The sequence below is a fragment of the Kitasatospora sp. NBC_00315 genome, from assembly GCF_041435095.1.
Classification (GTDB): Bacteria; Actinomycetota; Actinomycetes; order Streptomycetales; family Streptomycetaceae; genus Kitasatospora.
On sequence record NZ_CP108026.1, the window covers coordinates 1 to 54,669 of the forward strand.

The window sequence follows — 54,669 nt, forward strand, 5'->3', positions numbered from 1 at the left end:
GTCCCTACGGGCCTTCGGCCCTCCGTTCGCCACCGCCCTTCGGGCGGTGGGCGGACCTGCTCCGCGTGTCCGTGGCCTGACCTTCGGTCAGGCCGGCCCGGCTTCGCTCGGGCCTGTCGGTCACTCCGCTTCGCTCCATTCCCTCCGGTGGCTGGGGCTCGTTCAAGTCATTGAACTGGGTTTTTGGTTGATTTCACGACGGGCTGACTGGGAGTGGGGGCCTGTTCGGGGGCGCGTGCGGGTCGGCTTCACTCCTGTCAGATTGGTCTAGTCCATGGTCTAGACCACGATTTTCACTCCCCGAGCGACCACGGTGCGCTACCGTGGGAGGGTGAGCAACGAGACCGAGTGTATCAAATTTGCACCGTCAGCAGATCCCGCCGTAGTGAGCCTGCGGACCCCACTTCTGGCAGATTCCCGCGAAATCCGGACGCCCGACTGATAGCCTGCCGGATAGCTGTCGTGAAGTGACTTGTGCTTCCAGTTCGACCCTTTCCGGTCGCGACTGGTGAATGTATCAGGATCGCACTGCCAGAGAATCCCGCGAGAGGCCGTGTGCGGGGTCGGGAATTCGGATGAGGGGAGAGAGTTCCGTGGGTGTCGTAAAGCCGGGTCTGCTGGCCGTGGAAGCCACCAAGGGGGTCACGCTGCGGGGGCACCAGGAGGAGGCCCTGGCGGCCGTCGTGCGGGGTCTGACGCTGCGCCCGGGGCAGGTGGCGCCGAACGGTCTGCGGGTGACGGTGCAGATGGCCACCGGCACCGGCAAGAGCTACGTGGGGGCGGTGGCCGGGCAGCGCCTGGCTCCACGGGGCGTGGTCCTGGTCGTGGTGCCCACCCTGAACCTGCTGCTTCAGATGATCGGTTCCTGGCGGGAGGCCGGCCGGGCCGGGGAGATGCACGCGGTGTGCTCCCTGATGCAGAAGGAGCTCCCGGCCGGGGTGCTGGCCTCCACCAGCGGGCTGATCGTCGGGGACTGGATCGCGCGGGCGGCCAGGGGCCGGCGCCCGCTCACGCTGTTCGCCACCTACGCCTCGGTCGGAGCGGTGCGCGACGCCTACGCCTACTGGGCGAGGGAGAAGCAGGAGCTGCTGCCCGAGCTGGACCTGATGGTCTGCGACGAGGCGCACCGGTCCTCCGGCAGTGTCGAGAAGTCGTGGACGGTGGTGCACGACCAGGCGTCCATCCCGGCGGCCCGCAGGTGCTACATGACCGCCACCCCGCGTATCTGGGCGCCGCCCACCCGGATGCTCAAGGCCCGCGAAGGAGCCCACCAGCCGCTGCCGGAGGAGCTGGCGGTGTCCATGGACGACGTGCGCGTCTACGGGCCCCACGTGTTCTCCCTGGGCCTGGCCGAGTCGATCGAAAAATCCCTGCTGGCGCCGTTCGAGGTGGTGGTGCTGGAGCTGCGTGACCCGCTCGCCGACCGCGACGCCGCCGACAAGCAGCCAGTGCCCTGGGGCGCCGGGGTCGGCGAGGCGCAGGACGGGAGCGCGGACGAGGTGCCGGCCGAGCACCTGGCCGCGATGCAGGCCGGCCTGCTCAAGGTGGCCGCCGAGCGCGGCCTCAAGCGCACCATCACCTTCCACAACCGCACCCTGGAGGCACGGTATTTCAGCGAGACGCTGAACCAGACGGTGGAGCGGCTGCACCAGACGAACCCGGAGAAATATCCCGAGGAAATCTGGGCCCAGTGGCTGTCCGGCGAACACTCCGTGGATTTCCGCGAGGAGGTCATCGGCGAGTTCGGACAAGACGAGGAAGACGACGGCCTCAGCTACCGGGTGATCTCCCAGTGCAAGATCATGGGCGAGGGAGTCGATATCCCGAATGCGGATTCGATCCTCCTCATGGGCCGTGGCAGCATGGTCGATATCGTCCAGGCCGTCGGCCGGGCCCTGCGGATGAAGCCCGGTGAGGGCAAGATGGCGAGCCTTATCGTGCCGGTCTTCCTCAAGCCCGGGGAGAAGCCCGGGGACATTCTGGAGTCGGACAGCTATGGTGGGCTCGTTAAAATTTTGACCGCTTTGAGGTCACATGACACCCGCATGGTGGAGGCCCTGGCGGTGCCTCAGAAGTCCGGGAAGCGGACCACCGGGCGCAGCGCCGAGGCGGCCTTCGCACCTGGTGAGGGCAGTGGTGGGGGTGCTGGCGGGGCGGGGGCGTTCACGCTGCCGGTGCGGTTCGAGAGCGACCCCGGCGATGACGTCCTGGCGCTGTTCATCGCCTCACGGGTACTGACGAGCGAGACGCAGTTGTGGCGTGAGGCGATCGGCCACGTACGGAACTGGTTCAAAGAAACCGGCGGTCTCGACGTGCCCTATTCGGCATTGGTCGGAGAAAACCAGAACTTCCCCTTGGGTAAATGGCTGTCAGATCGCAGGGTGGAGAATGCGGCCGGTGAGCTGGCGTCATGGCGGGTGACGCAGCTGGACGGGTTCGGGATGATCTGGTCCGTCTCCGACGCCCGGTTCGAGGCCGGCCTGGACTGGGCGCGGGTCTGGGCGAAGGACCACGGCGGCTCCCTGGCGGCGCCCGCGCGGGCCTCGGTGGGCGGGTACGCGATCGGCACGTGGCTGTCTGAGTTGAGGGCGGCGGCGCAGGTTCCGACCGGGGAGCAGGGGGCTCTGGACCCGGAGCGGCGGCGGCAGTTGGAGGAGATCGACCCGTGGTGGTGCCCCACCTGGCCGATCGCCTGGCAGCGCGCCTACAGCGTGGCTCGGCAGTGGTGGCTGGAGTCCGACGGCCAGGTCGACTGGACCGCCCTGCCCTTGGAGACCGTGTTCGAGGGTGAGCAGCTCGGCCGGTGGGTGCTGGCGCAGCGTGCCGGCTTTCCCGGTCTGGAGGAGGACCAGCGGGACCTGCTGGCGGCGATCGGCATCGAGGAGGACTCCGAGCTGGTGGCCGCGAGGGAGGCCGCCGAGGCGAAGCCGAAGGTGTCCCGCACCGACCGGTTCGCCCAGGGCCTGGCCGCGCTGGCCCGGTTCGTGGAGCGGGAAGGCCATGCCCGGGTGCCCAGGGCGCACAAGGAGGTGCTGGAGGCCGTGGAGCGGCCGGACGGGAGCGGGGAGGTGGAGGCCGGGGTGGTCGTGGCATTGGGCGCCTGGACCAACAACATGAAGGCCCGCCGGGCGAAGCTGACGCCGGGGCAGCTCGCCCAGCTCGCCGAGCACGGGGTGCAGTGGGCGTAGCGATGTAGCCCTGCCCGAGGGCGTTGTCGGCCGATTCCGCGAGTTCGCGGGGTCGGCCGGCTGCGTTCTCGGGCCTCTTGCTGTCTACCGGGCTCTGCGGACTGCGAAGGGGCGACAGGGCTGACCGCCGGCGGTGGGCGCGCTGCTCGCCGAGGTGGTCCGAGGGCGGCGGTGCGGGGCCTGCCGGGAGGCTTCGTCCTAGACGTCGCTGTCGGGTTGGAAGTGCCGGCTGGTGCGCAGGTCCTCGCCGCGTCGGGCGGTGCCCACGCACGCCACGAAAAGTCTCCATCCGTCGGCGCAGTCCGCGGTGATCCCGTAGCCGACGGCTGGCGAGCTGGCCTGGGTGCTGTACCGCTCTTCCCTGATGATCTGGCCGTCGGTGTCGGCGGCCGCGAGAGCGGTTAGCAGTGCCAGCTCGACCTGCGCGGTGGCGACCTTGCCGCCGCCCAGTTCGGGCAGCGGCTGCGGGGTGAGGCGCTCGTCCTCACCGGCCGCCGGCGCGACGCCGGAGGCGCCGGAGACCATCCAGTAGACCGAGCCCGCGTCCTTGATGGTGACCTGGAGGCCGTAGGGGCGGCCCGGCCACACGACGGCCGACTCCACACCGGTGATCTCGGGAAGGCGGGTCAGGAGTGTCTGCTGAAGATCGGCGGGCGTCATGGCGTAACCGTAGTGCTGTTCGAGTGCCGGGTTCGCCGTCGACCCGGGGGAGCTGCCGGCGCGGATGTACGGCGCGGAACCTGGCAACCGCTCCCGGGCAGGCCCGGTGGGTGGGCGACGGCGTGTCGTGGGGCCGCCGGGGCGGTGAGGAGCCGCGCAGCGGGCAGGGTGTCGGCATGTCTGTACGTCGAAGTCATCGTCGTGGCCGTTCCCGGGCCCTGGGCCTGTCCGTCGACCTACTGGAACCGGCCGCGCCGCAGGATCATCAGGCGCGGCCGGTTCCGGACCCTGCGGGGCCCCGTACGGCGCCACCGGTCGTGGGTGCCGCTGACGGGACGGGGGAGAGCCGGGAGGGCGTCCCGGTGGCTGCTGCGGACTGCTGCGCGGCGGTGCGCAGCCGTGACGTCCGCGAAGGCGGCGGCGTGATCGTGTGGACCCGGCACGCTGCCGGGTGTCCGGTCTGGTCGGCTCGCTGAGCGGCTCGGTCAACCCCACCAGGCGGCCGTGGTCCCGATGCCGCCGTCGCCCTGGTCGCCGTTGCCGGATCCACTCTCCCGAGTCAGGTTCGCCGGCCCGGCCCGGAGCAGCTCGGTGATCCGGTCGGCGACGTCGGTCGGCAGCTGGACGGTGTGCTTCTCGAGGTCGTGCGGGCCGCCGGTGGTCAGCCTGGTTAGGTTCTGTTCGCGGCAGAGCTTGGGAGAAGGTTCCGTCGGGCTGGGAAGCGGCGCAGTAGCCGTGCCAGGGCGGCGGCGGCCTTGTTCGGCCCGAGGACTGCTGCGGCCTGGCGGTACCAGAAGTCGGTGATGGTCTGCCGGGCGTGCTGCTGGGCGGTGCCGACGGCGGTCTGCGGCCTGTCGGGCAGGTAGCACCCGTAGACAGGGATGCTGGTGACGCCTGCGGCGCGCAGGGCGCAGAGGCGGTGCTGCCCATCGGTGAGGAAGGTGTCGCCGTCGTCCCAGTTGATTGCTCTCCCGGGGCTCGCCAGGGCGAGTGCCCATTGCTGGTCGCGTTCGGTGAGTTTGTGGACCTTGTCGTCGGCGGCGTCGCGCTCCGCTTCGGTGAGGGCCCGGGCGACGGTGAGGGCGGTGTCCGCGATGGCGGTCCAGTCGTCGCCCTGGTGATAGGGGCAGGCGGCGAACTCGGCCGGGGTGGTCGTGGCGAACTGTTCCGCGCTCGCGGCCTGGCGGGCCCCGTCTGCGTCGGGGTAGGTCTCCGCGATGGCCTTGCCGCGCTGCTCGTAGAGGCATTTGTGCAGGCGTGAGGGCCACGGCAGTGCTGCGACCGGCACCGGCCGGACACCGCTGGTCCCCCGCATGTGGAGTTCGCGTTGGAAGGGGTCGCTGATCAGGCTCGGGTAGAGGTCGAGTTCACCGTCCGGCGTGGCCGGGCGCAGTTGCTCGTCGGTGGCGCGTTGGCGGGCGGGGTCGGGTTCGGTGGTGTCGGTCAGGTCGTGGTAGGGGCCGGAGGACCAGTGTTGTTCCTCGTCGCCGCGCTGTCGTTCGGGGTTGGGTTGGACCTGGACGGTGACCGGGCCGTCGGCGAGCAGGAGGGTGCCGGACAGGCCGTGGACGGAGACCAGGATCAGCGTGCCGCCTGCCCACTCGGGGGTGGTGAGCAGGCGGTTGAGTGGTTCGCCGCGCAGGTGGGTGACGTGCTCGATGCGGTGGAAGCCCTCGTCGCTGGCCATGCCGTCCGGGGTGTGGCGGTGGGCGTGGGTCTGCAGGTAGTCGCCGGTCGTCAGCGCGGAAGCCGGCTTGCTGAAGGTCGTGGCCCGCGGCGCCGGCGCTGGCGTCGCCTCCAGCGGTACCCGCTGTTCGGGCGGGATCGGGGTGGGGCCGACCTGGCTTCGCCGCAAGCGGTGCTCACCCTCGGGGAGGATTGCGTCCCGGAAGAACGGTGCCGAACGCGATGGCCAGGTCGGGTGCGTCTCGTCCCAGGCGAGGCGTTGGGCGCTGATCTGCTTCAGCAGCCATTGGTCTCCCGCGCCGAGAAGGACCGGGCCGGGCAGCCCCTGGCAGAACACCACCGCGACGCCGCCTCCTGGCATCGTGGCCATCTCCCGGCTCTCTTCGGTCAGGAACGACAGGTCGGTGATGTGCTCAATCTGCTCGACCCTGGCATAGCCCTCGTCACGCGGCAGGCGCCCGGCCGTCCAGCGGTGGCTGGCCACTCTCAGGTAGTCGCCCGGCCGGACCGCCCCGTCAACCTCCACAGTGTTCACACCGTCCCGCTTCCCGCCGGTTCCCTCTGCCGATCCCTGCCGAGCACCGTACGACCCGGCCGCGGCCCGGCGGAGGTGATCGCCAAAACCAGTCGGCCCCGTCCGCTCTTGCGGACCGGTCACGGCGGGTGGTTGTCCGTCGGTAGGGTTCGCAGGGTGGACATCGAGCCGTTCGTGGATGAGGACAGTGACCACGATGTGTGCTGGATCTGCCCATCGGTGCGGTTCCCGGCGGGCGGGTTCGACGTCTTCGAGCGGCCGACTCGGGAGTGCCCGTTCGACCCGGCTGACGGATTCCGGTACACCGCGGCCGGGGTGCCGGTGTGCGTGCACCCGTACAAGGTGGGCCTGCCGCCCGGCCGGTACGCCTCGGACGGGGAGCCGGTGCCTGCCTGCGCGCCGCGCTCGGCGTCGTTGCCGCCTTCACCGGTTGCGGACACGGCTGCGGCCCGCCAGGACGGGCCTGGGCGGGCCGTAGCCGCTGCCGCTGCCTGCGTTCTGGGCAGCGGACCCGGCTCTCCGGTCGTCCGGAGCTCCGCCGGGGGAAGCGGGGCGCCGAGCGGGGAGAGCCGGGAGCGCCGGTCTCCCGCGCCGTACGCGGGAGTCATTCCGCCGGGCCTGCCCGACGAACTCGGCGGCCTGGCGGCGTGGGTGGGGGAGCTGGCGCGCGACGCGGCGCCGGAGGATCTGGCCGAGGTGCTGGCCGGCGCCGAGGCTGCGGCGCTGACCAGGTTCCCCGAGACCGAGGTGCTCGCGGTGCTGCGCCGCGTGCTGTCGGGCGGTTAGGCCGCCGCGAACGAGATCGAGTGCTCGCGCCCGGAGCGGCCCATCCCGATGCTGTCGTACTTCTTGGCGAGGATCGCCAGGCGCCGGTCGACCTCCTTCTTGTCGAGCCAGTACCGGGTGGGCGGCTCGGCGCCCCAGGCGGCGAGGTAGGCGGCGTGGGTGTAGCCGCCGCTGGTGTAGTCGGTGTGCTCCTGGTCGGTCTGGTGGATGACGGAGACGCCGACGCGCTCGGCGATCCGGGCGAGCAGCTGCGGCTGGGCGATCATCGCGTGGGTCATCTCGTCCACCGGCACGGGCAGCGCCACCTCGGCGGCCCGCTCGTCCCCGGTCAGCTCGAACACGCTGGCCTTGAGCGCGATGGCCCGCAGGCCCTCGCGCAGCAGCGGGCCCTTGTCGGTGTCCAGGTTCCACCGCTCGATGGTCGGGAAGCCGGTGAAGCACTGCCAGTCGCTGGAGTACTCCAGGGTGGCGGCCTCGAAGGCCGGGAACTCGGAGTCGGCCTCGATGGCGGCCAGGATCTCGGCGGCGCGGCGGCCGACCAGCTCGGCGGTGGGGAGTTCGGTTGCGGTCATGCGGATCACTCACTCCTCGGATCTCACTTGGGTCCGCGCCGGGGCCCGGCGCGGGCTGGAGCGGTGGTGCTGCCTGGCGGGCCTGGTGTCGTCGTCAGGCCCGCCAGGGGCTCTGTGGGGCGCCCTGGGACGGGCGCCGGTCGGCGGCTACGCCACAGGGGCGCAGGCCGGTACCAGGAGCGGCAGGGTGCGCAGCCGGGAGGCGGTGACCACGTCGGCGACGGCGGCCGCGCGGCGGGCCTGGCGGGCGACGGCGGGGATGTCGACCGGGGCGGGCAGGATGCACTCGGCCCACACCGTCTTGCCCGTCGCGGTCTTCGTCGCTCCCCAGCAGTCGGTGAGGGCGCCGACCATCAGCAGACCGCGGCCCGTCACCTCCTCGTCGTCGCCGAACCGGTCCTGCGGGCGAGGCTGGCCGCTTCCGCCGTCGGCGACTTCGACGCGCAGCCGGTCGCCGGGCGGGGCCAGGCGCAGCGTGGCGTCGATGGTGCCGGGCCGGTTGTGGGTGGCGGCGTTGGCGATCAGTTCGGAGGCGACGGCGAGCAGGTCGTCCAGCACGGTGCCGGTGATGCCCCAGCCGGTCGCGGCGGAGCGCAGTGCGTGGCGGGCGAAGCCCACGCATTCCATGCGCTCGGCGGGGTCGGCGGCGGTGGCGTTGACGACCAGGCGGTACTCCAGCCCGTGCCCGGTCCGGCTCACCGCAGCTCTCCCGGCGCGGGACAGGACCAGGCGCCGCTGGTGGTCAGCACGACACCGAGTCCCTGCAGAAGGTCCGACAGGCGCGCCCAGGCGGTCGCGTTGTCCGCGAGCATCCTGCGGTTGATAGTGACGACCACGCCCACCTGGCCGTCGGTGACCAGCTTGGTGACGCGCTGCCAGCCCGGCCGCTCGGCCAGCGGCACCAGGTCGTCCAGGTCGGTGACGGTCTCCACCACCGTCCAGCCGTCGCCGGCGGCCCGCTGCTCGCACCACGCGGTGTAGAGCCCCACGGAAGTCGGGTCCGGCTCGGCGCACACGTACGCGACGGCCCGGTCTGCTCGGGGCGGTCTGGTGGCGGCCGGGCCGCCTGGGCCGATGGGTGCGGGCGCGTTGGACAGCATCAAGGACTCCCGGAAGGTGACGACACGTCGATGACTGCGGCCACCTTCGGCATGGGTACGTACCGGATGCGCCGCCAAGCCTGCGCGGTGAAGGACCGGAAGCCCCGGCCCCTCACCGCGGGCACGACTCAAGTTCACCGCCCGGCGGGCGTCTCGTGGATCCACTCGACCGGACGTTTCACCGGACGTTTCCACCACGGCGCCGGGCAGCCGGTGACAAGGTGTCAGGCAGGAGAGGGGACACCCGTTGAGCACGCGGACACTGGCCGGGCTGCGCAAGGCCGCCGGCCACACCCAGGAGACCTTCGTGACGGCCTTCACCGCGATGGCCAAGCAGCTGGACGTCGCCGCTGCGGTGAGCGTGCGTCAGCTGCGCCGCTGGGAGTCTCCCGACCCGCCGCTGCCCCACCCCGGGCAGCAGGCCGTGCTGGAGGCGCTGCTCGGCGTCCCGCTGGAGGAGATGGGCTTCACCGTGCCCGCCGAGCGGCGCCATGCCTCGGCCGTGGGCGGGAACACTGACCGTGTGGAACGCAGGCGGTTCGTCGTGGACGTCGGCGCCGTACTCGGTGCCTCGGTCCTGCCCGCGCCCGTCCGGCCCGGTAGGCGGATCGGTGCGGGCGACGTCCAGCGCCTGGCCGCCGATGTCGCCGGCCTCTACGCCGTGGACCACCGCCAGGGCGGGCGGGCCGCACAGAAGGCCGCCGCGAAGGTGCTGCGGACCCTGGACACGACCCTGGCGGGCGGGACGTACCTGGAGCGGGTGGGTCGGGACCTGCACGCGCTGACCGGCACCGTGCACTCCCATCTCGGGTGGATGGAGTTCGACGCCGGACGGCCCGGCAAGGCACGGACTGCCTGCGCTGAGGCACTGACGTCGGCCCGCCTCGTCGGCGACCCGCTCCTCGAGGTCCGCGCGCTCGACAGCCTCTCCCTCCTCGCGGTCGAGCAGAAGCGCCCCTGGGAGGCGGTCGCGGCGGCCACCGCTGCGGGCGACCTTGCCCAGCACCACGGCGGGCCGAAGGTGCGCTCGGTGGTCGCGCTGCGCCAGGCCCGCGCGTTCTCGGCGGCCGGTGACCACACCGCCGCGCGCCGCGCGCTCTCCCAGTCGCTGTCCTGGCACGACCGTTCCGGCACCGACACCGACGCACCCGCCTGGACCGCCTTCGCCGGACAGGTGGAGGTCGACTACGCCACCGCGGCCTGGCACACCGCCACCGGCCACCCACTGCACGCGGTGCCGTTCCTGCGCTCCGCCCTCTCCCAGCTCGGCGCCGGCTACTCCCGCAACGCCGCGTTGTACCGGGCCCGCCTAGCCGAAGTGCTGCTCGCCGCCGGCGAAGTGGAGGAATCCGCCGCCGAGGCACGGGCCGCCGCCACGTCCGCACAGGGCATGACCTCCGCCCGGCTCGCCGACCGGCTGCGCGCTGTCGCCTCGGCCGCGGGCAGGATCGACACGGCGGCGGCGCGGGACTGCGCGGAGCAACTGCGGGCCCTCGGGTTCACGGCCACGACCACGACCAGGACGACCAGGAGCAGCGGGAGGACGCGGTGAGCGAGCAGGCCCAGGCGGACGGCGAGGTGGCGGTGCGGGTGTTGGACGGCGAGGCGACCGCGCAGCTGGAGGAGGGTTTGAAGGAGGTGTTCGCGCAGGCGTTCGCCGAGCCGCCCTACGGCGAGGGCCCGGCTGACGTCGACCGGGCGTTTCGCCGGTTCCGCTCCCACACCCGCAAGGCCGGCTTCCTGGCTGCCGTCGCGTTCGGCCCCGGCGGCCAGGTCGTGGGGATGGCGTTCGGCTACCCGCTCACGGCGACGACCAGGTGGTGGGACACCCTCACCGAGGCGGTGCCGGACGACGTCCGCACCGAGGACGGGAAGCGGACCTTCGGCCTGTTCGAGCTCGCAGTCCGCCCGGCCTGGCGGCGCCGGGGCATCGCCACCCGGCTGCACACCGTACTGACCGAGGCGGTGACCAACGACCGGGTGATGCTGAACAGCAGGCCCGAGGCGACCGCCGCGCAGGCCGCCTACCGGGCGTGGGGCTACCACTGCGCCGGCACCGCAATCCCCTGGGACGGCGCCGCACCGCACCACGTCCTGCTGCTGGAGCTCCGGGCCTGAACCCGGTCACTCCTTCGCTGGCTCGCCGAGGGACCAGCCGCTGACCGCGGTGATCGGGCCGCGCCAGGTCGGCAGGGTGTGGGTGGTCCGGCCGACTGTGTGGGTCACGTCCCGCAGGTGCAGGAAGCGGGGGTCCACCTGGCGGCGGAGTCGGCCTTTGACCGCGGCGGCGTCCAGGTGCCCGGCCGCGTCCCGCAGTACCTTGCGCAGCGTGTCGTGGTACCCCTCCAGCTGGCGCAGGTGCAGCCATTCCCAGTCCGCGGTGGAGATCACGACGCCGGTCACCAACGCGCCGTCCAGGGCCAGCGTCACCACGACGTCCCGGGCCTCGATGTCCTCGTGCTCCACACCCAGGCGCAGGATCTCCAGGTACGGATCGACGTGGGTGTCCTGCTGGAGCAGCATCCGAAGGGCCGGCTGGACCGCATTCCTCCACGACACTGCGCCGCTCCCCCGCTGTGTGTGCGCCGCCCCGTCCGGCCGGGTGCGCAGCTCGGAGAATTGTTCCACCGTGGCGCGGTTCCTGGGGCCGTTCCGGGTGGATCTCCCCCTGGCCAGCGAGCCGGGTCCAAGCCGAGTTCGATCATCTGGAATGCTGAGCTCACGTTTTCTCCGAGTACCAGCTGAGTCTGGGAAGTCGCGGAGGTCTTTATGACCATGCTTGCTGAGACAGGCACGGTGGTCGCGCAGTCGCGCGGCGCCCGTGTGTACGCCGTCATTGCCCGGAAGGGCGGGGTGGGTAAGACCACCTTCACCGTGAACCTGGCCGCCGTCGCCGGCCAGAACAACCCCGCCAGGGACCCCGACTCACCGGCCCCGGTCGTGGCGGCCGGTATCGACCCGCAGGGGTCGCTGGAGGAATGGGCGGATCGGGTCCCGGAGAACGGGCTGAGCTTCGACTACGTCAGCACCCGTGGAAGGGCCGGAGAGCTGGCCAAGCTCAAGGAGGACCCGGCGGTCTCCCGGATCTACGTGGACTCGCCCGGCTTCATGGACACGGACGCGGACAACGACTTCGCGGCCGATCCGCTGGGCAAGGGCAACGCGGCCGATGCACTGCGGGACCTGCTCGACATCGCGGACGTGGCGATCGTCCCGATCACGACCGACTTCATGAGCTGGTCTCCGGCGGAGTTCACGATCGAGCGTGTGCTCAAGCCGAGGAACATCCCGTTCATCGTCGTCATCAACATGTGGGAGTCCCGCGACGGGAATGCCGACCTGAAGGACGCGATCGCGTGGGTGGACGAGCGCGGCTACCGGCGCGCTCCCGAGGCCATAAGGAAGCTGACGCTGCACTCGCGGGCGGCCAAGCACGGCCAGGTCGTTACCAGCTACAAGGAGTCGGGTGCCGCGCTGCGGGCCCGGGAGGACTTCTACAAGCTGAGCCTGGCGATTGAGCAGGTGTTCTGATGGGCGCGCGACGGAACCTCACCGTGGAGGGTCCACGCAGGCCCAAGGGGATCGTGGACCTGGCGCAGGAGATCCACCTGTCCGAGCGCGGACCGCTGACGACTACCGACGTCCTGGCCGTGGACGAGCAGCGGAACCTGCTCGCTTGCGAGGCCGCGATCGAGGCGCTCAAGGCGGCGTTCTGGGCAGCGGGGAAGGCCCTCGAAGCGGTCCGGGAAGGCCGGCTGTACCGCGGCCAGTTCAGTAGCTTCGACGACTACTGCCTCCAGCGCTGGGACATCCAGCGGGACTACGCGGACAAGCTGATCCGCGCCTGGCGGCTGGCCGAGCAGTTGCACGGCCTGGCGGAGCGCAAGCTGAACGAAGGGCAGGTCCGACCTCTGCTGGGGCTGGCGAAGGCGCAGGGGGAGGACGCCGCGAAGGCGGTCTTCGTCGTGGTGCAGAACGGGCCGGTGCCGGCCACCGGCGCGGTGCTGTCCGGAGCGGTGAAGGCGCTCCCGAAGGGTCCGTTCGTCCAGAAGACGGCGGTGGCTCACGTCGAGGCGTACCTCGCGATGGTCGCGGCCGAGAAGCAGCAGGATGGTGGGAAGCGCTCCTCGGCGGCTGAGGTCTCCCTGGAGACCCGGGTGCAGCGCGCGGTCCCGATGGACTGGCTGCGGGAGCTCGCGAAGACGAACCCGGCCGGGGTTGTGGAGTTCCTGGACGCGGTGCAGCGGCAGGTGGAGAAGGCGCGGGGCGAGCTGGTCCCGGGACCGACTGCCGGATAGCCGCGTTCGAAAAAGAATCGAACGAAGTCCAGACAATTGTATGGAGTCTGGAAGCACAGAAGGCCCGCACCCTCCATGAGGGTGCGGGCCTTCGTCGTAGCTGGGGCGGTCAGGCGGCGATGGCGAACGCGGCTCTGGCCAGTAGCACCAAGGCGGCGATCGTGGGGTCGGCGGACCAGCGGAGAACCGCATCTTGCGGTGGCAGAGGGCGGAGAGGACGACGAGGCGGGTCAGGCGGCAGTCGGGGGTGAGCTCCGCCCGGTGGGCGTAGCCGCCGCCGTGGCCGAGACGGACGGTCGCACCGTCTCGATGCACCGGACCTTGCTGAACGTCGAAGAGCCGGCCGCCCCAGAAACACAAAAAGGCCCCCACACCCGGTCGGGAGACCGGGCGCGAGGGCCTTGGGGTGGTGCTGTGCGAGGTCAGGCCGGGACGGGCCCGGCGACGTGGTCGAGGCCGATTGCCCGGGTGACAACCGCGAGGGTGGAGTCCCAGTCACCTGTGTGATGGACGGCGCGGTCGTCCACGTAGCAGGCGGCGCCCAACTTGGTGCTGGTCACCAGGATCGGACCGCCGACCGATGTCCAGTACGCCCGCTCAGGGTCCGGGTCGACGAACGCGGCCAGGCCGGAGTACCAGGTGACCCAGTCAGCGACTTCGGGAAGCCATCGCCTCGGCCTGGCCGTGTAGACGAACACCGCCCGGTGCTCGGCGATCGTGCGCAGCGCCTCGATGGCGCCGGGTTGGGGCAGGCCGATGCGGCCGCCGAGCCAGGGGCCGGGCTGGGTGAGTGTGCCGTCCAGGTCCAGGCCGACGGCCTGGCTGGCGGGGCTGTCGGGGCTGGGGGCGATGACGGAGCGGGTCATGCGGAATCCTCCGGGTCAGCGGTGGAAGCGGTACGGGGGAGCAGCGCGGCCCGGCCCCGCTGGTGGGGCCGGGCCGGGGCGCTGCCGGGTCGTCAGGCGCAGCGGGTGTTAGAAGGGCGGCTCCTCCGAGTAGGCACCCACGAAGAGGACCTCGCGGGCCTCGCGGGCCTCGGGGTCCTGGTCGTCCTCGTCGTCCAGGTCGCTGTGGTCGAGCGGCTCGTCGTCGCCGTACTGGTCGTCGTCGCGGTAGTGCTCGGCCTCGTCGTCGTCGGTCTCCGGGTCGAGGCCCTGGCCGTCGGCGAGGCGGTCCAGGAGGGCAACGAGTTCGGCGAGCGTGTGGACCTCGATGGGGCGCTCGCCGTCGGCGGCCAGGTAGTAGGTGCGGGCGCCGGCGCCGTAGCGGTCGCTGGGGGCGGGGAGGCACAGCAGGCGGGCGTCGGGGGTCAGCTCGCAGGTGGCACTGCCGTCGGCCTGGCCGACCCAGTTGGCGGCCTGGGTGAGGCTGCCGGAGCCGTGGTCGAGGGCATGGGCACGGGTGGCGGCGCGGTGGGCGGCGTCGGCGGCGGCTTCCGCCGTGAGCTGCTCCCGCGAGGGGGCCGTCGTCGGGGAGGCGAGGGCGGCGGTGGTGTAGCCGTAGGCGGGCAGGCCGAAGTGTCGGCGCAGGGGGCGGCGGAGCAGGGTGGTGGCCTGGTCGGTGAGGCACAGGGCGAGGGCGCCGGCGGCCGCGGTGAGGGTGAGGCGGGTCTCCATGGGGCGGGCGGCGAGTGCCCGGTAGGTGGCGAGTCCGGCGGCGGCGCCGGTCACGACGGTGGCGGCGCTGTCGGCGGTGTCCAGGGCGGTGCTCAGCAGGCGGGTGCGGGCGGTGTCGGTCATCTCGGGTGTCCCTTCGGGGTGGTTCGGGCGGGGTGTGGGGCGGTCAGGTCCAGGCGCCGGTGGGGTCGTCGCTGAACGCTTCGGGGGCGGTCGGCGTCGGGACCGAGGTCGGCTGGTTGAGGAGGGCCAGGAGGAGGTCGGCGACCTGGAGGACGCCGACGCGGATCCACGGGTGCGGGCAGCAGTCGTACAGCCCGTCGACGCCGGGGTGGATCGGGGCGCGTCCCCGGTGGTCCTGGTCGCAGGTCGGGGCGATGGCGGGCAGGTCGGACAGGCGGACCAGGCGCCAGGTTCCGGGCAGGGGCCGGTCGGCGTGACGCTCGATCTCGCGCTGGGCGGCGGCCCGCAGGGCGGCCAGGTCGGGGGCGGCGGGGTTCATGGGGGTGGCTCCGTGCTCTCGGTGGGCGGTGCCGGCCGGGCGGCCGCGCCGCGCACCGGAGCGCCCCGCCGCCGGGCTGGGTGCCGGGGGCGGGGCGCGGGGCCGGTGTGCAGCGTCAGCGCCCGGAGCGGCTCACCGCCGGGTAGAGACGCACCTCGTCGAAGCCCTCGTCGGCCAGGCCGGGCAGGGATTCGACGGCGAGCTGGTGCTGCCAGCGCAGCACGTTCTCCGGAACCCGTCGGTTCGCCGGCCTCTGCGAGTTCCGCCGCAGACAGAGATCGAGCGGCGTGGTGAACACGATCGCCAGACGGGGCCGGCCGTTGAGGCGGGCCCGCTCGACGAGCCGGGCCCGCACGGCCTGCTCGACGTTGGTCGAGTCGCAGTAGACCGTGCGGCCCCGGCGCAGCCGGGCGTCGAGCAGGAGGTTCTGGAGCTGGACGGCCTCGGCGGTGCTGGCCTGGTCCCCGGCGTCGCCTCCGGTCACCAGGGCGCGCAGTGCGTCCAGCGAGATGACCTCGCCGGAGGGTACGGCGTGGGTGAAGGTGCTCTTGCCGCTCCCGGCCGGCCCGATCAGGACCGTGAGCGTCCCCGGGGCGATCGGGGCGCGGGCGGCGATCATCGCGCGGTCTTCGGGGGTCATGCTCTCTCGCCAGTCGCTCATGATGAGCGCTCCTTCCGGATCGGGTGTGCGGGGTGGTGGGTGGTCGGACCGTGGCTCGGATCAGCGGGCGAGGACGGCGGCGGCGATCGTCTCGAGGCCGTGGTGGACCGCGCCGTCCATCCGCGCAGCACCGTTGATGCCGTGGTCGGCGAGGCGGTAGAAGTTGCCCTTGCCGGTGGCATCGGCGAACCGCTGAAGAAGCCCGCCGGGAACTCGCCTGTCGATCGCGTAGTGCGTCAGCCCCGAGATGGCGAGGGCGGCCGCGACCTGGGCGGGGCGCAGGCGCAGACCGAGCGCGCGGGCGCCGAGCAGGAGTGCGGCGGCCTGGGTGGCCGAGTAGGTCAGGCAGTGGACCGCGCAGGCCTTGCGGCCGGCGGCGGTGCCGTGGACGGTGCCGTCGTCGCCGGTGACCGGCGCCGCGTCGGTGGCGCCCTTGGTACGGGCGCAGTGGTCGGACTGCACGAGGTGATCGCCGATGTCCGCCCCGGCACGCAGCAGGGCGTAGGCGGCGGCGAAGCGAGCGGTGCGGGCGGTGTTCACGGGTACCTCCTGGGGCGGGTCCGGCCCGGGTGGCCGCGCCGCGCACCACCGCGCCCCGCCGCCGGGCCTGGCTGGCTCGGGGGCGGGGCGCGGTGGTGGGCAGCGTCGGTGCCCGGGTCAGGCCAGTTGCTCGGCGGCGGCGGCCACCAGGCGCTCGCTGGTGTCGGCCGCCTCGGTGCGGGCCTGGTTGAGGACGTCGTGGTCGGCTGCGCCGCGCATGGCATAGGTGGCGCGGGCGGCGTCGCCCGCGGCGTGGGCGAGGGCGGGCGCGAGGATGGAGAGGGTGACCAGCGGGGCGGTGATCTCCGCCCGGGTGCGGTGGCTCTCGCTGCGGGCCTCGGCGTACACCGCCTCATCCGCGCCGGTCAGCCGCAACCGCTCGCGGGCCCACATGGCGCGCCGGTGGTCGGCGAGAGCGGTCACCAGCGCAGTGACCGCCTGGACGAGTTCGCGGCGCCGGTCCTGCTCGGTGCGCTCCGTGCGCTCGGAGCGGGCGGCCCGGTGCTGGAGTGCGGTGACGGTCAGGGTGCCGGCGAGCGTGCCGAGAACGCCGACCAGGGAGAGCGCGAGTTCGGCAGCCATCAGGCACCGGCCTGGGCGGTGCGGCGGGGGTGCCGGCCGGTGAGCGCCTCGGGGCGCCTGGACCAGCGCACGTAGTCGACGGCGCGCGCCGCCCATTTGATGGTGGTCTGCTCGGTGCTCATCGGGTCTCCTACGGATTGGGGTGTCCGGCCGGGCGGCCGCGCCGCGCATCGGAGCGCCCCGCCGATCCGGCTGGGTGCCGGGGGCGGGGCGCAGGCCGGTGGGCAGCGTGAGCGCCCGGGACGGCGGTCAGTCCAGCCCGGCGCGCAGCTCGTCAGCGCGGGCCTGGGCGAGGCGGGCCATCTCGGGGTTGGCGTCGGCGCCTCGGGCCGCGGCCTCGGTGAGGGTCCGGATGAGGGTCTGGCGGCCGGCCTGGTCGAGGGGCGGCATCGGGCGGCCGTCGCGCCTGGCCGCCCACCGGGCCGCCAGGGGGTCGAGGTCGCGCAGGTCCATCCGGTACTGCGGCTCGGCCGGGGTGCTCTCGTCGGTGGCCATCGGGGTGTCCTTCCGGTCAGGTGGGATGGGTTCGGCCGGACGGCCGCGCCGCGCACCACGACGCCCCGCTTCCCGGCTTGGACGGCCGGTGGGCGGGGCGCGGTGGTGGGCAGCGTCACGGCCCGGGGGGGATCAGAAGTCGCGTTCTTCGCCGAGGTCGCAGGCCAGTTCGGCCGCGATGTCGTAGGTGTTGGCGAGGTGCTTCTGGGCCTGGCGCAGCAGCGCGGGCTGGTCGGCGGCGTCGGCGGTGCGGGCGTCGGTGAGGTAGCCGGCGGCCGACTGCAGGGTCTCGGCGTCCTCGAAGCGGCGGCACGCCGTCAGGAACTCGGCTGCGGCGACGACCAGCTCGGCCAGGGCGGCGTCGTCGAGGGTGGTGGGGTCGGCGGGGACCGGGGTGTCGTCGTGGTCGGCGATCGAGGCCAGGGCGCGGCCGTGGCGGCTGGCGAGGCTGGCGAAGGTCGGGGCGACGGTGGTGGTGGTCTTGGGCATGGTGTTCCTCCACGAGGTGGTGTCGGCCGGGCGGCCGCGCCGCGCACCATGACGCCCGCGGCCCCGGCCTGGTTGGCCGGAGGGGCGGGCGTGGTGGTGGGCAGCGTGAGTGCCCGGACGTCAGTGGAGGGCGCTCCAGAGGATCAGCAGGAGCACGGCGGCGGCGATGAGGACGGCCTTCGGCGAAATGCTGGTCGAGGACTCCAGGCGCCGTATCTCGGCGTAGATGGCGTCGCATTCGGCCTGGATTCCGGCGTGGGCGTGGCTGCCGGGGGTGAGGCCGGCCAGGGTCGCGGAGCGGGCGTGGAGCTTCTCGTAGAGGGCGGCGATCTGTGCGTCGCGGGATACGGCCATGGCCACGGCGGGTGCCTTCCGGTGAGCGGTGCTCGGCAGGTGGAGGGTGGTGCGGGCGGGGCCGGTGCGCTGGGCACCGGCCCCGGGGCTGGCTGTCGGTCAGGTGAGGCTGCGGGCGTCGGTCAGTCCCTCGATCCGGGCCGCCTGGCCGTGGATGCGCTGGGCCAGGACGGTGAGCCGCTCGGTGTCGGTGGTGCTGACGCCGTGGGCGAGGCCGGCGGCGAGGCGGTCGGCGTCGGCGCGCAGCTGGGCGACGTCGGCGGCCAGGGCCTGGGTGCGCTGGGTGATGACGGTGTTCAGATGCACGCCGGGGGCGGCGGGGTGGGGGAGTGCGGGTTCGGTCACGGGTGCGGCTGCTCCTGGTCGTCGTGGTCGGGCGGAGTTCAGCGCTGGTCGAAGGGGCCGGTCGGGGCCGGGATGGTCGGCCGGGCTCGGGTGACCGTCTTGGGCTCGGGGGTCTGGATGGTGATCTGCGGCTGGACGTCGGTGCGGTTGATGACCATCGGGCGCAGGCTGAAGGAGATGCCGCGCAGGGCGAACAGGGAGACGACGGCGATGGCGGCAGCCGCGAGGCCGGTGGCGACGGGGCGGCCGGCTTCCGGGGCGCCCTGCCACACCATGGCGAGGGACGCGCAGGACCAGGCCGACCACGCGAGACGCGCGACGGCGCCCTGGCTGAGGAAGGCCAGCAGGGCGACGAGCACGCCGACGGTCTTCCACGCGCCGTACGCGGTGGCCTCGGTGAGCGGCTCGGGCGTGTGAGCACCGAGGTAGGTGTGGATCGGGCCGGTGATCGCGGCGCGCAGGCCGTCACCGGCACCGGGGATGTGCTCGGGCAGGTGGATCGCGCCCATCACGGCGGCGGCGCCGTTCAGCAGGATGCCGCCGACGGTGCCGAGCACCAGGACCGCGACGGCGGCCCCGACGAAGTAGGTGAGGCCGCGCACCCACGGCTCCGCGCCGGCGAAGTCGTCCAGGCCGTCGACGACGTCGCGGCGGCGCTGGTCGAGCCAGCCGCCCGGGGCGGTCAGGGCGCGGGCCCGGCGCCCGGCCGCCTCGCGGATGCTCGGGGACGGCTGCGCCTCGGTGGCGGTGTGCTCGGTGTGCTGGTTCACGGGGTGCTGCTCCTTGGTGAGGTCGGTGTGGTGGTGCGCGGTTCGGGGCCCGCCCCGGCGGGTGCCGGAGCGGGCGGGGTGGGGCGGCGGGGTGGGGCGGGGTCAGCCCTGGAGGCGGATCGGCATCAGCAGATGCTGGTAGCCGCCTTCGGCGAGGTCGCCGGAGTAGCCGAGGACCAGGACGGGCTTGGTGGAGGACGTGAGGTGCAGGCGGGCCTCGGGGGTGGCCAGGGCCTTGAGGCAGTCGGCGAGGTAGCCGGGCTTGAACGCCACGTCGCACCCCCGGACCCGGTCGCCGATCGCGCCGACGGCGGCGCAGGGGACGCGGTCGACGGCGCGGGCGTCATCGCCGTCGCCCGCCTCGATGAGCAGCTGGTCGCCGTCGACGGCCAGGCGCAGCGGGCTCTTGTCGGAGGCGACCAGGGCGACGCGCTTGATGGCGGCCAGCGTCTCCTCGACCGGGACGGTGATGGTCAGCTCCGCGTCCGCGGTGTCCGGGAACAGGCCGCGGAACTTGGGGAACTCCGCCTCCAGCAGCCGGGTGCCGGTGGTGCGGCCCGGGATGGAGAGGGTGAGCTGCCCGTCCGACCAGCCGATCGCCACCGGGTGCTCACCGGCCAGGGCACGGGCCGCCTCGGCGAGGAACTTGGCCGGCACCAGGACGGTGCGGGCCGCTGCGTCGAGCTCCTCGGCCGTCGGCCCGGCGTCCTCGCCCTTCTTCCGGGTCTTCTTCACCGGCTTGGCGTCGGGCAGGGTGCCGGTGGGCTTCACGGTGAGCTCGCGGACGGCGAAGCGGTAGCGGTCGGTGGCGGCCAGGGTGAGCCGGCTGCCCTCCAGGATCATCTGCACGCCGGTGAGGGCGGGCAGGGTGTCGTCGGTGCCGGCGGCGACGACAGTCTGGGTGACGGCGTCGGCGAGCGCGTCACCGTCCACGGTGAGGACGGTGTCCGGGGCCGCCGGCAGGGCCGGGTACTCCTCGACGGGCAGGGTCGGCAGGGTGAAGCGCGCGGTGCCCGCGGTGAGCAGCAGCCGGGCCCCGGACAGCTCGATGTCGACCTCGGCCGCCTTCGGGAGCGCCTTGCAGATGTCGTTGAGCAGCCGGCCGGAGACCAGCGCCGTGCCGTCGTCGGCGATCTCCGCGTCGATCCGGGTGGTCGCGCAGGCCTCGTAGTCGAACGCGGCCAGGTGCAGGCCGTGCTCGTCGGTGCGCAGCAGGATGCCGGCGAGGACGGGCACCGGGGGCCGGGTGGGCAGGGCGCGGGCGACGTGGGCGACGGCGTCGGCGAACGGGCCGGCGAACAGGCGGAGCTTCACGGTGTCCTCCAGGACGGTCATGCGGTGGCGGTGAGGGCGGCGAGCTGCTCGCGCTCGTCGTCGGACAGCTCGGAGCAGGGCAGGCAGGAGCCGACCGACTTGAGCGGCAGGCAGTGGTCGTAGCGGGTGCGGCAGATCGGGCAGGTCTGGCGGGCGGCCATCGCGCGGTCCAGGGCGGCGGCCCGGCCCGGCGTCATCGGCCGGACCGGCAGCGCCTGGGCGGCGCGGTAGAGGTAGGCGATCCTCTGCCCGTGTCGGCAGACGACCTGCGCGGCCGGCTCCTGGCCGCCGGGTCGAAGACCGAGCCGGCGGAGCTGGCGGCGGGTGTGCAGGCCGGGGTCGGCGTAGCGCCAGGGCCAGGTGGGGAGGCCGCCGTGGTGCTCGCCGGTGGGGTCGAGGTCGGGTGCGCGCACGGCGGACTCTCCCGTCTTGGGTGGGGTGGTGTCGGGCGGTCAGGCGCGGGGCGTACTCACCCGGCGGCCGTACGGGGTGATGCGGGTGCGGCCCCGTTGTAGTGCGGGACGGGGTCGGTGCCGGGCAGCAGCACGTACTCGTGGCCCGGCAGTTCCTCGCCGTCGCGGTCGCGCAGGCGCGGCTCGTCCAGCTCGCCGCCGTCCTCGTCGTGGCGCTCGACGCTGACTCCGGCCGCCCGCAGCTCGGGGTCGGTGAGCTCGCCGGCCTCGCGGACGGTGGCGGGGATGACGTCGTAGGCCTCGGCGCGGGCCACGTGCGCGAACGCGGCGTCCAGCTCGGTGAGGCAGGCGACGGCGCGCTGCTGCCAGCCGACGGGCATCGACTGCATGAGCGTGCGGGGCACCACCAGGTAGTTGGCGTAGGTGAGGCCGAACCAGGTGTGCACCGGACCGTCTGCCGGGATGCCGGGCAGCGGGTTCTGTCCGGGGATCGGGTCCACCGGCACCCGGCCGGTGGCGTCGCGGGCGTCGTCGTGCTCGCGGTCGTCGTTGTCGCAGATCAGCCAGCCGCCGTCGGCGTCCGTCCACAGCCCGTCGGTGGCCTGCACGACCACCTCGCCGACGGTGCTGTGGTGGCCGTACTCGTCGTCGAACGGCTCGCCGCAGACCTTGCAGCGCGCCGACCAGAGCAGCACCGGCTGCACGGCGCCGGAGGCGGCGTGCGGCTCGGGGGACCAGACGCGGCCGCGGTGCAGGACCACCGCCAGGTCGACCGATGCGCCGCGGCTTCCGGTGTCGTGCAGGGCCGAGCGGGCGGTGTGCTGGGCGGCGGTGAGCAGCGCGGTGATGTGGTCGCGCATGGGCCGCTGCTCGCCGGTGCCGGTGAGCCACAGCGCCCACTCGATGCTCTCGTCGCCGACCGGGGCGGGGTCGACGGCCGGGCCGGGCAGAGCCGGGGCGGTGGTGGTCGGCGTGGTGGTGACGGTCACGGAGTCCTCCGGGGTGGTGGTGTCGGTGAAGCGGCGGGCCCGGGTGCGGCGCCGCCCGCCCTGCCGGGGTTCGGCGGGGCGGGCGGCGGCGGGGTCGGGTCGGTCAGTCGCGGACGGCGGGCAGCACGGCGGGGGAGCCGGCGCTCTGCCGGCGCCGGGTGGCGAGCCAGGCCCCGGCGGCGGTCATCAGCCGGCCGTCGCCGAGGGCGTCCAGCGGGGCGGTGTCGATGTCGTGCATCAGCTCGGCCGGGTCGAGCTCGCGCAGGTAGGCGATCGGGGCGGAGTGGACGATCTCGCCGGTCGCCAGGATCTGCAGGGTGGCCCTGTCCGGGAAGCCGTGGCTGCCGGCGACCACCCTGCAGACCTGGGTGTGGTCGGGGTGGCCGGTCAGGTAACGGTCGGCGTCGCGGTACAGGACGTAGGTGCCGGGGAACGGCTTGGCCGGGGCGGGCGTGGTGACGGGCTGGGCGGTGGGCTGCTGCATCGGGCGGATCCTTTCTGGGCGGTGACGGCCGGTCGGCCGGCCCCGTCGCCGGATGCGCCGCGCCCGCCCCGGCCGGGATTCGGCGGGGCGGGCGGCAGGCGGGCCGGAGGCGAGACCGGGGGACCGGCCGGTCAGCCGTTGTTGTTGACCGTGCCTTTCCATCCGGCGGTCTGCTTGGCGATGTTGGTGGTGTGATGCTCGGGCCGGTAGTTCCAGGCGAGGACGGTGGCGGCCGCGTGGGAGTTGTCGCCGCTGGCGGTCGCGGTCGCGCCGTCGGTGCCGCCCCGGATGAGGGCCTTGAACTTGCCGAGCAGGATCGCGGCGCCGACGAACACGGTGGCGATGGTGGCGGCGGCCGCCATCAGGATCTTGCCGATCTCGTCGGTGTAGGGAGCGGCCTCGGCGACCCCGGCACCGACCATCCACGTCAGCGCTCCGGCCGCGAGCGCCCCGGCGCAGCCGAGCAGGACGCTCTGCTGCACCGCGCGCGGCAGGCCCGGGTCGAGGACCGGGACCGGGACCGGCGCGACGGGTGTCGGCTGCGGCGAGGTGGCGGCTGCCGCCGCGAAGGGGTTGTAGACCGGGACGGCGGCGACCTGGCCGTCGATGAGCGCCGGCACGTAGGCCTCGCCGTCGGTGGTGGTGGGTCGCAGGGGCACGGCGAGGACCTGGCCGTCGAGGATGGCCGGGCTGTAGCCGTCGGCGAGCAGGGTGATCTGCGGCTCGGTGCGGGCCGGGGTGGTGGTGTGCGGGGTGGGCCGGGTGACGTCCACGGCGGGCTCCTTCAGGTCTGCGGTGCGGCGGGGAAACGGGGTCGGTGCGCGGCGCCGGGCGCCTTCTGGGGCCGCCGGACCGGGCCCGGTGGCGGGCGGGTCCGGCGGCCCTCGGAGAGGCCGGGAGAGGGGCGGGTGAGCTGGCGTCAGCCCTCGGTGGGGGCCCAGACGCGGAACAGCTGGGCGGGGGCGGCGGGGTGGTGGGCGACGGTGCCCAGCCCCGGGGTGAGGCGGGCGGTGAGGGCGACCTGGTGGGCGTCGCGCAGGGCGCTGGCGATCAGCGGCAGCGGCGGCTGGAACACCACGCCCCACGTCTCGACGCGCAGGCTCATCCCGGCCAGGCGGCCGGTGCGGGCGATCTCGTCCGCCATGCGCGCGACGGCGCCCCGGGTGGACAGGTGCGGCCAGTCGCCGAGGGTGATGCTGATCAGCGGCCGCTGCGGGGTGGGGGCGTAGGCGCCGCTGACGGGGTCGGTGTCGGTGTCGCGCAGCCGCTCGCGCAGCACCTCGACCGCCTCCAGCAGCAGGTCGGCGGCGCCGTCCTTGGTGGTGGCGGCGCGGTCGGCGAGCCGGTGACTGGACCTGGTCCCGTTCGCGTCGGCGACCCAGGACCGGACGAACGGGCTGGCGTGCTCGGCGGCCAGCAGGTGGTCGATCAGGGTGCTGTACCCGGCGCCGGCGCGGGCGCTGATGTGCGTGTGGACGGCGCCGTTCGCGTTCCACAGCGGGACGCGGGCAGGGCGGCCGTCGGCGAGCCGGCCGACGGCGACGGTTCCGGTGGCCGCGTCGAGCAGCTGGTCGGCCGGCGGGCGGGGCGCCGGGTCGGCGAGCGCGTCGCCCCAGGCGGCGGTGGCGGCGGCGGTGTTCTGGGTGTCGGTCATGCGGTGTCCTTCCGGGACGGCTGTGCCCGCCGGCCGGGTCGGACGGCGGGCACGGGGCGGGACGGTGGTCAGTCGTTGATGCGGGTGGTGGGGCCGGCGGAGAGAATCTCGGCGACCAGGCGGAGCGCCTCGGTGGAGAGCCCGCTGCCGCCGGACCGGGCGAGCAGCTGCGCGGCCTCGTCGACCAGGACGACGGTGCGGCGCGGGCCACCCAGCTCCCGGCGCCGGGGCGCGGCGGGCAGCGTCCGACGGTGGCGCACCTCCAGCGCGGCTCGCAGGACGGTGAGCTGGGTGAGGCTGTCCCCGGCGGTGTGGGTGCCGGCGGCGCCCGGTCGCATGCGCGGGTCGAAGGCGGCTTCGGCGAGGAACTGGTCGACCGGGCCGAGGCGGAGAAGGCGGTGGGCGGGGAGGGTGTTCACGGCGGGGTCCTTCCGGTCTGTGGTGCCGGCGGGCGGGGCGGGTGGTCAGACGCGGATGCTGCCGATGAGGTGGACCAGGCCGGTGAGGAGCTGGGTGATGGTCGGGCCCAGGCCGGTGGAGGCGAGGGTGAAGCCGAACAGGATGAGGGTCAGACCGGAGAGGGCGCGGACGGTCCGGCTGCGGAAGAGGAAGACGGTGGCGATGCCGAAGACGACGGCGAGGGAGGCGGAGACGACCACGGTGGGCTCCAGGCAGGCAGGGGCCGGGGCGCCGCGTGGGCGGCGCCCCTGGCCGGGGTGGTGGTGGGTCAGGCGGGCAGCGTGTAGCGGCCGCTGCCGAGGGCGGCGATCCGGTCGGCGCGGTTGAGGATCGAGAGGTTGTTGCGGACGCTGGCCGCGCCGACCGTCTTGCCGCCGTCGGCGTTGACGGCGGCGAGGATCTCGTCGAAGTCGAGGGCGCCGGCGCCCTCGCTGTCGTCGCCGTCGGCGGCTTCGGCGGCCTCCTCCAGGGCGCGCATGATGCGCACCGCGATGGGAGCCTTGCCGCTGGTGGAGGCCTTCTGCTCGGCGGCGGCCTCCTCGACCAGTGCCTGCGTCTGCTCCTGGGCGGCGGCCACCAGCTCGGCCGGGCCGTCGCCGTCGCGGGTCAGGTAGGCGGGACCTGCCGCCTCGTGCGAGGTGACCTCCAGGTGGGCGGGCTCGCCCGGCCCGTACAGGTCGAGGATCAGCGGATCCAGGCCCTCGACCTCGTGCATGGAGCCGACGGGGAAGAACCGCATCATCGCGGTCGGCCGGTCGGAGCCGAGCAGGTAGGCCATGCCACCGGTGTTGCCGCGGGCGACCTTCGCCCCGGGCCGCACCGTGGCGAACCGGGAGCGCAGCACCGGCGGGCCGGTGCGCTTGGGGATCGGCACGATGTGCGTGCCGGGGGGCAGCAGGCCATCCGACACCAGCGACTGCATCATCGAGCTGGACCAGCGCAGCAGGATGGTGTCGCCCTCCTTGAGCATGCCGCGCAGGGTGTCGGAGCCGCCGAGCTCGTCCACGTGCGAGGCCTGCGCCGCGATCGAGATGCCGACCCCGACGGAGCGGCCGGTGCGGCCGAGCTCCTTGATCAGGGCGGCGATCTTGTCCCGGTACGGGGCGCCCTTCTCCAGCGCCCGGTTCGCCTCGTCGATCCGCACGCTCAGCAGCGGATCCGGACGGTTGATCAGGAAGCTGGAGCGGCCCATCGCGGCGTAGCGGCTCATCCGCTCCTCCGCGACGCGCACCGCCGCCTGGAGCATGGCCAGCAGGCCCTCCTGGGTGGTGACCCGCCAGTCGACCTGGCCGGCGGCCTCCGGCACCGACTGGCCGCCCTTGAGGTCGGCGAGCCAGGTGACGATCCCGGAGCGCTTCTCGGCGGCGAGGATCAGCTGCAGGGCGCGGGACTTGCCGGCGCCGGTGGTGCCGAACAGGGCGCCGCGCTGCGCGCCGGAGCCGGGGACGTACAGGCGGATCTGCGCGGGCTGGCCGTCGTGGTAGCGGCCGACGGTCAGCCAGCCCTGGTCGTCCATCACCAGGTCCTCGCCGCGGACCGGGTCCAGCTTGTCCAGCGGCGGGGCGGCGTAGACGGTGACCAGGGCGCGGGTCAGGCCGTCGGTCTCCACCGCCATGCACGCGGTGTCCAGGATGTGCAGGTGGGAGGCGAGGGAGCGCAGGTCGTAGGTGAGGAGCTTGCCGGGCGGGACCTCCACCTCCAGCTCCATCACGTCGACCTCGAAGCCTCCGGGGGCCGTGGGCAGGTTCATCAGGGGCGCAGCCTTTCTTCCATCTCGCCGGTCTTGGTGTTGCCGCGTCGGATCGCGATGAGCTGGGAGTGGGGCATCGCGCCGGGGGCGATGGTCTTGTCCCAGCGGGTGAAGGGGTCCATCTCCGCCTCGGCCGCCTCGGCGCCCGTGCTCTGGGTGACGGTGAGCTGGCGGCGGCCGGCGCCGTGGCCGGGCACCGCCGTGATGGAGATCAGCTCCTCGGGGATGTTGGTGATCGCCGAGATCGCCGAGATCGGGATGTCCGGCACCGGGCGCCCGCCGACGGCGACGATCTGCGCCCGCCACTCGGTGCGGCCCTCGACCACGGCGTACTCCAGGTAGGTGCCGGCCGCCGGGCACTTGGGCTGCTGCGCCCACCGTGCCCAGTCGAGCGCCAGCTGCTCCTCCGGGGTGCCGGCCGTCAGGGTGACGGGGGCGTAGTCGGGGACGGCGGGGGTGGCGGCGCTGGGGCGCACCAGTTCGCGCGCGAGGCGGGAGGGGCGCTGCCACCAGGTCAGCCCGGCCCAGACGGCGACGGCCGCGCCCTCGCCCCAGTGCGCGCCGGGCACGATCCGGAAGGCGACCATCTCGCCGAGCAGGAACACCGACGGCGAGGCGTACAGGGCGCTGACCGCGCCGGGGGTGCTGCGCCGCCAGGGCCGCACGGAGACGGCGGCCGACAGGACGGTCGTGCCGAGGACGACCGGGGTGGCGAGGGGCAGGACGGCCGGGGTGAAGACGGCGGCGGTCAGGGCGGCGGCGCCGGCCACCGTCGCGGTGCGGCCCGCCCAGTGGCGGGCCCGGTCGGACTTCGACACGGGGTGGTCTCCTCTCTCAGTGGGTCAGGTGGGCGTACAGCTCGCCGAGCAGCCACAGGGCGCCGGCGGCGATGACGAAGGCGGTCAGCAGCCGGGCGGGCAGGGGCGACGGCTCGGGGTCGTGCTCGGGGGCCACGGGGTGGTCCTTCCGGGTGCGGGTGCGGCGCTGCCCGGCACCGCGGGTGCGGTGCCGGGCAGCGGGCGGGGGCCGGGGGTGGGTCAGCGGTTGGCGTAGAAGCCGCGGTCGGCGGGCTCGACGGGCATGGCCTGGAAGGCTTCAGCGACGTCGCCGTAATCGGCCTGGTGGGCGTCGGACGCCTCGTCGAACAGGCTCGACATCTCCTCGCACTCGTTCGCCATGGTGGTGGCGTTGGCGAGGGCGCCGCGCATGATGTCGGCGGCCTGGTGGTGCTCGGCGACGGTGTCGGCGTCGACGTTCATCCCGGCGGCCATCTCGGCGAGCCGGTCGACGCTGGCGGCGACCTCGCCGACGTACTCGAAGGTGGAGCGGGCGAGGTCGGCCATGTGGCGCAGGGCCAGGCCGGCCTTGGCGAGGCGGGCGATCAGGATGCCGTAGCGGACGCCGTCGGAGACCACCTCGATGGCGGCTCCGACGGCCTGGCGGGCGGCGGGAAGCAGATCGGACACGCGCTACTCCTTGTGGTAGTCGGTCTCGGCCGGGGCGGCGTAGCCGTGGTCGCGGGTCTTGTCGGCCGGGCGCTGGTGGATGGCGGAGGCGTTGTCGGCGGCGGTCTTGATGGCCTCGGACGCGGCCGGGAGGGCGGCGGCCAGGGCCTCGGCCTCGCTCTTGACGCGGCCGGCCTTCTCCAGCAGCCGGTCGACGTAGCCGAGCAGGCGGCCGGGGATCTTCAGCTGCATCACCTGGGCCTTGAGGCTCTCCAGGTGGTGTTCCAGGTCCTCGCAGGCGGAGGCGGCCTCCCTGGCGTCGTCGACGCGGTCGAGGATCTCCTCGGCGGCGTCGTTGTCGGCCTCCAGCAGGTCGTAGATGGTCAGCTCGGAGTCGGCTGACGGGGCGTGGACATCGCTCATGTGGTTCCTCGTGGGGGTGGGGGAGCCTGTCCCGGTGGCCAGGGCGGGCCTGGCCACCGGGGCGGCGACGGACGGGGCGGGCGGCGGCGAGGCCTTGGGCGGGCGGATGACCTCCAGCTTCACGTTCACTTCGTGGACCATTCCGGGCGGCGGGGCAGGCCTGCCCCGGCCGGCCGATGGCCCGGTGCCGGACGACGTCGACGACGTGGAGCCCGTGGCGGAGGTGCGGGCGTTGGTGCGCTCCCAGCGGGCCCGCGTCCCGGCCTTCGCCGACGACGCTCCCGCCGAGGACGGGCCGGATCCGCCCGCCCCGGCCGGGCGCTTCGCCCGGCCCTTGGGCCGGGCGGCCTTGGCCTTCGCCTTGGCCCTTGCCCAGAAACCCGCCGCTCCGGCAGCCGCCCCCGTGGCCGTGCCGGCGGCGGCCTTGCCGGCCGCCGTACCCGCTGCGGCGGCCCCGGCCGCACCGGCGGCCTTCGCCCTGGCGGCCTTCTTCGCCTTCGCGGTGGCGGCCTTCGCAGTCGAGCCGGACGTCTTGCCCTTGGTGGGCGGCTTCACCCCCGGCTTGACCGTGCCGGCCGCCGCCGCCATCTTCGGCGCCCCGGAGGACGTGCCCGCCGACGGCTTCTTCTTCCCCTTCTTCTTGGGCTTGCGCTTCTTCGGCGCCCGCCAGACCGGCACGTGGTTCTTGCGGCGCTTGTCCAGGCGCCGCTGCGCCTCCTCACCGATCGCCGCACCCAGCGTCGTACGCCGGGCCGGGTCCGCCCCGGGCTTGTCCTTCTTCCCGGCACCGGGGGCCGTGGAGGACGAACCGCCGGCAGCACCGGCACCCTTCTTCGCCCCCGGTCCGGCCGGGCCCTTCGCCCCGGCCGACCCGCCGGACGTCCCGGCACCCGCGCCCTTCTTCCCGGCACCGGCCGCCGGACCGGACGAGCCGCCCGCCGGCTTCTTCTCCGGCGTCGTGCTGCTGCTCCCCCCGCCCGTGGAGGCGGGATCCTTCCTCTTGTCCCTGTCCTTCCTCTCCTTCTCCTGCTCCTTGTCCTTCCTGGCCCTGTCCTGCTCCTTGTCCCTCTTGAAGCGGTCCGCCAGGGCGCGGTCGCCCGACCGGCCGGCCCGCGTGGACAGGCTGGCGTCCGGGCGCTGCGCCCCGCCGCCGCGACGCTCGGTCCGGCTGTCGGTCTTGGACTGCGCACCGGGCCGGTCCGTGCCCTTGCCGCCCGCGGCCGGGCCGGAGCGGAAGGACGCGGGCACCGATCCGCCGGAGCCGCGCCCGGCCTGGCCGCTCGTCCCGCCGCCGCGACCGGTGGGCCCGGCGGTGTTCTGGCGCTGGCGGGCCTGCTGGCCCCACTCGGGCCCGGACTGGACCCGGCCGCCGGCGCCCGGGGCGGGCTTGGCGTCCTTCGCCTTGTCCCGGATCGCCTTCAGGTGCTCGGCGCGGGCGGCGATCCAGGAGACGATGCCGGCGCTTCCGCGCACGGCCGCCAGCGAGATCGCGGACAGCGTCAGCATGCCGAGCGCGACCGCGTCGCGCACCGGCGCCGCACCGCCCGCCGGCCCCGGCGCGGGGAGCGCCGGGGCGCCGGACGAGCCGGAGCCCGGCACCACCACGGCCCCGGAAGCGGCGGCGGGCAGGGCCACCGGCAGCACGGCCGGGGCGGCCGGGCGGCGGTGGCGCAGCTGCGGGAAGGCGGCCGGCGCCGGGGTGTTGGGGGCCGGGATCGGGGTCGGCGCGGGGGTGTCGGGGGCCTGGCCGATGGGCGGGCGCAGGCCGATTCGGGGGTGCAGGGTGACCACGTTTCCGTCGTCGTCGCCGCTCAACTCGCCCTCCTCTCGTGTTGACAGTCAGTGATGGGTCTGGGAGCCTCGCGCGCGCGTGTCACGCGCGCGCCTTGGGGCCCCGTGATGTGCTTGCGGAGCCGGTGATGATGATGATTTCGGGGCCCGGCCTGCTCACCCTCCGTGCTGGTTGCACCAGGCGCTGAGGTTCTGCGCGAGGGAGTACCAGGCGCTGTCGTCGCCGTTCTTCTCGGCGGCGCGGGCGATCGCCTTGGCCTGGTCGACGAGCGTCTGGGCGAGCTGGCGGTTGCTCGTCGCGGCTTCCTGGCGGTCGGCGTAGAACTTGGTGAGGTTGGCCATCCGCTTGGCGGCCGCCTCCCGGGCGGCCTTGTCCGGGACGCGGGCGGTCACTGGCCGGTGCCCGTCTTGAACATGTCGAAGACCGGCGGGTGGGCGGGCTGCGCGGGCACGGCCGGCGGCCCGCCCTGCTCGCCCTGCCCGGCCGCGCCGTTCTGCCCGGCGTGCTCGACCATCCGGCGGACCAGGTCGTTGACGTTGCCCGCCGAGCGGGCCACCGCCGCGCCCTGGCCGGCCTTCTCCAGGGCCTTGGTCTCGGCCTTCTCCGCGCGGCGCTTGGGCAGCTCGACGTAGACGGCGTGGTGGGTGGCGCGCAGCTTGGCGGACAGGGTGATGATGGCCTGGGCGTGGCCCTCCATCTGGTGGAGCAGGCGGGCGGTCTTCCAGGCGTGGTAGCCGGCCTGGAGGCCGTTGTCGCCGGCGGGCGGGTTGAACTTCAGCTCCCCGGCGAGGTCGTTGGCCAGGGCGCGGAAGTCGTCGCGGTGGTCGCGGAAGATGCCCTTGATCTGGTCGGTGTACATCTCCATGCCGCCGGGGGCACGGAGCTGGTCGGCCTTCCAGCCGTACTCGGTGTCGTCGTCGTGGGCCACGGTGGCCGTCCTCTCACGCTGGGGGAAGGTTGGTCGACCCGGGCTCCGGCCGGATGCACGGGTCATAGGGTGGTGCTCGGTGCCGTCGGCACCTTCGGCGGTCACCAGGGCGCTTTCCTCGCCCTGGTGGCCACCGGAGAGACCGACAGCCGTTCTGGTTGCTCTCTGTGACAGCCCGTCGGGGCCGGGCCGCGCCCCGCGCACCTCATGGGGGCGGCGAGGGCGGGCCCGGTTTCAGCCGGTCTGCTCGTAGCGCTCGCGGGCGCTCTCAAGGCGGCGCCAGGCGGTGGCCTGGCTCTTGCCGGTGACCCGGATCGCGTCGTCGAGCGAAACCTTGTCGGCGCCCTGGCGGCGGATCATGAGAGCGTGCAGTGAGGTGATCTCGGCCTCGATCGCAGCGTCGCCGCCGCCGGGGCGCTTGCGGGTTTCACCACCGCGCCGCACCAGCGCCGACCCGGCTCCGTTCTCACGGCCGCTCTCACGGTGCGAGCTGGCGTTATCACCGGCGTCCGGGCCGCTCTCAACGAGTCTCATCGGACGGCCGCTCTCACCCGCGCCGCTTTCACGCGGGTCGGTTTCGTAGACGCTCAGCTCTCGCGCGTCGAACGGGTCGTCCGGTGAGAGCGGTGAAACCATGCCGGGGTGATCGGTGAAACCGGCTGCAGTCATCGCGGCACTTTCACCGGCCGATGCGACCGGACCGTTCTCACCGCCGCCGTTCTCATCGGCTTCCGTGGTGTCCGTGATCTTGTGGAGGCGCCACATCACCCACGGGGCGATGGCGGCGACGCCCACGATCAGCCACCACAGAGCGTCACCCTTGTCCGGGCCACTCTTGACCACACCGACCAGGCCGGCCGCCGCCAGGTGGTAGACGGCGTTCGCCGCGACCATCAGCACGATGGCACCGAGGACGTCCTTGTGACGGCGGAACGCCTGGACCACGTAGACGTCGATCGCCAGCGGCAACGCCCACGCCACCAACGACGGCCAGCCGGCCAGCCTCGCCAGAGCGAACTCACCCGAAGCGGTCAGGGTGACCGCCGCCGCCAGCGCGACCTTCGGCCCCCACCGGTCGGTGAAGTCCTCCCGCTTGCGCTGCTTGGCGATCAGCGCCTCGGCCTCCTCGGCCGCCGCCCGGCACACCTCCAGCCGGGCCTGCTCCGCGGCGTGCTGGCGGGCACCGTCGGCCAGCACCTCACGCACCCGCTGCTCGGCCTTCCCGATCACCGACCGGGCGTCGGCCTCGGCGCCGGCCAGGCGCTGCTTGGCCGCCTGCTCCGCCGTCGCCAGCACCCCGGCCGCCTGCGCCTCGGCCCGCGCCTGCACCTCCGCGACCGCCTCCTCGGCCTGCTCCCGCGCATCGACCAACACCTGGTCCGCCTGCGCCCGACGCTGCTCCGCCTGCGCCTCGGCATCGGCGACCAGGTCCTCGCCCTTGTCGCGCGCCGCGTCCAGCACCCGCGCCGCGCTCTCCTCGGCCGCCTCGACCTCACCGCGGGCCTTCTCCCGCAGCTCGGCCGCCTCGGCCTGCGCCTCGCTGCGCATCCGGGCCGCATCCTCGCGCCGCTGCGCCGCGTCGGCCTCGGCGACGGCCACCAGGTGCTCGGCGCGCTCCTTCGCCTCGGCGACCAGGTGCTCGGCGTGCTCGGCGACCTGCTCGGCCTCCGTGCGCGCCTGCTCCGTGACCTGCTCAGCGTCGGCGATGATCTGCTGCGCCCGCTCGCGGCCGGCGGCCACGATGCGGTCGTACTCGGCCTCTGCCTCGGACTGCAGCTTCTCGGCGGCCTGGCGCCGGCGGGCCACGGTCTGCTCGGCGGCGGCGAGGTCGCCGTCGGCGATGGCGCGGACCCGGGCCACCGTGTCCTCGGCGGCCTCGATCTGCTGGTCGGTCAGCTTCTTGAGCCGGGCGACCGTCTGCTCGGCGGCGGTGCGCTGCCGGACGGCGTCGGCCAGCTCGTCGCGGGCGGCCGCCAGCTGGTCCTCCAGCTCGACGGCCCTGGTCTGCGCCTGCTCCTCGGCCTGCGCCAGGACGGTGCCGGCCTCGGTGCGGATCTGCTCGGCGCGCTCCTCGGCGTCGGCGACCGCCTGGCGGGCCTGGGCGAGCAGCTGGTCGGCGTCGGCCTGGGCTGCGGTGCGCAGCTGGTCGGCGTCGGCGCGGGCGCTCTCCAGCAGGGTGTCGACCGCGTCCTGGTCGACGGCCGGGGCGTCGGGCTCGCGGGGGGTGGGCACGGTGTCGGCCGCCGGGGCGGTGGTGGGCTTCGTCGGGGTGGCGGGCTTGGCCGCGGGGCGGCGGGCGGGGGTGCGGGTGCGGGCAGCCACAGCGGGCTCCTCCTCTATATGGGTGCGCGGGGAACGCGGGTCAGCGGCGGTGCAGCCAGCCGACGCGGGTGGCGTCGCCGTCCGTGTCGATGACCTGCTGGACGTAGTCGACGACCTCCTGGCCGCGGGCGTCGCGGCCCCGGCCGGTCAGCGCGGCGGCGAGGGTGCCGGTGCGAAACGTGGCGGCGGCCTCCCGGTCGCCGGTGGCGGCCTGCGCCTTGATGTCGCGGGTGAACTCGCGCTGGCCCGTGAGCTCGATGACGGTGTCGGTGACGGCGCTGCGCAGACGCTCGAACATGAGCGGCTCCCTTCTGGTCGGTCCCGCCGGGTCCGGCGGTGGGGTGCGTCGGGCACCTTCGAACACCGCCGCCCCGCGCCCGGTGAAGCTGGGCGGGGGCGGCGGCGAACGACAGCAACCGAGGTTCAGGCGGACTTGTGGTTGTGGCGAGCGTGGTCGGAGGCCAGTTCCTGATACCGACGCTGCTCGCCGGGCTCCATCCCTCGGACCCGGATCTGAACGTCGCAGTCGGTCTCGGGGCAGCAGTAGGTGACGTAGCCGCCGAAGGCGTCGGCGATGCGGCGCAGCAGGCCGGGCTGGCGCACCGGCGGGGTCGGGGGGAGGTGTCCGGCCATCCAGGCGGGGTGGTTGCTCATCGAGCTGTCCTCTCTACAAGGGCGGTGCATCGGGCACCGTCGAACACCGCCGCGCCCTGCCCCGGTGGTGCTGGGGCGGGCGCGGTGGCGAACGACAGCAACCGAAGCGGTCAGGCCGTGGGGGCGAGGCGCCGGAACGCCTCGACGAGGTCGGGGTGGGCGGCCTCGTCCAGGACGTGCCGCTGCTCCAGGAGCGCACCGCCGCTGACCGCCTGGTCCAGGACCGGGTCGGCCCAGGCCGCGACGTCGCGGGCGTCGAGCTCGTTCATGTAGGCGACGTACTCGGCCCGGTCGGCCTCCTCGTACGCGGCGTGCATCCGCGCCAGGCCGGCCTGCCACTGCTCGTACGTCTCGCCGTCCCTCATCACGGGCTTCTCCTTCTGGTCGGCGCAGCCGGGGCCGGCGGCGCGGTGATCGGTCACTTCTTCTTCTTCTCGGCCTGGGCGCGCTGGTGCATCTCGCGGGCCCGGCGCAGCAGCTCGTCCATCTGCTTGCCGGTCCAGGCGTCGTCCTCGGCGCTCACCCGGCACCGCCGGCGGCGGCCGCGCGGTCGGCGGCGCGCTGCGCCTCGATGGCGGCCTGCTGCTGCTGGATCTGGCGCTGGAGTTCGGCGATGCGCTCGGCGTCGGTCATCGCGTCACCCGGCCAGGGGGAGGGCGCGGAGGGTGGCGACGGCGGCGGAGACGGTGGCCGGGAGCGGGCGCAGGGTGCGGATCCCGGTCGCCGGCTCGCTGCTGGCGAGGTCGTCCAGGTCGATGACGACCTCGCGGACCGCGCGGCTGGCGGCGAGCGCGCGGACGCGGACCTGGCGGACCTTGTCGCGCAGCAGGACGAGCAGGCCGTCCAGGCCGCGACGGCCCTCGGGGTAGAGGCCGGCGGCGACGTCGTCCCACACCGCGTCGGCCAGGTCCTCGTCGAGGTCGGCGGCGGCCGGGGCGATGTCGGCGAGCTGCTCGGCGGCGGCCGCGAGCAGCCGGGTCGAGTAGCGGCCGTACAGCTCGTCGAAGTCGGTGTTCGGGTTGCTCGCCAGGGTGCCGACGAGTGCCATCATGGTGTCCACGGTCGTTTCCTCTCGTCATGGTGCGGTGCGACCGACAAGGCCCCGGGGGGTACGACCCCCGGGGCCTTCTTGCTGCTCTGTGCTGCGTACGAGCAGCCACGGCCGCCGCCCACCCCGTCGTGATCGGGATCGGCGGCGGCCGTGGCGGTTCGTGCTGGTGGTGGTTCAGGCGGCGAGACGGCCCTTGCGCTTGCGGTGCTTCCGGGGCGGCTCCGTGGCCACGCCGTCGGGCAGGGTGAGCGAGAAGAGCGGGCTCTTCGCGCCGTACAACGGGTGCTGGCGCAGGGCGTCAGTGACGAGCACGTCGACGCGCGCGGCCTCCCACTGCTGGGTGCGCTGCTTGGCGCGCTGCTTGTCGGATCCGACCGGGTCGTCCGAGCGGCTCTGCGCGATGTGGAGGACGGCCTTGGGGGCCGGTGCCTTCACCTTCTTGAGCACGGTGGTCGGACGGCGGGAGGCGGTGTCCGCGACGCCCTCCGTGATCGCCAGCGCCCACTGCTCAGGAGTGACGTCCTGCTCGACGCGCTGGGCGCTCGCGGGGCAGTACGTCGTCTCGTCCGACAGGAAGTGCGGCTGGATCTTGCTGCGGTTGATGCGGCGCCAAACCCGGCAGTCGGGGCAGATAACGGCGAACGGCAGGCCGGGGGTCATCTCGAACTGGTGAGGGCGGAGGGTGCTGAGCCGGAGAGCCGGCCGGGTGTTGCTGCGCATCACGGTCTCCCGAGTACGTAGGGGCGGGGCGACGGCTGTGTTCTCCACACCTCACGAGCGACGGATCGTCCGCGAGACCTGGGCAGCACAGCTGCGGGTGGTGCTCCTGTGCGGGCCTCCGGGGCTGGTAATCACCATCGGCTGACGCTCAGGCAGAGATCTGAGGTTGTTTCGCGGATTGGGCGGCTTGCTGCCGAAATCGCGACCGAAGATTGCAGGTCAGAACGCGCCCTCGCAGGCACTATCCCTACCCCGCAACCTCTCTACCGAGGTTCCGACGTGATGAACGTAGCACTCTGCGTGGGGGTTGTTCAATACCTCTCTACCGAGGTTAGGATGTGTCCCATGAGCATCGACCCCACCGACCCCAGATCGCCGTCACGGCAGATCGCCGACGACCTGCGAGCAGCTATCGAAGCCAAGCGGCTCGCTGCGGGCGACAAGCTGCCGTCGGAGAGCGAGCTGGTCGAGCAGTACAAGACCGCACCCCAGACCGCACGCAAGGCCATCGCGCTGCTAAAGAATGAGGGGCTGGTCGAAGGACAGCGTGGACGCGGGGTGTTTGTTGTCCAGCGGCCCCCCATGATCCGGGTGGGGTCAGACCGCTACGCACGCCACCTCCGGAACGCAGGCAAGGCCCCGTTCCAAGCGGAGGTCGAGCTCATGGGCCTCACATGGCGCCAGGAGGTCCTCGAACTGGCCGAGGTGCCGGCGCCGGGATGGGTCGCCGAGTGGTTTGGCATCCCTGCAGAAACGACGGTATTCGTCCGGCGCCGCCGCACGTGGATCGAGCAGACCCCCACCCAGCTCGCGGACAGCTACTACGAGCTGGAAACCGTGGCCGGAACGCGCATCCGCGAGGAAGACACGGGGCCGGGGGGAGGATACGCCCGCCTCGAAGAGCGCGGCTTCCGCCTCACTCGGATCCGCGAGGAGCTGGAAACCAAGATGCCCACCCCGGCCGAGGTATCTGCCTTGCAACTGCGCCCCGGAGTACCGGTGGTGCACCTCCACCGAATCGCCTTCGCGGGGGATCGACCCGTCGAGGTCTTCCAGTCCGTCATGGCCGGCGACCGTCACACGTTCGCCTACGAGTTCGACGCGCCCGAGTAGGAGCACACATCATGGCAAATCTGGAGATCATCCACGCGACGGCCCCGACCCCGGGCGGAGTCAACGAAGACGCAATCGTCACAGGGCCAGCATTCGCGGTCGTACTCGACGGAGCCACAGCGACGGGGGCACCCACCGGGTGCGTTCACTCCGTCGCCTGGTACGTACGTCAGCTGGCGGCGCAGCTCTCCTGTGCGCTCCTGACGAGCGACGAGGAACTGCGGGAAATCCTGCGCGAGGCGATCCGTGCCCTCGTAGTTGAGCACGGTCGGACGTGCGACATGTCCAACCCGGACAGTCCGTCGTCGACCGTGGCCATGGTCCGAGCGCGGAACGGTGTCCTGGAGATTCTCTCTCTGGCCGACTCGCCGGTAGCCGTTCAGCGAACCGACGGCAGCGTCCAGGTCGTGGTCGACGACCGAACGTCTCACCTCGCGTCGTACACCAGGGATGCGGTTCGTGGGTTTCGGAATAGCGATGCGGGCGGCTTCTGGGTTGCCAGCACGAAACCCGAAGCCGCAGATCGGGCGGTGATTGCGTCCGTACCGCTCGCTGAAGTCAACGCTGTTGCAGTGCTGTCCGACGGCGCCAGCCGGCTCCCCGAGCGGTACGGATGGACTTGGAACCGCTTTATGGCCGCCCTGGTGTCCGATGGGCCGACGCACATCATCGACATCACTCGCGCCGCCGAGGCAGCAACGGAGGCCGGAGCATTCCGGGGCAAGCCCCACGATGATGCGACCGCTGTGCTGTGCACCATCCGGCTCTGACAGGTTCAGCGCCCTGAGAGTCGAGAACTCTATCCACAGGCAGGCAGCTCCACGCTGACCGTGGCGGACACGCCCGGCGGCCATCACAGCGTGAGTGGTCCTGCCCGGGTTCTAGGCTCGCAGCATCGCTGTACAGCCACGACTGACAAAGCAAAAGCGGCCCCCTCCGCCAAGAGAAATGGGCCGCTTCCACCACGTAGAGCTGTTGTCGGTCCGACGGTACCAGTCAGACCTAGGTCCGGACGAGAGGCACCCGCCACATCGCCCGGCCGGGGGAATCTCCTGGTGCCGACGGACCGACAACAGCGGGAGAGAGAGCACTCGTTGCGCCACCCCGCCACCCGACACCGCCGCCCCACTGCGGCCGCGCCGCCCATCCGTGACGCACGTCACGCAACCGCGGGTCACACGGACCCCGGATTCCCGACCTCTATGGGCATGCAGAACCACACCCATGCCCAGACCCGCCCCAACCACCACCCGGCCGTCCAGGCCGGGCTGCTCCTGGCCGTCGTCACCGAATCGGAGGTGACTCGATGAGCGAGGCTCCCCAGGGCATCGACGAGTCGGCGCGGATTGTTCGCGCCCTGCCGGCCAAGGGCGTAACGGTCTACCGGCCGATGGTGTTCAGCGGCGAGCTGGTGCACAGCCTGGACTACGTTGTGCTGCTGCACACGCTGTTCGCCATCGCCGACGGCAGTGAGATCACGGTGCCGGGCATCTGGAAGCAGCTCCAGGAGAAGGGGATTCGGTCCTCGAAGAAGGAGGACGTTCTGGTGGGCCGCGACGCGGTCTACAAGTCGTTCGCCCGGATCATCGAGGCCGGCTACATCCTGCGCACCCGGCTCCCGCATCCGGATGGCGGCGGGCGTCTCGGTCCGGTCACTTACGTGGCATATGAGGACCCCGAGGACAACGAGGCGTGGAAGGTCCAGCGAGTTGCGGCCGCACTGGGCGCCACCGAATCACCGCAGGTGGGACCACTTCCCGGGTACCGGGAAGTGGAGACCAGGCCTATCGGACATTCTGACGTTCTCGCAGGTGGGACCACTTCCCGGGTAGCCGGATCTGGTGTAGCCACTTCCGGCTACCCGGGAAGTGGTGAGCGCCACATTCCCGCAGGTCAGACCGCTTCCCGGGTATCGGGAAGCGGAGGGCTGTCCCCCCTACAACCCCCGGTGGTAGGAACTACCCCCCCTATCCCCCCAGTCGCACCGGTCCCGTCCGTCTCGGCTGATGCTGGGACGGGAAGGGGGAGGGGGAATCGCTCCGCGAACAAGACGAACCCCGCGCAGGTGACGCCGGAGCTGAAGGCCGCTGTCGCGTTCCTGATGGAGCTGCCCAAGCCGTTCGCCTGCGGGCTGCGGCACGCGAGGCGGTTCGCCCCGAAGCTGCTGACCGCGATGGCGTTCCTCGGCTGGGAGGAGCCGGACGAGTACCTGGCGATGGAGCTCGTCGCCAAGTCCGCTGACGGCCTGGCGGACCCGCCGGCCGCGATCGGGGTCCGGATCGAGGACCTGCGTCCCCGGCACATCGTGGTCCGCGACCGGGCCAAGCCCGCCCCGCAGACCCCGCCGCAGGCCCCGTGCCCGACGCACCCGGGCCTGGAAGCGGCCGGCTGCCCGCAGTGCGCGGCCGCCGACGCCATGGACCGTCAGCGACGCGAACTCGACGCCGCGAAGGGCATCGACGACGAGAGCGCCCGCAAGGCCCTGGAGGCGATGCTCGCCAACCGCGGCCCGCAGTCCCGTGCGGCCCGTGGCCGCGAGCACGCCGCCCGCCAGGGCGCGCAGGCCCGGGAAGAAGCCTCGAAGCGGGACGCCTACCTCCGCGAGCTCGAAGCCCTCAGCGGCTGACCGCACCCCCGGACAGCACGAAGCGGCCGCCGGAAAACCTCGCCAGGCCCGGCGGCCGCACGATCCCAACCCAAGAGACGAGATCACCATGAGCGTACCGAGCCAGAAGACCACCGCCCCCGACACCCCGGCCGACCCGGAGCCGGCGTTCGAGGAGCACGACTGGAGCGGCGAGCCGCCCACCGACACCGACGCGCCGGCGCCCCCGGTCCCGGCCGCGCGCCGCCCGAAGGGCCGCAAGGCCACCCGCACGAACAGCGCCCCGGACGACGCCGACCGGGACGAGACGTTCGAGAGGGTGCCGCCGCAGGACCTGGGCGCCGAGCAGTCCGTCCTCGGCGGGATGCTGCTGTCCAAGAACGCCATCACCGACGTGATCGAGGTCCTCAAGCCCACCGACTACTACCGGCCCGCCCACGAGCTGATCCACAACGCGATCCTCGGCCTCTACGGCCGCGGCGAGCCGGCCGACCCGATCACGGTGGCCGCCGAGCTGACCAAGCGCGGCGAACTCGTCCGCGTCGGCGGCCCCGGCTACCTGCACACCCTGGTCAACTCCGTCCCCACCGCCGCCAACGCCGAGTACTACGCCGAGATCGTCCACGAACGCGCCGTCCTGCGCCGCCTGGTCGAGGCCGGCACCCGCATCGCCGGCATGGGCTACGCCGCCGAAGGCGACGTCGACCAGATCGTCAACGCCGCCCAGGCCGAGATCTTCAACATCGCCGACCAGCAGGCCGACGACGGCGGATCACTGCTCATGGACGGCATGGACGACACCATCCAGGAGGTCCAGGACCGCCAGGCCGGCAAGGTCGCCATCTCCGGCATCCCCACCGGCTTCGCCGACCTCGACGCCCTCACCCACGGCCTGCACCCCGGCCAGTTCATCGTCGTCGCCGCCCGCCCCGCCATGGGCAAGACCACCCTGGCCACCGACGTCCTGCGCTCCGCCTGCATCGCCAACAACTACCGCGCCGTCATGTTCTCCCTGGAGATGGGCCGCAAGGAACTCCAGCTGCGCATGATCTCCGCCGAAGGCCGCGTACCGCTCAGCCACCTGCGCGCCGGCACCACCATGACCGACGACGACTGGGCCGGCAGCGCCCGCGCCCTCAGCCGCATGACCGACGCCCAGCTGCGCATCGACGACAACCCCGGCCAGACCGCGCTCGGCATCAGCGCCAAGTGCCGCAAGATCAAGCAGAAGCACGGCCTGGACCTGGTCGTCATCGACTACCTCCAGCTGCTCCAGCTCGGCGGCCGACGCCCCGAGACCCGCCAGCAGGAGGTCAGCGACATCTCCCGCACGCTCAAGCTCCTGGCCAAGGAGCTCGAAGTGCCGGTGATCGCGTTGTCCCAGCTCAACCGCGGACCCGAGCAGCGCACGGACAAGAAGCCGGTGGTCTCCGACCTGCGGGAGTCCGGCAGCATCGAACAGGACGCCGACATTGTGATCCTGCTGCACCGCGAGGACGCCTACGAGAAGGAGTCCAAGCGCGCAGGCGAGGCCGACTTCATCATCGGCAAGCACCGCAACGGGCCCACCGCCACCGTCACCGTCGCCTTCCAGGGTCACTGGTCCAGGTTCGTAGACATGACCCGCGACCCCGAGCCCGACCACGGCCGCACCTACGGCCCCGGCTCCTCGCCCCACCACAGCGAAGACCCGTCCATCGACGAGTACAGCGACTGGACCCCCAGCACCCTGGCCGAGGACCTCGGACTGTAGGACCGCCCAGAAGGGCTCTGACGGCCCCTCTGGCGGCCCCGGACCGCCTACGGGTCTACCGCCCCATCCGGGCCCTAGATCGCCCGGCAGAAGACGATCTAGCGATCCACCTCGGTCGGCGGCCCGCCGCCGGACGTACGGGAAGCATCCCAACCCGAGAGGAACCCCATCGTGACCAGCATCAACCTCCAGATGGACTCCCTCCAGGTCGCCGCGACCGGCCTGATCGGCGACTTCGCCGACATCACCGTCCGGGGCTCCCTCAAGGACCACCCCGACACCGTCGCCTACCGCCTGGCCCTGGTCGCCGAAATGGTCGCCGAGCTCCAGGCCGCAGTCGACGCCGAGCGCGCCGGCGGCCAGTGGCCGACGCTCCAGGCCGACCCGGAGTCCGCCCACGAGGAGGACGTTGCCTTCTACTCCGAGCACGAATGCGACTGCGAGCACTGCCTCCACGGCGGCTGACAGCTCGACGCCGCAACGAAAGAATCCCTAGGGACCTCACATAAGGAGCAACGACATGGCCAACAAGGTCAGTTCGATCGACGATGCCGACGAACTCGTGCGACGCGCCATCATCCACATCGGTGATTTCATCAGCAAGGGTGCTGCGCTGAGCGGGACTGGAGAGGGCGCGCGACTGCTTGCCCAGTGGGGTGAGCACGAGCTCAACGCCATCCGTGTCCAGGTCTTCGGAAGCCTCGACGGAAGCCAGCCGGCTGACCCCGAGATCCGGCGATTTGCGCTCAACAACCTGCGCAACCGGTTCTCCGAGGATCTTCCCGAGCCGCGGCCCTCGGCCGACTGACGGCCCTCACGCGCAGCCACCCGTCACTTGGCCTACGGCCGTCCGGGAGGCGTCTGGACCTGGGTTCTGGATACGGGTTCTAGATATTGGGCAGCGTGGGTGCTGCCAGGGTGGCAGCACCCACGCTGCTACCCCTGGCAGCACCGGTGCTGCCACCCCGGCCCGTGAAGCCCCGTCGGCCGGCCCGCGCAGCGGCCTCGCGCCTCGCGCGCGAGGACCACCTGTAGATGCCCTTCGGGCGTCCGGGAGGGGCTCGCCGCGTTCTCTCTCTACTTCTCTTGAGGGTGTCCGGCTGGTGAGGAGACCCCCATCCGGCTGGTGCATAGACCCCCGTCCGGCTGGTGAGGAGACCCCCACCCGATATGCCGCTTTTGGTCCGGTCCTGAAGTCACCCGTTCGGGGTTAGCAATTCCTTAGATCCAACCTTAGATCTGCGCTAGGATGGGTGCAGGAGGTACACCCATGTCAGAGGAGATCGACCCGGTCGCCGCGCTGCTCGCGGAGGTCGACCAGGAGGTGCTGCCGCCGCCGGCGGAGCGCCTGCGGCTACGGAAGGCAGCGAAGGTGACCCGCCCCAAGATGGCCGGGGCGGTCGGCGTGCGCGAGGAGACGATCTGGGCCTGGGAGACCGGGCGCAGCGAGCCGCGGCCGCCGCAGCGAGGCAAGTACGCCGAGCTGCTGCGGGGCCTCGCCACGCGCTTCCCCGCGCCCGCGACCGAGCAGCCTGCCCCGGTGCCGGTCGCGGTGCCGGAGGCCTTCGCCGCCGCCCCGGCGCCCGAGCAGGCGGCGCCGGCACAGCTGGTGATGCTGGACCAGAACCCGGACGGTTCGCTGCTGATGGCCGCGCCGCTGGCGTGTGTGCAGTGCGGGCAGCCGTCCGTCTACCGGGCGCAGGGCCGGCCGATGCACCTGGGCGGGTTCTGCCGCCCCGGCGCCACCCCGGCCACCCCGGCCGTCCCGGCCGCCGTGCAGCCCGTCGAGCAGATCCCGGCCGTGGCTCACCAGGCCGCCCCCGCTGCTGCGCCGTCTGCACGTCGTGCGGTGTCATCACGTCCGGCGGCGTCCTCCAGGGCGCGCAAGGCTCCGGCGAAGACGGCTGCGGCCACCGAGGGGCCGGCCGACTGGGAGGCGGCCGCGGCGGCGCGGTTCCCGGCAGGTCCCCTCGCGGTCCTCGACGTCGCCCCCTCGGGCAAGGGCTTCGTGGCCTACCTCGCCGACGGCACGGTGGCGCCGACCGCCCCGGCCGGCCGGACCCTGGCGGCCGTCGTGGAGTGGGCGCTGGAGGCCGGGTTCGGCTCGGCGCGGCTGCACCGGCACGGCAAGGACGGCGACGCCCTGGTCGTCATCGCCGACGCCGCGCTCGCCGAGCTCGGGCTGCCCCGGATGGGCCGGGACGAGAAGACCGAGTTCGTGCAGCGCCTGGGCCAGCTGCCGAAGACCCACAAGTCGGTCAAGGCGGTGGAGAAGGCGGGCTGGCTGCTCACCCAGCGTGGCCTCGGTCCGTGGGCGCGGATCTACCGCACCCCCGAGGACGGCCGCCGCCAGTGCGTCCAGCTGTGCATCCCGGCCTGGGGCGCGCTGACCTCCGGCGGCTGGACCATCCCCGACGACCTCGCCCCGGCCGACCTGGCCCGCCTGCTCGGCACCTACGCGAAGCGCGTCCTCACCCCGCGCGGCTCCACCGCCGTCTCCGGCCTCGAGCTGGTGACCGCGCTGCGCCCGCCGACCCGCGCGGTGCGCACCGACACGGGGTGGACGTCCGGCGCGGTGGAGGGCTCGCGGCCGAAGGACGGGTTCGATCCGGCGCCGTCGGAGGTCCCGGACGTGCATCCGCTCGCCCAGGACCGCCAGCTCGGCGACGAGCTGGTGACCGAGGCGTGGGACTGGCACCGCGAGCTGACCGACGCGGAGAAGGCCGCGCCGTTCGCGGTCGGCCTCGACGTCAACATGGCCTTCCTCGCCGCCGCCGGCCGCCTGATCCTGCCGCTGTCCGGGCCCGTCCAGGAGTTCAACCCGGTCTTCGACCCGAAGACGCCGGGGTCGTGGCTGGTGGACCTGTCCGGCATCGACACGAACCCGCTGCTCCCCTCGCCGTTCACCGCCGACGGCTCCCGGCCGACGGGACCGGCCTGGTACTCCACGGCGAAGGTCGCCTACGCGGTGGAGCTCGGCGCCACGGTGCAGCCGCTGGAGGCGTACCTGCGGCACGAGAGCGGCCCGTACCTGGACCCGTGGCACAAGCGCCTCCGGGCTGCGTACGTCGACACGATGGCAGCCCTCGGTGTGCCGCTCACCCTCGCCGACACCGACCCGCTGGCGTTCCTCGACGCCATGGCCGCCGTCAAGCAGGGTGACCCGGCCGAGGTCGCGGTGCTCACCGCGATCAAGCAGACCGCCAAGGGCACCATCGGCAAGATGCGCGAACGCCCCCGCGGCCACGGCTACAAGCCCGGCGAGCGCTGGGCCGCCCTGGACCGGCCGACCTGGGACCCGCTGATGCGCGCCCTGGTCATCGACACCGCCACCGTCAACCTCCACCGCAAACTCCGCAAGATGGCCGGCCACACCGGCCTCTACGCCCTCGCCGTCCTCTCCGACTGCGCCGTCTTCGCCGCCCCCGGCCCCGGCGCCCTCGACATCCTCACCCGCCCCGACGCCACCCTCACCACCTCGCTGCGCCTCGGCGTCAGCCCGGGGATGGTCAAGTTCGAGGGCAGCAGGCCGATGAGCGAGGTCGCCGAGCTGATCGCGGAGGGGACCAACCCGGCCCGGCACATGAAGGCCGGCGGCATCGTCTCCGCCGACGAGTAGCCGCACCCCGGCCGGGCCCGCACGACGCGGGCCCGGCCCGCACCACCCACGACCAGCACGACAGCACCAGCAGCGGCCCGCCGACCGGCGGCCGCGACAGGGGAGGACCCGCATGGAGCACACGGAGCAGGATCCGCGTGTCGAGCAGCTCGCCGTCGCTTACTGGCACCACATCAGGTCGGCGCCGGCCGCCTGGGCGCGCCTGAAGCCGGAAGTCCGGGCCCAGATGCTCGAGCAGGCCGGCACCTGGCTGCGCGCGGCCGAGCAGGCCGGCCTTCTACCCCCGGCCGCCGCGCCGAGCGAGGACCACGCGGCGGTGCTGCTGGACGACCGGGGCACGGTGTGGGCCGAGGTGCCCACCAGCGACGGCCGCGAGGACCTGCTGCTGCCGCTGGTGTACGCCCGCGAGGAAGCGACCTCGCGCCACGACCTCGCCGACCAGGGCGCCCGGTTCACCCACATCGGCTGGGCCCGCTGACCGCAACCCGCCCGCCTGACCAGCCGACCGGCCACCACGAACGTCGTCATCATGAGGAAGGACAGTCCGATGGGGGAGATCGACGAGGGCCTGGGCCGCGCGGAGCGCACCCGCCCGATCCCGCAGTCCACCGCCGCCCAGGTGCGGTTCCTGCTCAAGGGCGCGAAGGGCTCCACCAAGGCGCTCGCCGCCGAGCTCGGCGTCTCCCAGCGCACCGTGCAGCGCTGGCTCAAGGGCCAGGGCGCCCCGAAGCCGGCCGCCGCGAAGAAGGTCGAACAGCAGGTCCGCGCGAAGTGGCAGCCCAAGGTGCGCCAGCGGGTGCGCCGCGAGGCCGAGCAGCGCGGCTTCATGCTCCACATGAGTGCCACCTTCGGCTACAGCTCCGCGGCCGGCTCCACCGACGACCCCCGCTCGCGCACCATCACCCAGAAGATGCCCGGGTCCGTCGCCCAGAAGTTGTACGCCGCCCGGGACGCCGGAGCCGGCCAGGCCGAGCAGGAGCGGATCCTCGCCGAGGGCCTGCGCGAGCACTACTTCAAGGACAACGGCCACCGCGCCGGCGGCCTCGACGTCGAGCTGAACGACATCTCCTGGATGGACGTCGAAGGCCTGTAGACCCCTGCCGTGCCCCCGGCCCGGTCCGGGGCCGGCGGCACCCCCGACACCCGCTCCGACATCGAAGGAGACCCGTGTGAGCACCCGCTACCTCCCCGTCGGCGAACCCGACCCCGAGGTCTTCGACACCCCCGACTACAGCCGCGCCGGCTGGACCTTCGCCGCCGCCTCCGACCTACGGCCCGGCCCCGTCGCCGACGTCCTGGTCGCCGTCACCGGCGAGGACGGCCGCGAGCAGTGCGACGTCCAACTGCTCCTGCAGCCCACCGTCGGGTGCAGCATGCGCGTGCGCGCCCGCCACCACGTCGCCCACTACTCCGACACCGACGAGGAGCCGATGGTGGAGACCCTGGACGCGGACCTCGAGGGCGTCGACAACCTGCGTATCAGCCTCTACGGCAGCTGGGGCCGGCTCGGCCTGGCGGCAGCCCTGCGCGAGGCCGCCGAGATGCTCGAGGCCGCCGACCGGCTGCCCGACGGCACCTGAAACCACCCACCCGGCGCCCCAGCCCGACGCCGCGTCGCCTTCGTACCGTCCTCGTGTCGCCGAAAATAGGGGTACAAGGGCGCTCGAAAAGGCGGACCCGGGCCGACTGATAAACCCGCGACCGGAATTCACCGGTGAACATCCGACAGACAAGAGGAATGCCGTGGAGGAGAGACTCGAACTGCCGCTGACCGCGGTCGAGGGCGAGATGTTCCTGCCCGCCGCCCCGGCCGCCACCGCCCGCTTCACCGGCACGCCCTCGCCCAAACGCACCGCCGCCGGCCTGCCCGGCCACTGCGACACCTGCGTCCTGACCGGCCACCAGAACGCCCACCCCGACCTCGACTGCGCCGACGTCGGCTGCCACGGCGCCCACGGCCTCACCGCGACCGGACTGCACATCTGCGCGGACTGCCACCACCCCATCACCGGCCACTGGCTCTCCGACATGCCGCTGCCCGGCGAACGCGGCGACACCGAGCTCCGCTACTGGCACACCGGCCCGAGCGCCTGCGCCCAGGCCGCCGGCTGAACCAGCGCCGCTCCTGACCGGTGAGTGGCCCTCGCGCTCGAATCGCGAGGGCCACTCAGTGCGTGAGCCTACGGTCCCCCCGCCCCTTGGAGGCCTGCCCGGCCGCAGACCCTCCCCTCGATCTCCCCACCCCGGCCGGGTGCACGCCGCTGCCCTGCCGGACGGCCGGGCCCGGGCGGCAACCGAGCCGCCATCGCGGCCCACTGCGCCGCCTAGGCGGGCCGCGGCGTGCTTCGCCCCCGCACCCGTGACCAGCGCCTGGATGCGCTGGACCATCCAGCTGCCGCCTACCCTGCGCCGCCGGATCCGCCATCCGGGCCGTGGCCGGCCCAGCCGTCGGCCCGTCGCCGCACCGCTCGCGCCGAGGACGGCGCTCCCTGGGCAGTTGCCGTCGACGAGCTGGCGGGCACCCGTGCAGGGCCAAGGCCCCTGCCGCACCGGCCTGCCGAGCGCACCGGCCCGCGGGCCGACCCTGAAGCCCCGACCGCCAGAGCCCACCTGGACGAGACCGAGCTGCGCCACCATCACGACGACCACAGCAGCGTCGGCCCGGCCCGGCGCGGGCCGCGCCGGTGATCCCGCGCCGCCACCGTGTACCGGCAGGGCACGGAAGCCGGCCGCCCGGTGGATGAGCGCGGAAAGGGCCGTCAAGGCCCGGGTCCGGCGGCAGCCGGACTTCCGTGATCGGCGCCGTACAGTCCAGCTACAACGGTCAGCAGTTGGCCGCGGTGCCAAGCCCGGGGAGCGGGAGCGGCACGGACGGCAAGCCCGCCGGAGGCCGAACGGTGGCGGCGCTACTCGGGGGGAGGCCTCGCGGCTTGCGGGATCGGGCGTAGCCCGATGGGCAGCGTGCGACGGCGGGGTGGTTCTAGGGTATGTAAAGAGGGGGAACGCTCTGACCTGGGGAAACGCTTGACGAGTGTGGGGTTGTAACCCCCATTACTGACAAGTAACTGAGGACTGTAATCCCACACTCGGGATCCGGCGCGCCGAATGAGGGTCCTAGACCCACAAAAGTTATCTCTCGGGATAACCTTTGGTGGTGATCAGTCCCTCGACGGGCGGCCGTGTGGTGCGCCTTCCCTCATCCCGGCCGGGCCATCAGCCCGCCAAGCCCCCGCCTCCCGAGACCGCGGGCGGGCAGAACGTCGTCGCGATCCGTCTGGAGCCGGGCGAGTCCGTCTCGGTCAACCCGGCTCCAGCCCCGGAGCCGGGGGCCGGTCGGCGTGAGGACTTCGACTTCCTCGGGCACACCTTCTACATGGCCTCCAAGGAGCTGTCGGCGAAGCTGCCGTTCATCGGCCTGACCGCCACCGAGTACGACGTCTGGCACACCATGCTCGGCGCCCAGCTCAAGGGCGGAATCGTCCTGACCACCGTCATCAAGCTCGGCGAGCGCCTGGGCATCGGCCGCAAGGAAGCCGGGGAGGCCCTGGCGAAGTTCCTCGGCATGGGCTTCATGTGGTTGGAGAAGCGCGGCCGCTACAGGATCAACCCGCGCATCGCGTTCTGGGGCAGCAGCGCCGAGCAGCAGCGCGCCCTGGCGCTGATGCCCGACAGCATCCCCGAGATCCGTCTGCCCGAGGGCGAGGTCCGCCCGCCGCGCCGCACCCGCCGACCTAAGCTGGAGTCGCTGTGATGACCGCCGAACGCCACGACCAGGACCAGGAGACCGCGACCTTCCTGACCGCCGAGGACTCGGTGTTCACGGCGCAGGACCTCTCGCGTGCGCTACCCCTGTACCGGCTGACGACTCTGCAGTACGACGTCTGGCACACCGTCCTTAGCGAGATGACGGACGGCGGCTGGGTCCCCCTCACGCTGGAGGAGATCGCCGACCGGCTCGGCACCAAGAAGAGCAACATCTCGCCGGCTCTCGGACGCCTGGCCGAGCTCGGTCTCATCTGGCGCGTCTCCAACGGCCTGCACCGCATCAACCCGCGGATCGCCTTCAAGGGCAGCCAGGAGGAGTGGGTCGAGGCGCTCTCCGAGGTGCCAGCCGACGTCCCCGAGGTGATCCTCCCGGCCTACCACCGCCGGCCACCGCGCGGCGGCCGCGGGGGCCTGGCCGCCACCGGCTGAACGACTGACACCAGTTGACTGCTGACCGCGAGTGCGGGTTGGAAGCCCACAGAAGTTATCGCCAGACATAACCTGCAGGGTCGAACGCGCCCTCCGTTGCCAAGCGGGTCGGCCAGCGCTCACCGACCGTCAGCGATCCGGTCGACTGGCATGCTCGCGACGGTAAAAATCCCTGGTCACAGCTCTATTCGAGCGACGTCGGCAGGCCTAGCATTCCGGGCACGGCAGCCTCACCACGCCCCGTCAAACGGGCTGCCGAGCAGGTCGGCCGCGCCTTCGCGACGGCGTGCCGGCGCCTCCCACGGCCGGAGCCCCGGGCACCCCCCTGCCCCAGGGCTCCGGCCGCGCTGTCGGTCGGGGCTACGTCCTGACGTGACCGGGGTGGCTGCGGCACTCAGCTCGTGGGCGGCGGTGTCGCCGGGTCTGGGTAGAGCAGCGCGGCGGTGTCGAAGGCCGCGCGCACCATGGGGACGGCCATCGCGGGGGTGAGGGCGGCGCCGGTCGTCTTGCCGTGCGAGAGCTTGTTGCGGATTTCCCGGCCGCACTGGAGCCGCTCGCGGAGGTCTTCCGAGATGACGTTCCGGGCGGCGGCGAGGTCGATCAGTTCCTTGAGCGGCTTCTTGGAGGCCAGGTGCGTCGCGAGAGCCGCCTCCAGCGCGAACAGGGAGAACGCCACGGCGACGGTGGTGAACTCGTACCGGTAGTAGGAGTGCCGGATGAGCTCGCGGGAGGTCTCCAGCACGCTGGTGACGGAGGCCGGCGCGTGGGCGGGCAGGACCAGGTCCTCGACGAGGGCGTGCATGTCCGAGTACTCGCCGACGAAGTAGTGCGCGCGGGAGTCCGGTACCGGCCAGGGCAGCGGGCCGGGGAGCGGCGGGAGGGTGTCCATCCGCGCATCCTTCCGAACCCGCCCGCTCCGGCGCCAGGGATTTCGCAGGCCGAGGCCGCGATGGCCGGCCTGCGGATCGCCGCGCGGCTCTGTCCACAGGCAGACCACCCCAGGATCGCCAGCGGGGCCGGAGCGAATCCGGCCTGCACGCCGATCACGACCGAGGGGAAGACCATGCCCGAGCTCCTGGAGAAGACCGGCGGCCACCTGCCGCACCGCGACTACATCGCCCGCGTCGTCGCCGAGCTGGAGGCCATCGGGCGCGGCCCCGACGCCTGGCGGTTGGACGTGGGCCCCGCCGACGGCCCTGCCCTCCAGGCGCTGCTGACCTGGCGGGCCGACGACGCCGACGCGCACCTGGTGCTGGCCATGAACTGGGACAGCACCGACGGCTGGGCCTACAGCCGCGACTTCGACCGCGACGACTTCGTGTGGGTGGAGCTGGACGTCCACGCCATGTCGGACCCCGCCGGCCTGGCCCGGTCCCTGGAGTACTTGCTGGACGACGCGATCCCCGGGCCGATGCCCCTGGCGGCCTGCTGGGAGGGCGCCGGACGCCTGGACGACGCCGTCCGCGCCTGGCTCGCCGCGCGCTGACGGCACCGGCCGGTGCGCGGGTTCCCGGGTGCGTCCCCGCGGACCGGCCCGAGGCGGCCACCGTCGACACCACAGGGCCCGGCCCGGCGCGGTGCACGGCGGCGGCCGCCTCGGCCTGCCACCGATGAACACCGTCCAGGAACTGCGCGCCGCGCTGCGCGCCGGCCACGGCTTCCCCGGCGACGCGGAGCGCCTGGCCGCCGAGCAGCTGCTGCGCCGGGTGCCGGCGGACTGGCTCGACCAGGCCGACCGCGTCGGCACGGTTGTGGACCTGGTCACCGTTGCCGAGATCGTCACCGCCTACCGCGGCCGCGTACTGCTGAGCGCCGACTCGGAGACGGCCGACGCCGTGGACCAGCGCGCTGGGGCGGACGGCGAGGCGGACCGGAGTGCGGCCGAGTGAGACGGGTCAAGCGCCGGGAAGCCCGCAGGGCGGGGGAACACGTCGAGCAGCTGCGTCCGCTGCTGCCAGACTGGCTGACCATGAATGCCGAACACCGCCGCCCGCTGTACCGCCCGTTCTCCGAGCCCTCCACCGACAACCCCGCCCCGGCCGACGGGCGGGCCCGGCTGCTCGCCGTCGAGCGGGCCCCTTTCCTGGAGCCGGCCCACGACGACGTCGCCGTGCCCGCGGTCGTGCCGGGCGGTCGCCGCCGGCTGGGGCCGGGCGCCCTCGCCGGGCCGGCCGCCGGATCCGAGGGCTGAGCACGCTGTGGTCTCCGGAACCTTCGCCGAGAAGCTGGACCACCTGTTCCGCACGGTCCACCCCGCCGGCCGCGGCCCGTACACCCTTCAGGAGGCCTCCGAGGCGATCGGGGCCGGGGCGGGCGAGGGCCGGGCGGGGCTCTCGGCGAGCGCGATCCAGAAGCTGCGGATCGGGACCAAGACGAATCCGACGATGCGCACGATCGAGAGCCTCGCCCGTGTCTTCGGCGTCGCCCCGCAGTACTTCTTCGACGACGCGCCGCCCGCCGGGCCGGCCGACCCCGGGCTCCTGGCGGCCGTGGACGTGCCGGGGGTGCGGGCCCTGGCCCTCGACGCGGCCGCCCTGTCCCAGGAGAGCCGCGCCGCGGTGCACGCCATGGCGGTGCGGCTGCGCGAGCTGGAGGCCGGCGCGGTCACGCCTCGGCGAGGATCAGGGCGCTCTCGATGACCGAGCACAGCGCCGGCAGGTCCCGGACCGGGTCGCCCAGGACGGTGCTGGGCGCGGCGGCGGCGACGGCGCCGACGACGACCAGGGCGAGCTGCTCCGCCGTCGTCAGGTCCGGGGCGCAGCCGGCCGCGGTGGCGCCGAGCACGACGTAGGCGTCCAGGGCGTAGCGCAGCTCGCCGGTGATCTCGCCGTCGCCGTCGGGCAGGATCTCGCGACCCAGCACCTGGCGCACCGCTGCGGCGAACATCTGCAGCACCCGCTGGTGCCCCTGGTCGCCTTGGCGGGCCGCCACCGTCTCGGCCCAGAGGGCGGCCCGCTCGCCGACGGCGCCCGCGTCGGCGATGGCCTCGAGCACCTCGTCGCTCACCGGCTCCGGCTCGAACCGGGTGTGGTGGTCGACCGGCTGCGAGAGGGGCCGCAAGGACAGGGGCAGGGAGAGAGAGGTCGTCATGGCCGGTGAACCGCTCCCGGCCCCGGACGGTCACGGCCCGGCCGGGCCCGGTCGCGGTAAGCGGCATGCACCCCCCGGCCCCGAGAACGTCCTCGAGGCCGGGCAGCTCGGCGCCGGCGGCCCGGGGAGTGCTGCATCCGGAACTGCCCGCCGCAGGTCAGCGCGGCGCTGCACTTCGGCCGACCGAACGGTCGTTGCTGCACCGTGCAGCGCTGCGCTTTGCGGGTGCAACGCCCGGGTTCCGTTGCTGCAACGAAACGCCGCCGCACTCCGGGGCCCTGTTCGGGCTGGGGTTTCGTTGCTGCAACGAAACCCACCGGTGCGCTGCGCGGCCTGGCGGCCTGGCCCCGGTTGTCCCGGTGAGATGGGGCCCGGCTTCGGGGGCGGTGCAACGAAACCCGTAGGGTCAGCGGGTATGAGCGTGGATCAGCCGGCCCTTGTCGACCTGCCGCTGCGGCCCCCGGGCGCGTGCGAGGGGTGCGGCCGCGCGCTGCGACCGGCCGGGACCGGACGCCCGCCCCGGTTCTGCGGCTCGACGTGCCGCTCGGCCGCGCACCGCCGCCGAGCCAAGACCGTCACGCAAACGCCGCAGGCCACCGCCCCCACCGCCCCCACCGAGGCGCAGCCCGAGTACCGGGCGCGGCTGCTGGAGGGCGCCGACGCGGTCACCGCCGCCACCCTCGCGCTCGCCGACGCCCTCGACCAGGGCGAGGCCCCCGACCGGACGGCGGGCGCCCTGCGACTGCTGCTCGCCGCCGCCACGCAGTTGACCGACCGCGCCACCCTGGAAGCCGGACCGGCAGCCGGTGCAACGAAACCCCGGGCCGCCGACGGGGCACAGCCGGCCCTCCCGGCGCCCCGCGGCGACGACTTCCGTGACGGCAACGAAACTCCGCCCGCCCCGCCAGAGCCCGCAGCGCCCGCGTTCCGTGGCGGCAACGAAACCCCGCCCACCGCCCACGCGCCGGCGCCCGCCGCTGACGGCCCGGCGCCCGCAACCGCCCGCCCGGCCCCCGCGGCCGTCACCGTTCCCCACCCGGACAACAGCGACCTGCAGCCCGACACGGTGCTGCGCGCCACCTCCGACCCGGCGCGCCGCTTCGGACCCCCGAACCGCACCGACGACCTCGAGCTCACCTTCGGTCCGGGCTGGACGACGTCGTCCTGGACCGCGTCGCAGGCCCGCAACATCCACCAGCTCCACCACCACGGCGCCCGCGTCGGCTGGGCCGCGCTGCTCGGTGACGGGCCGTGGGGCCTGGGCGGCTGGATCGCGGTGCTGCACCTGGCCGACGGCCGCGCCGAGCCGCTGCTCGCAGGCCTCGGCCGGCCCCGCTTCCACCGCGACCAGGGCGAGGCCCTCGACGCCCTGCGCAGCGCCCGCCTCACGCCACCGGCCACCGCCGCGCGAACCCCCGACAGCGTTCGTCCGGCGCTGCGGACCTCCGGGTGGATCGGCCCGCGGGCGGTCGAGCCCGGCCTGGTGACGGTGCCCCGTGAGCCGGTCCTGCGCGGCCTGCCTGACATCGACGCCACCCGCCCGCTCGACCCGTCCGTCTTCGGCGACTACTGGAAGCTGCTCGGCTGGACCGTGCAGCCGGACGTCTGGCTGGTCACCGGGGAAGGCCACACCGTGGGCTGGGTCGAGCGGGGCGTCGTGGACCCGACCCTGTGGGTCGCCATCTACGAGCAGGCCTTCCTCGTCACCGGCGGCACCGACTACCCGATCCTCCACGACACCCCCGAACAGGCCGCCCACACCGTCATGAAGGCCTACCTGCAGCAGGTCTGACCGGGAGCCCGCCCGCCGTCCGGCTACGCGGCCTTCGCCGACGGGCATCAAGGTGCCGGGCGGACACCCGTCACCGCCGACCCGGCGGGACAGCCGGCGCCCTGGTGAGTTTCGCATTCCTGAAACTCCCCAATGCAGGTCAGAGGCGGCATGCACCGCGTGATCTCATGTGGGCACACCCCCACCGGAGCGGCCGACTGCGCGGCCCGCGCAGTCGCCTCACGCACTCGGGGACCGGGCCGGTGAGAATCGGCGGCCGGCAGGTGAGTTCGGTGCGTACCGCCGATGATTTTCGCAGGCCGGAACTCCCCGCCGCAGGTCGCGCCGACGGCGGCGACGTCCTGGTCGTGGTGGTCGGCGGCCGGGCCCGGGCCGAGCGGCCTGCGTACGGGAGCGCTCATCTGGCCGGCCCCGACGCCGGTCCGTCGGCGGCGGCGAGCAGCATCGCCTCGCCGATCGCCGCACACACCTCGGGGAGGATTTGGTCGAAGTCGCCGAGCACCGCGCCCGGCATCTCGAGGACCAGGGCGCCGACCGCGAGCAGCGCCACCCGCTCGGCCCGAGTCAGCAGCCGGCGGCCGGCGGCCTCCATCACCAGGAACCGGACCAGGGCGGTGAGCTCGTACCGCTGCTCGTGGTCGACGTCGCCCTCCCCGGCCGGGTCGATGGAGGACGTCACCGCGGCCACCGTGTCCGCCACCCGGCGCAGGCTGCCGCCGAGGGCGAAGAGCGGCCCGTCCACCTCGCCGACCGGATCGGCGCCCTCCAGCACACGCCCGGCCAGCACCAGCAGCCACGCCTCCACCCGGGCCCCGGTGGCGCCCGCCAGCTCCAGCGCCGCGCGCTCCGCCCCGGTCAGCTCCTGGCCCTCGTACCCGGTACCCGGCAGCGTCATCACGTTCGTCGTCATGCCCAGAGAACTCACC

64 protein-coding genes and 1 pseudogene are annotated in these 54,669 nt (G+C 73.3%); 24 read left to right on the forward strand and 41 right to left on the reverse strand.

From position 1 onward, the window contains the following. Window positions 1-593 precede the first annotated feature (593 nt). The gene (locus tag OG823_RS34200; protein ID WP_371484790.1) at window positions 594-3,188 is read left to right on the forward strand and encodes a Helicase associated domain protein; all 2,595 of its coding nucleotides are present in this window, start codon (window positions 594-596) and stop codon (window positions 3,186-3,188) included. Between the two features lie 198 nt (window positions 3,189-3,386). On the opposite strand, the gene OG823_RS34205 is transcribed toward OG823_RS34200, so the two are convergent. Both OG823_RS34205 and OG823_RS34210 read right to left on the reverse strand, forming a co-directional pair. Further along, window positions 3,387-3,848 carry a hypothetical protein gene (locus tag OG823_RS34205; protein ID WP_371484792.1) on the reverse strand — a complete coding sequence of 154 codons (462 nt, stop codon included), beginning with the start codon at window positions 3,846-3,848 and terminating at the stop codon, window positions 3,387-3,389. 670 nt (window positions 3,849-4,518) lie between these two features. Then, window positions 4,519-6,069, reverse strand: a complete 1,551-nt coding sequence (locus OG823_RS34210) for a hypothetical protein (protein ID WP_371484793.1) — start codon at window positions 6,067-6,069, stop codon at window positions 4,519-4,521. 651 nt (window positions 6,070-6,720) lie between these two features. Here OG823_RS34210 and OG823_RS34215 point away from each other — a divergent pair. Further along, window positions 6,721-6,855, forward strand: coding sequence for a hypothetical protein (locus OG823_RS34215; protein WP_371484794.1), 135 nt, complete (start codon window positions 6,721-6,723; stop codon window positions 6,853-6,855). Here OG823_RS34215 and OG823_RS34220 read toward each other — a convergent pair. The 3 genes from OG823_RS34220 to OG823_RS34230 form a co-directional block, all read right to left on the reverse strand. Then, window positions 6,852-7,427, reverse strand: a complete 576-nt coding sequence (locus tag OG823_RS34220) for a hypothetical protein (protein ID WP_371484796.1) — start codon at window positions 7,425-7,427, stop codon at window positions 6,852-6,854. The genes OG823_RS34215 and OG823_RS34220 overlap by 4 nt on opposite strands. Window positions 7,428-7,574: 147 nt before the next feature. Next, complete coding sequence (locus OG823_RS34225) at window positions 7,575-8,126, reverse strand: ATP-binding protein (RefSeq protein ID WP_371484797.1); 552 nt, start codon at window positions 8,124-8,126, stop codon at window positions 7,575-7,577. Then, window positions 8,123-8,416: a hypothetical protein gene (locus OG823_RS34230; protein ID WP_371484799.1), complete on the reverse strand. Its 294-nt coding sequence runs from the start codon at window positions 8,414-8,416 to the stop codon at window positions 8,123-8,125. The genes OG823_RS34225 and OG823_RS34230 overlap by 4 nt, the downstream gene beginning before the upstream one ends. A gap of 358 nt (window positions 8,417-8,774) precedes the next feature. On the opposite strand from OG823_RS34230, the gene OG823_RS34235 reads away from it, so the two are divergent. Both OG823_RS34235 and OG823_RS34240 read left to right on the forward strand, forming a co-directional pair. Next, the gene (locus OG823_RS34235; RefSeq protein WP_371484801.1) at window positions 8,775-10,079 is read left to right on the forward strand and encodes a hypothetical protein; all 1,305 of its coding nucleotides are present in this window, start codon (window positions 8,775-8,777) and stop codon (window positions 10,077-10,079) included. Then, window positions 10,076-10,645 (forward strand): GNAT family N-acetyltransferase, encoded by a 570-nt coding sequence (locus OG823_RS34240; RefSeq protein ID WP_371484803.1) that lies wholly within the window; start codon window positions 10,076-10,078, stop codon window positions 10,643-10,645. Before OG823_RS34235 ends, OG823_RS34240 begins: the two co-directional genes overlap by 4 nt. 6 nt (window positions 10,646-10,651) lie before the next feature. On the opposite strand, the gene OG823_RS34245 is transcribed toward OG823_RS34240, so the two are convergent. Continuing rightward, window positions 10,652-11,086 carry a hypothetical protein gene (locus OG823_RS34245; RefSeq protein ID WP_371484804.1) on the reverse strand — a complete coding sequence of 145 codons (435 nt, stop codon included), beginning with the start codon at window positions 11,084-11,086 and terminating at the stop codon, window positions 10,652-10,654. A 210-nt stretch (window positions 11,087-11,296) separates the two neighbouring features. Here OG823_RS34245 and OG823_RS34250 point away from each other — a divergent pair, with 210 nt between their 5' ends. Together OG823_RS34250 and OG823_RS34255 are read left to right on the forward strand one after the other, a co-directional pair. Beyond that, window positions 11,297-12,058 (forward strand): ParA family protein, encoded by a 762-nt coding sequence (locus OG823_RS34250; RefSeq protein WP_371484805.1) that lies wholly within the window; start codon window positions 11,297-11,299, stop codon window positions 12,056-12,058. Beyond that, on the forward strand, window positions 12,058-12,825 hold the full coding sequence (locus OG823_RS34255; protein ID WP_371484806.1) for a hypothetical protein: 768 nt from the start codon (window positions 12,058-12,060) through the stop codon (window positions 12,823-12,825). The genes OG823_RS34250 and OG823_RS34255 overlap by 1 nt, the downstream gene beginning before the upstream one ends. Before the next feature lie 422 nt (window positions 12,826-13,247). Here OG823_RS34255 and OG823_RS34260 read toward each other — a convergent pair whose 3' ends face one another. The 32 genes from OG823_RS34260 to OG823_RS34415 form a co-directional block, all read right to left on the reverse strand. Further along, window positions 13,248-13,691, reverse strand: coding sequence for a hypothetical protein (locus OG823_RS34260; RefSeq protein WP_371484807.1), 444 nt, complete (start codon window positions 13,689-13,691; stop codon window positions 13,248-13,250). Window positions 13,692-13,799: 108 nt separating this feature from the next. Continuing rightward, complete coding sequence (locus tag OG823_RS34265; protein ID WP_371484809.1) at window positions 13,800-14,564, reverse strand: hypothetical protein; 765 nt, start codon at window positions 14,562-14,564, stop codon at window positions 13,800-13,802. Between the two features lie 43 nt (window positions 14,565-14,607). Next, the gene (locus OG823_RS34270; RefSeq protein WP_371484811.1) at window positions 14,608-14,943 is read right to left on the reverse strand and encodes a hypothetical protein; all 336 of its coding nucleotides are present in this window, start codon (window positions 14,941-14,943) and stop codon (window positions 14,608-14,610) included. Window positions 14,944-15,058: 115 nt separating this feature from the next. Next, window positions 15,059-15,604 (reverse strand): AAA family ATPase, encoded by a 546-nt coding sequence (locus tag OG823_RS34275; protein WP_371484813.1) that lies wholly within the window; start codon window positions 15,602-15,604, stop codon window positions 15,059-15,061. 60 nt (window positions 15,605-15,664) lie between these two features. Then, window positions 15,665-16,144 carry a hypothetical protein gene (locus tag OG823_RS34280; protein WP_371484815.1) on the reverse strand — a complete coding sequence of 160 codons (480 nt, stop codon included), beginning with the start codon at window positions 16,142-16,144 and terminating at the stop codon, window positions 15,665-15,667. Between the two features lie 117 nt (window positions 16,145-16,261). Then, window positions 16,262-16,726, reverse strand: coding sequence for a protein kilB (locus OG823_RS34285; RefSeq protein WP_371484817.1), 465 nt, complete (start codon window positions 16,724-16,726; stop codon window positions 16,262-16,264). Beyond that, window positions 16,726-16,848, reverse strand: coding sequence for a hypothetical protein (locus OG823_RS34290; protein ID WP_371484819.1), 123 nt, complete (start codon window positions 16,846-16,848; stop codon window positions 16,726-16,728). The genes OG823_RS34285 and OG823_RS34290 overlap by 1 nt, the downstream gene beginning before the upstream one ends. A gap of 127 nt (window positions 16,849-16,975) precedes the next feature. Beyond that, the gene (locus OG823_RS34295; RefSeq protein ID WP_371484820.1) at window positions 16,976-17,221 is read right to left on the reverse strand and encodes a hypothetical protein; all 246 of its coding nucleotides are present in this window, start codon (window positions 17,219-17,221) and stop codon (window positions 16,976-16,978) included. A gap of 132 nt (window positions 17,222-17,353) precedes the next feature. Continuing rightward, a complete protein-coding gene (locus OG823_RS34300) occupies window positions 17,354-17,710 on the reverse strand; it encodes a hypothetical protein (protein ID WP_371484822.1) in 357 nt (118 codons plus the stop codon). A 120-nt stretch (window positions 17,711-17,830) separates the two neighbouring features. Continuing rightward, on the reverse strand, window positions 17,831-18,070 hold the full coding sequence (locus OG823_RS34305) for a hypothetical protein (protein ID WP_371484824.1): 240 nt from the start codon (window positions 18,068-18,070) through the stop codon (window positions 17,831-17,833). Window positions 18,071-18,163: 93 nt separating this feature from the next. Further along, window positions 18,164-18,409 carry a hypothetical protein gene (locus OG823_RS34310; RefSeq protein ID WP_371484826.1) on the reverse strand — a complete coding sequence of 82 codons (246 nt, stop codon included), beginning with the start codon at window positions 18,407-18,409 and terminating at the stop codon, window positions 18,164-18,166. A 38-nt stretch (window positions 18,410-18,447) separates the two neighbouring features. Beyond that, a complete protein-coding gene (locus tag OG823_RS34315) occupies window positions 18,448-19,179 on the reverse strand; it encodes a hypothetical protein (RefSeq protein ID WP_371484827.1) in 732 nt (243 codons plus the stop codon). Window positions 19,180-19,281: 102 nt separating this feature from the next. Next, a complete protein-coding gene (gene dnaN, locus OG823_RS34320) occupies window positions 19,282-20,514 on the reverse strand; it encodes a DNA polymerase III subunit beta (protein ID WP_371484829.1) in 1,233 nt (410 codons plus the stop codon). Next, entirely contained in the window at window positions 20,511-20,906 is a 396-nt protein-coding gene (locus tag OG823_RS34325) for an RRQRL motif-containing zinc-binding protein (protein WP_371484830.1), read from the reverse strand. The genes dnaN and OG823_RS34325 overlap by 4 nt, the downstream gene beginning before the upstream one ends. Before the next feature lie 56 nt (window positions 20,907-20,962). After that, window positions 20,963-21,895 carry a hypothetical protein gene (locus tag OG823_RS34330; RefSeq protein ID WP_371484831.1) on the reverse strand — a complete coding sequence of 311 codons (933 nt, stop codon included), beginning with the start codon at window positions 21,893-21,895 and terminating at the stop codon, window positions 20,963-20,965. A gap of 103 nt (window positions 21,896-21,998) precedes the next feature. Continuing rightward, window positions 21,999-22,379, reverse strand: coding sequence for a hypothetical protein (locus tag OG823_RS34335; RefSeq protein WP_371484833.1), 381 nt, complete (start codon window positions 22,377-22,379; stop codon window positions 21,999-22,001). A gap of 131 nt (window positions 22,380-22,510) precedes the next feature. Continuing rightward, window positions 22,511-23,152, reverse strand: a complete 642-nt coding sequence (locus tag OG823_RS34340) for a hypothetical protein (RefSeq protein ID WP_371484835.1) — start codon at window positions 23,150-23,152, stop codon at window positions 22,511-22,513. A gap of 146 nt (window positions 23,153-23,298) precedes the next feature. Next, a complete protein-coding gene (locus OG823_RS34345; RefSeq protein ID WP_371484837.1) occupies window positions 23,299-24,033 on the reverse strand; it encodes a hypothetical protein in 735 nt (244 codons plus the stop codon). A 68-nt stretch (window positions 24,034-24,101) separates the two neighbouring features. Then, the gene (locus OG823_RS34350) at window positions 24,102-24,452 is read right to left on the reverse strand and encodes a hypothetical protein (protein ID WP_371484839.1); all 351 of its coding nucleotides are present in this window, start codon (window positions 24,450-24,452) and stop codon (window positions 24,102-24,104) included. A 45-nt stretch (window positions 24,453-24,497) separates the two neighbouring features. Further along, on the reverse strand, window positions 24,498-24,692 hold the full coding sequence (locus OG823_RS34355; protein ID WP_371484840.1) for a hypothetical protein: 195 nt from the start codon (window positions 24,690-24,692) through the stop codon (window positions 24,498-24,500). Between the two features lie 68 nt (window positions 24,693-24,760). After that, window positions 24,761-26,242, reverse strand: coding sequence for a transfer protein (locus OG823_RS34360; protein ID WP_371484842.1), 1,482 nt, complete (start codon window positions 26,240-26,242; stop codon window positions 24,761-24,763). Next, window positions 26,242-27,060, reverse strand: a complete 819-nt coding sequence (locus OG823_RS34365; RefSeq protein ID WP_371484844.1) for a hypothetical protein — start codon at window positions 27,058-27,060, stop codon at window positions 26,242-26,244. The genes OG823_RS34360 and OG823_RS34365 overlap by 1 nt, the downstream gene beginning before the upstream one ends. 219 nt (window positions 27,061-27,279) lie before the next feature. Further along, window positions 27,280-27,708: a hypothetical protein gene (locus tag OG823_RS34370; RefSeq protein WP_371484845.1), complete on the reverse strand. Its 429-nt coding sequence runs from the start codon at window positions 27,706-27,708 to the stop codon at window positions 27,280-27,282. A gap of 3 nt (window positions 27,709-27,711) precedes the next feature. After that, a complete protein-coding gene (locus tag OG823_RS34375; RefSeq protein ID WP_371484846.1) occupies window positions 27,712-29,925 on the reverse strand; it encodes a hypothetical protein in 2,214 nt (737 codons plus the stop codon). Between the two features lie 132 nt (window positions 29,926-30,057). Beyond that, window positions 30,058-30,294, reverse strand: a complete 237-nt coding sequence (locus tag OG823_RS34380) for a hypothetical protein (protein ID WP_371484848.1) — start codon at window positions 30,292-30,294, stop codon at window positions 30,058-30,060. Beyond that, a complete protein-coding gene (locus OG823_RS34385; protein ID WP_371484850.1) occupies window positions 30,291-30,830 on the reverse strand; it encodes a hypothetical protein in 540 nt (179 codons plus the stop codon). The genes OG823_RS34380 and OG823_RS34385 overlap by 4 nt, the downstream gene beginning before the upstream one ends. 234 nt (window positions 30,831-31,064) lie before the next feature. Next, window positions 31,065-33,152 (reverse strand): hypothetical protein, encoded by a 2,088-nt coding sequence (locus OG823_RS34390; protein ID WP_371484852.1) that lies wholly within the window; start codon window positions 33,150-33,152, stop codon window positions 31,065-31,067. Window positions 33,153-33,192: 40 nt separating this feature from the next. After that, a complete protein-coding gene (locus tag OG823_RS34395) occupies window positions 33,193-33,450 on the reverse strand; it encodes a hypothetical protein (RefSeq protein WP_371484854.1) in 258 nt (85 codons plus the stop codon). Window positions 33,451-33,575: 125 nt separating this feature from the next. After that, window positions 33,576-33,806: a hypothetical protein gene (locus tag OG823_RS34400; RefSeq protein ID WP_371484855.1), complete on the reverse strand. Its 231-nt coding sequence runs from the start codon at window positions 33,804-33,806 to the stop codon at window positions 33,576-33,578. A 110-nt stretch (window positions 33,807-33,916) separates the two neighbouring features. Then, the gene (locus OG823_RS34405; protein ID WP_371484858.1) at window positions 33,917-34,228 is read right to left on the reverse strand and encodes a hypothetical protein; all 312 of its coding nucleotides are present in this window, start codon (window positions 34,226-34,228) and stop codon (window positions 33,917-33,919) included. A gap of 215 nt (window positions 34,229-34,443) precedes the next feature. Next, a complete protein-coding gene (locus tag OG823_RS34410; protein WP_371484860.1) occupies window positions 34,444-34,866 on the reverse strand; it encodes a hypothetical protein in 423 nt (140 codons plus the stop codon). 165 nt (window positions 34,867-35,031) lie between these two features. Next, on the reverse strand, window positions 35,032-35,577 hold the full coding sequence (locus OG823_RS34415) for a hypothetical protein (RefSeq protein ID WP_371484862.1): 546 nt from the start codon (window positions 35,575-35,577) through the stop codon (window positions 35,032-35,034). Window positions 35,578-35,922: 345 nt separating this feature from the next. Here OG823_RS34415 and OG823_RS34420 point away from each other — a divergent pair, with 345 nt between their 5' ends. From OG823_RS34420 to OG823_RS34480, 13 genes and pseudogenes are all read left to right on the forward strand, one after another. Further along, entirely contained in the window at window positions 35,923-36,690 is a 768-nt protein-coding gene (locus OG823_RS34420; RefSeq protein ID WP_371484863.1) for a GntR family transcriptional regulator, read from the forward strand. 11 nt (window positions 36,691-36,701) lie between these two features. After that, window positions 36,702-37,460, forward strand: a complete 759-nt coding sequence (locus OG823_RS34425) for a protein phosphatase 2C domain-containing protein (protein ID WP_371484865.1) — start codon at window positions 36,702-36,704, stop codon at window positions 37,458-37,460. A 1,295-nt stretch (window positions 37,461-38,755) separates the two neighbouring features. Then, window positions 38,756-39,316 (forward strand): hypothetical protein, encoded by a 561-nt coding sequence (locus tag OG823_RS34430; protein WP_371484867.1) that lies wholly within the window; start codon window positions 38,756-38,758, stop codon window positions 39,314-39,316. Window positions 39,317-39,404: 88 nt separating this feature from the next. Further along, window positions 39,405-40,922 (forward strand): annotated as a pseudogene (dnaB, locus tag OG823_RS34435) (replicative DNA helicase); the annotation flags it as partial. A 297-nt stretch (window positions 40,923-41,219) separates the two neighbouring features. Then, window positions 41,220-41,513: a hypothetical protein gene (locus OG823_RS34440; RefSeq protein WP_371484869.1), complete on the forward strand. Its 294-nt coding sequence runs from the start codon at window positions 41,220-41,222 to the stop codon at window positions 41,511-41,513. 55 nt (window positions 41,514-41,568) lie between these two features. Further along, window positions 41,569-41,856 (forward strand): hypothetical protein, encoded by a 288-nt coding sequence (locus OG823_RS34445; RefSeq protein ID WP_371484870.1) that lies wholly within the window; start codon window positions 41,569-41,571, stop codon window positions 41,854-41,856. Between the two features lie 462 nt (window positions 41,857-42,318). Continuing rightward, window positions 42,319-44,667, forward strand: a complete 2,349-nt coding sequence (locus tag OG823_RS34450) for a helix-turn-helix transcriptional regulator (protein ID WP_371484871.1) — start codon at window positions 42,319-42,321, stop codon at window positions 44,665-44,667. A 112-nt stretch (window positions 44,668-44,779) separates the two neighbouring features. Continuing rightward, window positions 44,780-45,145 (forward strand): hypothetical protein, encoded by a 366-nt coding sequence (locus OG823_RS34455; RefSeq protein WP_371484873.1) that lies wholly within the window; start codon window positions 44,780-44,782, stop codon window positions 45,143-45,145. Between the two features lie 51 nt (window positions 45,146-45,196). Further along, on the forward strand, window positions 45,197-45,760 hold the full coding sequence (locus OG823_RS34460) for a helix-turn-helix domain-containing protein (RefSeq protein WP_371484875.1): 564 nt from the start codon (window positions 45,197-45,199) through the stop codon (window positions 45,758-45,760). 76 nt (window positions 45,761-45,836) lie between these two features. Further along, window positions 45,837-46,247 carry a hypothetical protein gene (locus OG823_RS34465; RefSeq protein WP_371484876.1) on the forward strand — a complete coding sequence of 137 codons (411 nt, stop codon included), beginning with the start codon at window positions 45,837-45,839 and terminating at the stop codon, window positions 46,245-46,247. A gap of 163 nt (window positions 46,248-46,410) precedes the next feature. Further along, window positions 46,411-46,779: a hypothetical protein gene (locus OG823_RS34470; RefSeq protein ID WP_371484878.1), complete on the forward strand. Its 369-nt coding sequence runs from the start codon at window positions 46,411-46,413 to the stop codon at window positions 46,777-46,779. 1,042 nt (window positions 46,780-47,821) lie between these two features. Further along, on the forward strand, window positions 47,822-48,418 hold the full coding sequence (locus OG823_RS34475; protein WP_371484880.1) for a hypothetical protein: 597 nt from the start codon (window positions 47,822-47,824) through the stop codon (window positions 48,416-48,418). Next, on the forward strand, window positions 48,418-48,861 hold the full coding sequence (locus tag OG823_RS34480; protein WP_371484881.1) for a MarR family transcriptional regulator: 444 nt from the start codon (window positions 48,418-48,420) through the stop codon (window positions 48,859-48,861). Before OG823_RS34475 ends, OG823_RS34480 begins: the two co-directional genes overlap by 1 nt. Before the next feature lie 394 nt (window positions 48,862-49,255). Here the strand turns inward: OG823_RS34480 and OG823_RS34485 are convergent, their stop codons facing one another. After that, a complete protein-coding gene (locus OG823_RS34485) occupies window positions 49,256-49,750 on the reverse strand; it encodes a hypothetical protein (protein ID WP_371484883.1) in 495 nt (164 codons plus the stop codon). A 174-nt stretch (window positions 49,751-49,924) separates the two neighbouring features. Here OG823_RS34485 and OG823_RS34490 point away from each other — a divergent pair, with 174 nt between their 5' ends. The 4 genes from OG823_RS34490 to OG823_RS34505 all read left to right on the forward strand — a co-directional run bounded on the left by OG823_RS34490 (window position 49,925) and on the right by OG823_RS34505 (window position 51,500). Further along, window positions 49,925-50,347, forward strand: a complete 423-nt coding sequence (locus tag OG823_RS34490; protein WP_371484885.1) for a hypothetical protein — start codon at window positions 49,925-49,927, stop codon at window positions 50,345-50,347. Between the two features lie 124 nt (window positions 50,348-50,471). Then, on the forward strand, window positions 50,472-50,750 hold the full coding sequence (locus tag OG823_RS34495) for a hypothetical protein (RefSeq protein WP_371484886.1): 279 nt from the start codon (window positions 50,472-50,474) through the stop codon (window positions 50,748-50,750). A gap of 80 nt (window positions 50,751-50,830) precedes the next feature. After that, window positions 50,831-51,052 carry a hypothetical protein gene (locus OG823_RS34500; protein WP_371484887.1) on the forward strand — a complete coding sequence of 74 codons (222 nt, stop codon included), beginning with the start codon at window positions 50,831-50,833 and terminating at the stop codon, window positions 51,050-51,052. A gap of 7 nt (window positions 51,053-51,059) precedes the next feature. Next, window positions 51,060-51,500, forward strand: a complete 441-nt coding sequence (locus OG823_RS34505; protein ID WP_371484888.1) for a helix-turn-helix domain-containing protein — start codon at window positions 51,060-51,062, stop codon at window positions 51,498-51,500. Here OG823_RS34505 and OG823_RS34510 read toward each other — a convergent pair. Next, window positions 51,466-51,951: a hypothetical protein gene (locus OG823_RS34510; protein ID WP_371484889.1), complete on the reverse strand. Its 486-nt coding sequence runs from the start codon at window positions 51,949-51,951 to the stop codon at window positions 51,466-51,468. The genes OG823_RS34505 and OG823_RS34510 overlap by 35 nt on opposite strands. 415 nt (window positions 51,952-52,366) lie before the next feature. On the opposite strand from OG823_RS34510, the gene OG823_RS34515 reads away from it, so the two are divergent. After that, window positions 52,367-53,743, forward strand: coding sequence for a hypothetical protein (locus OG823_RS34515; protein ID WP_371484890.1), 1,377 nt, complete (start codon window positions 52,367-52,369; stop codon window positions 53,741-53,743). Between the two features lie 397 nt (window positions 53,744-54,140). On the opposite strand, the gene OG823_RS34520 is transcribed toward OG823_RS34515, so the two are convergent. Next, on the reverse strand, window positions 54,141-54,653 hold the full coding sequence (locus tag OG823_RS34520) for a hypothetical protein (RefSeq protein WP_371484892.1): 513 nt from the start codon (window positions 54,651-54,653) through the stop codon (window positions 54,141-54,143). Window positions 54,654-54,669 lie beyond the last annotated feature (16 nt).

Excerpts from the sequence above, each read along its gene's own strand:
- OG823_RS34205 (WP_371484792.1), bottom strand. The coding sequence starts at position 3,848 with ATGACGCCCGCCGATCTTCAGCAGACACTCCTGACCCGCCTTCCCGAG.
- OG823_RS34220 (WP_371484796.1), bottom strand. The coding sequence starts at position 7,427 with ATGACCGCAACCGAACTCCCCACCGCCGAGCTGGTCGGCCGCCGCGCC.
- OG823_RS34250 (WP_371484805.1), top strand. The coding sequence starts at position 11,297 with ATGACCATGCTTGCTGAGACAGGCACGGTGGTCGCGCAGTCGCGCGGC.
- OG823_RS34255 (WP_371484806.1), top strand. The coding sequence starts at position 12,058 with ATGGGCGCGCGACGGAACCTCACCGTGGAGGGTCCACGCAGGCCCAAG.
- OG823_RS34260 (WP_371484807.1), bottom strand. The coding sequence starts at position 13,691 with ATGACCCGCTCCGTCATCGCCCCCAGCCCCGACAGCCCCGCCAGCCAG.
- OG823_RS34265 (WP_371484809.1), bottom strand. The coding sequence starts at position 14,564 with ATGACCGACACCGCCCGCACCCGCCTGCTGAGCACCGCCCTGGACACC.
- OG823_RS34270 (WP_371484811.1), bottom strand. The coding sequence starts at position 14,943 with ATGAACCCCGCCGCCCCCGACCTGGCCGCCCTGCGGGCCGCCGCCCAG.
- OG823_RS34275 (WP_371484813.1), bottom strand. The coding sequence starts at position 15,604 with ATGAGCGACTGGCGAGAGAGCATGACCCCCGAAGACCGCGCGATGATC.
- OG823_RS34285 (WP_371484817.1), bottom strand. The coding sequence starts at position 16,726 with ATGGCTGCCGAACTCGCGCTCTCCCTGGTCGGCGTTCTCGGCACGCTC.
- OG823_RS34290 (WP_371484819.1), bottom strand. The coding sequence starts at position 16,848 with ATGAGCACCGAGCAGACCACCATCAAATGGGCGGCGCGCGCCGTCGAC.
- OG823_RS34295 (WP_371484820.1), bottom strand. The coding sequence starts at position 17,221 with ATGGCCACCGACGAGAGCACCCCGGCCGAGCCGCAGTACCGGATGGAC.
- OG823_RS34300 (WP_371484822.1), bottom strand. The coding sequence starts at position 17,710 with ATGCCCAAGACCACCACCACCGTCGCCCCGACCTTCGCCAGCCTCGCC.
- dnaN (WP_371484829.1), bottom strand. The coding sequence starts at position 20,514 with ATGACCGTCCTGGAGGACACCGTGAAGCTCCGCCTGTTCGCCGGCCCG.
- OG823_RS34335 (WP_371484833.1), bottom strand. The coding sequence starts at position 22,379 with ATGCAGCAGCCCACCGCCCAGCCCGTCACCACGCCCGCCCCGGCCAAG.
- OG823_RS34345 (WP_371484837.1), bottom strand. The coding sequence starts at position 24,033 with ATGACCGACACCCAGAACACCGCCGCCGCCACCGCCGCCTGGGGCGAC.
- OG823_RS34360 (WP_371484842.1), bottom strand. The coding sequence starts at position 26,242 with ATGAACCTGCCCACGGCCCCCGGAGGCTTCGAGGTCGACGTGATGGAG.
- OG823_RS34395 (WP_371484854.1), bottom strand. The coding sequence starts at position 33,450 with ATGTTCGAGCGTCTGCGCAGCGCCGTCACCGACACCGTCATCGAGCTC.
- OG823_RS34400 (WP_371484855.1), bottom strand. The coding sequence starts at position 33,806 with ATGAGCAACCACCCCGCCTGGATGGCCGGACACCTCCCCCCGACCCCG.
- OG823_RS34415 (WP_371484862.1), bottom strand. The coding sequence starts at position 35,577 with ATGCGCAGCAACACCCGGCCGGCTCTCCGGCTCAGCACCCTCCGCCCT.
- OG823_RS34420 (WP_371484863.1), top strand. The coding sequence starts at position 35,923 with ATGAGCATCGACCCCACCGACCCCAGATCGCCGTCACGGCAGATCGCC.
- OG823_RS34425 (WP_371484865.1), top strand. The coding sequence starts at position 36,702 with ATGGCAAATCTGGAGATCATCCACGCGACGGCCCCGACCCCGGGCGGA.
- OG823_RS34445 (WP_371484870.1), top strand. The coding sequence starts at position 41,569 with ATGGCCAACAAGGTCAGTTCGATCGACGATGCCGACGAACTCGTGCGA.
- OG823_RS34450 (WP_371484871.1), top strand. The coding sequence starts at position 42,319 with ATGTCAGAGGAGATCGACCCGGTCGCCGCGCTGCTCGCGGAGGTCGAC.
- OG823_RS34455 (WP_371484873.1), top strand. The coding sequence starts at position 44,780 with ATGGAGCACACGGAGCAGGATCCGCGTGTCGAGCAGCTCGCCGTCGCT.
- OG823_RS34460 (WP_371484875.1), top strand. The coding sequence starts at position 45,197 with ATGAGGAAGGACAGTCCGATGGGGGAGATCGACGAGGGCCTGGGCCGC.
- OG823_RS34480 (WP_371484881.1), top strand. The coding sequence starts at position 48,418 with ATGACCGCCGAACGCCACGACCAGGACCAGGAGACCGCGACCTTCCTG.
- OG823_RS34485 (WP_371484883.1), bottom strand. The coding sequence starts at position 49,750 with ATGGACACCCTCCCGCCGCTCCCCGGCCCGCTGCCCTGGCCGGTACCG.
- OG823_RS34490 (WP_371484885.1), top strand. The coding sequence starts at position 49,925 with ATGCCCGAGCTCCTGGAGAAGACCGGCGGCCACCTGCCGCACCGCGAC.
- OG823_RS34495 (WP_371484886.1), top strand. The coding sequence starts at position 50,472 with ATGAACACCGTCCAGGAACTGCGCGCCGCGCTGCGCGCCGGCCACGGC.
- OG823_RS34500 (WP_371484887.1), top strand. The coding sequence starts at position 50,831 with ATGAATGCCGAACACCGCCGCCCGCTGTACCGCCCGTTCTCCGAGCCC.
- OG823_RS34510 (WP_371484889.1), bottom strand. The coding sequence starts at position 51,951 with ATGACGACCTCTCTCTCCCTGCCCCTGTCCTTGCGGCCCCTCTCGCAG.
- OG823_RS34515 (WP_371484890.1), top strand. The coding sequence starts at position 52,367 with ATGAGCGTGGATCAGCCGGCCCTTGTCGACCTGCCGCTGCGGCCCCCG.
- OG823_RS34520 (WP_371484892.1), bottom strand. The coding sequence starts at position 54,653 with ATGACGACGAACGTGATGACGCTGCCGGGTACCGGGTACGAGGGCCAG.